The organism is Sphingomonas sp. NPDC092440, assembly GCF_044754985.1.
In the GTDB taxonomy this organism is placed as follows: domain Bacteria; phylum Pseudomonadota; class Alphaproteobacteria; order Sphingomonadales; family Sphingomonadaceae; genus Sphingomonas.
Genome location: NZ_JBIVQA010000016.1, coordinates 1 through 53434, shown reverse-complemented (window position 1 = coordinate 53434; position 53434 = coordinate 1). Strand labels below are relative to the sequence as shown.

Annotated in this window: 60 protein-coding genes and 1 pseudogene (1 of these 61 cut by a window edge); 23 read left to right on the top strand and 38 right to left on the bottom strand. The window is 68.9% G+C overall.

Going from position 1 to position 53434, the window contains the following annotated elements; translation table 11 throughout:
• Positions 1-23, top strand: partial view of a S9 family peptidase gene (locus ACIQCS_RS21020; protein ID WP_345848530.1) — the 3' end only. Its footprint begins 2110 nt before the window's first position; only the last 23 of its 2133 coding nucleotides appear in the window; the start codon falls outside the window, past its left edge; it ends in the stop codon at positions 21-23.
• 30 nt (positions 24-53) lie between these two features.
• On the opposite strand, the gene ACIQCS_RS21015 is transcribed toward ACIQCS_RS21020, so the two are convergent.
• From ACIQCS_RS21015 to ACIQCS_RS20975, 9 genes are all read right to left on the bottom strand, one after another.
• Entirely contained in the window at positions 54-455 is a 402-nt protein-coding gene (locus ACIQCS_RS21015; protein WP_345848532.1) for a DUF6491 family protein, read from the bottom strand.
• A gap of 11 nt (positions 456-466) precedes the next feature.
• The gene (locus ACIQCS_RS21010; RefSeq protein WP_345848533.1) at positions 467-865 is read right to left on the bottom strand and encodes a hypothetical protein; all 399 of its coding nucleotides are present in this window, start codon (positions 863-865) and stop codon (positions 467-469) included.
• A 48-nt stretch (positions 866-913) separates the two neighbouring features.
• Positions 914-1636, bottom strand: coding sequence for a hydroxyacylglutathione hydrolase (gloB, locus tag ACIQCS_RS21005; RefSeq protein ID WP_345848535.1), 723 nt, complete (start codon positions 1634-1636; stop codon positions 914-916).
• A gap of 9 nt (positions 1637-1645) precedes the next feature.
• Positions 1646-2680 (bottom strand): nitronate monooxygenase, encoded by a 1035-nt coding sequence (locus ACIQCS_RS21000; protein ID WP_345848537.1) that lies wholly within the window; start codon positions 2678-2680, stop codon positions 1646-1648.
• A complete protein-coding gene (locus tag ACIQCS_RS20995) occupies positions 2674-3129 on the bottom strand; it encodes a VOC family protein (protein WP_345848538.1) in 456 nt (151 codons plus the stop codon). Before ACIQCS_RS20995 ends, ACIQCS_RS21000 begins: the two co-directional genes overlap by 7 nt.
• Positions 3130-3328: 199 nt before the next feature.
• Positions 3329-4105: a tetratricopeptide repeat protein gene (locus tag ACIQCS_RS20990; RefSeq protein WP_345848539.1), complete on the bottom strand. Its 777-nt coding sequence runs from the start codon at positions 4103-4105 to the stop codon at positions 3329-3331.
• Complete coding sequence (locus ACIQCS_RS20985) at positions 4090-4848, bottom strand: alpha/beta hydrolase (protein ID WP_345848541.1); 759 nt, start codon at positions 4846-4848, stop codon at positions 4090-4092. The genes ACIQCS_RS20990 and ACIQCS_RS20985 overlap by 16 nt, the downstream gene beginning before the upstream one ends.
• Before the next feature lie 16 nt (positions 4849-4864).
• Complete coding sequence (locus ACIQCS_RS20980) at positions 4865-6352, bottom strand: hypothetical protein (protein ID WP_345848542.1); 1488 nt, start codon at positions 6350-6352, stop codon at positions 4865-4867.
• A 51-nt stretch (positions 6353-6403) separates the two neighbouring features.
• Complete coding sequence (locus ACIQCS_RS20975; RefSeq protein WP_345848543.1) at positions 6404-7306, bottom strand: neutral zinc metallopeptidase; 903 nt, start codon at positions 7304-7306, stop codon at positions 6404-6406.
• A gap of 116 nt (positions 7307-7422) precedes the next feature.
• On the opposite strand from ACIQCS_RS20975, the gene ACIQCS_RS20970 reads away from it, so the two are divergent.
• From ACIQCS_RS20970 to ACIQCS_RS20960, 3 genes are read left to right on the top strand one after another with little or no spacing between them, the layout of a single operon-like run.
• A complete protein-coding gene (locus tag ACIQCS_RS20970) occupies positions 7423-8562 on the top strand; it encodes a patatin-like phospholipase family protein (RefSeq protein WP_345848544.1) in 1140 nt (379 codons plus the stop codon).
• A gap of 9 nt (positions 8563-8571) precedes the next feature.
• On the top strand, positions 8572-9357 hold the full coding sequence (locus ACIQCS_RS20965; protein WP_345848545.1) for a 3-hydroxybutyrate dehydrogenase: 786 nt from the start codon (positions 8572-8574) through the stop codon (positions 9355-9357).
• A gap of 17 nt (positions 9358-9374) precedes the next feature.
• Positions 9375-9998, top strand: a complete 624-nt coding sequence (locus ACIQCS_RS20960; RefSeq protein ID WP_345848547.1) for a DUF4893 domain-containing protein — start codon at positions 9375-9377, stop codon at positions 9996-9998.
• A gap of 30 nt (positions 9999-10028) precedes the next feature.
• Here the strand turns inward: ACIQCS_RS20960 and ACIQCS_RS20955 are convergent, their stop codons facing one another.
• The 3 genes and pseudogenes from ACIQCS_RS20955 to ACIQCS_RS20945 form a co-directional block, all read right to left on the bottom strand.
• A complete protein-coding gene (locus ACIQCS_RS20955) occupies positions 10029-10181 on the bottom strand; it encodes a DUF559 domain-containing protein (RefSeq protein ID WP_345848548.1) in 153 nt (50 codons plus the stop codon).
• A 55-nt stretch (positions 10182-10236) separates the two neighbouring features.
• Positions 10237-10329: pseudogene (locus ACIQCS_RS20950) on the bottom strand (hypothetical protein); the annotation flags it as partial.
• Between the two features lie 255 nt (positions 10330-10584).
• Complete coding sequence (locus ACIQCS_RS20945; RefSeq protein ID WP_345848550.1) at positions 10585-11175, bottom strand: hypothetical protein; 591 nt, start codon at positions 11173-11175, stop codon at positions 10585-10587.
• A gap of 27 nt (positions 11176-11202) precedes the next feature.
• Here ACIQCS_RS20945 and ACIQCS_RS20940 point away from each other — a divergent pair, with 27 nt between their 5' ends.
• The 3 genes from ACIQCS_RS20940 to arr all read left to right on the top strand — a co-directional run bounded on the left by ACIQCS_RS20940 (position 11203) and on the right by arr (position 13519).
• Positions 11203-12510 (top strand): amidohydrolase, encoded by a 1308-nt coding sequence (locus tag ACIQCS_RS20940; RefSeq protein WP_345848551.1) that lies wholly within the window; start codon positions 11203-11205, stop codon positions 12508-12510.
• Between the two features lie 14 nt (positions 12511-12524).
• Positions 12525-12974 carry a hypothetical protein gene (locus ACIQCS_RS20935; RefSeq protein WP_345848553.1) on the top strand — a complete coding sequence of 150 codons (450 nt, stop codon included), beginning with the start codon at positions 12525-12527 and terminating at the stop codon, positions 12972-12974.
• Between the two features lie 158 nt (positions 12975-13132).
• Positions 13133-13519, top strand: coding sequence for an NAD(+)--rifampin ADP-ribosyltransferase (gene arr / locus ACIQCS_RS20930; RefSeq protein ID WP_345848555.1), 387 nt, complete (start codon positions 13133-13135; stop codon positions 13517-13519).
• Between the two features lie 40 nt (positions 13520-13559).
• On the opposite strand, the gene dmeF is transcribed toward arr, so the two are convergent.
• The 5 genes from dmeF to ACIQCS_RS20905 all read right to left on the bottom strand — a co-directional run bounded on the left by dmeF (position 13560) and on the right by ACIQCS_RS20905 (position 16412).
• A complete protein-coding gene (dmeF, locus tag ACIQCS_RS20925) occupies positions 13560-14492 on the bottom strand; it encodes a CDF family Co(II)/Ni(II) efflux transporter DmeF (protein WP_345848556.1) in 933 nt (310 codons plus the stop codon).
• A gap of 8 nt (positions 14493-14500) precedes the next feature.
• Positions 14501-14776 carry a metal/formaldehyde-sensitive transcriptional repressor gene (locus tag ACIQCS_RS20920; RefSeq protein ID WP_280281004.1) on the bottom strand — a complete coding sequence of 92 codons (276 nt, stop codon included), beginning with the start codon at positions 14774-14776 and terminating at the stop codon, positions 14501-14503.
• 372 nt (positions 14777-15148) lie between these two features.
• Complete coding sequence (locus ACIQCS_RS20915) at positions 15149-15568, bottom strand: acyl-CoA thioesterase (protein ID WP_345848557.1); 420 nt, start codon at positions 15566-15568, stop codon at positions 15149-15151.
• Positions 15565-16134, bottom strand: coding sequence for a hypothetical protein (locus tag ACIQCS_RS20910; RefSeq protein ID WP_345848559.1), 570 nt, complete (start codon positions 16132-16134; stop codon positions 15565-15567). The genes ACIQCS_RS20915 and ACIQCS_RS20910 overlap by 4 nt, the downstream gene beginning before the upstream one ends.
• Positions 16131-16412, bottom strand: a complete 282-nt coding sequence (locus ACIQCS_RS20905) for an antitoxin Xre/MbcA/ParS toxin-binding domain-containing protein (protein WP_345848561.1) — start codon at positions 16410-16412, stop codon at positions 16131-16133. Before ACIQCS_RS20905 ends, ACIQCS_RS20910 begins: the two co-directional genes overlap by 4 nt.
• 213 nt (positions 16413-16625) lie before the next feature.
• On the opposite strand from ACIQCS_RS20905, the gene ACIQCS_RS20900 reads away from it, so the two are divergent.
• From ACIQCS_RS20900 to ACIQCS_RS20880, 5 genes are all read left to right on the top strand, one after another.
• The gene (locus tag ACIQCS_RS20900) at positions 16626-16955 is read left to right on the top strand and encodes a metalloregulator ArsR/SmtB family transcription factor (RefSeq protein WP_345848563.1); all 330 of its coding nucleotides are present in this window, start codon (positions 16626-16628) and stop codon (positions 16953-16955) included.
• Positions 16952-17413, top strand: coding sequence for an SRPBCC domain-containing protein (locus ACIQCS_RS20895; RefSeq protein WP_345848564.1), 462 nt, complete (start codon positions 16952-16954; stop codon positions 17411-17413). The genes ACIQCS_RS20900 and ACIQCS_RS20895 overlap by 4 nt, the downstream gene beginning before the upstream one ends.
• A gap of 25 nt (positions 17414-17438) precedes the next feature.
• Positions 17439-17882 (top strand): GFA family protein, encoded by a 444-nt coding sequence (locus ACIQCS_RS20890; protein WP_345848566.1) that lies wholly within the window; start codon positions 17439-17441, stop codon positions 17880-17882.
• 81 nt (positions 17883-17963) lie between these two features.
• On the top strand, positions 17964-18839 hold the full coding sequence (locus ACIQCS_RS20885; protein WP_345848567.1) for a LysR family transcriptional regulator: 876 nt from the start codon (positions 17964-17966) through the stop codon (positions 18837-18839).
• A gap of 70 nt (positions 18840-18909) precedes the next feature.
• Positions 18910-20070, top strand: coding sequence for an alpha/beta fold hydrolase (locus tag ACIQCS_RS20880; protein WP_345848569.1), 1161 nt, complete (start codon positions 18910-18912; stop codon positions 20068-20070).
• Between the two features lie 208 nt (positions 20071-20278).
• Here the strand turns inward: ACIQCS_RS20880 and ACIQCS_RS20875 are convergent, their stop codons facing one another.
• From ACIQCS_RS20875 to ACIQCS_RS20865, 3 genes are all read right to left on the bottom strand, one after another.
• A complete protein-coding gene (locus ACIQCS_RS20875; protein ID WP_345848571.1) occupies positions 20279-21238 on the bottom strand; it encodes a cation diffusion facilitator family transporter in 960 nt (319 codons plus the stop codon).
• Between the two features lie 8 nt (positions 21239-21246).
• Positions 21247-21594, bottom strand: a complete 348-nt coding sequence (locus tag ACIQCS_RS20870) for a hypothetical protein (protein ID WP_345848573.1) — start codon at positions 21592-21594, stop codon at positions 21247-21249.
• Positions 21595-21756: 162 nt separating this feature from the next.
• Complete coding sequence (locus ACIQCS_RS20865; RefSeq protein ID WP_280281015.1) at positions 21757-22509, bottom strand: Bax inhibitor-1/YccA family protein; 753 nt, start codon at positions 22507-22509, stop codon at positions 21757-21759.
• Positions 22510-22605: 96 nt separating this feature from the next.
• Here ACIQCS_RS20865 and thpR point away from each other — a divergent pair, with 96 nt between their 5' ends.
• Positions 22606-23142 carry an RNA 2',3'-cyclic phosphodiesterase gene (thpR, locus tag ACIQCS_RS20860; protein ID WP_280281040.1) on the top strand — a complete coding sequence of 179 codons (537 nt, stop codon included), beginning with the start codon at positions 22606-22608 and terminating at the stop codon, positions 23140-23142.
• A gap of 35 nt (positions 23143-23177) precedes the next feature.
• Here the strand turns inward: thpR and ACIQCS_RS20855 are convergent, their stop codons facing one another.
• Together ACIQCS_RS20855 and ACIQCS_RS20850 are read right to left on the bottom strand one after the other, a co-directional pair.
• Entirely contained in the window at positions 23178-25484 is a 2307-nt protein-coding gene (locus ACIQCS_RS20855; protein ID WP_345848574.1) for an ATP-binding protein, read from the bottom strand.
• Between the two features lie 133 nt (positions 25485-25617).
• Positions 25618-25767 carry a hypothetical protein gene (locus tag ACIQCS_RS20850; RefSeq protein ID WP_345848576.1) on the bottom strand — a complete coding sequence of 50 codons (150 nt, stop codon included), beginning with the start codon at positions 25765-25767 and terminating at the stop codon, positions 25618-25620.
• A gap of 143 nt (positions 25768-25910) precedes the next feature.
• On the opposite strand from ACIQCS_RS20850, the gene ACIQCS_RS20845 reads away from it, so the two are divergent.
• Positions 25911-26801, top strand: coding sequence for an alpha/beta hydrolase (locus ACIQCS_RS20845; protein WP_345848578.1), 891 nt, complete (start codon positions 25911-25913; stop codon positions 26799-26801).
• Positions 26802-27151: 350 nt separating this feature from the next.
• On the opposite strand, the gene ACIQCS_RS20840 is transcribed toward ACIQCS_RS20845, so the two are convergent.
• The 4 genes from ACIQCS_RS20840 to ACIQCS_RS20825 form a co-directional block, all read right to left on the bottom strand.
• Positions 27152-27433 (bottom strand): hypothetical protein, encoded by a 282-nt coding sequence (locus ACIQCS_RS20840; protein WP_345848579.1) that lies wholly within the window; start codon positions 27431-27433, stop codon positions 27152-27154.
• A gap of 496 nt (positions 27434-27929) precedes the next feature.
• Positions 27930-28394: a low molecular weight protein-tyrosine-phosphatase gene (locus ACIQCS_RS20835; RefSeq protein WP_345848581.1), complete on the bottom strand. Its 465-nt coding sequence runs from the start codon at positions 28392-28394 to the stop codon at positions 27930-27932.
• Between the two features lie 25 nt (positions 28395-28419).
• The gene (locus ACIQCS_RS20830; protein ID WP_280281022.1) at positions 28420-28944 is read right to left on the bottom strand and encodes a superoxide dismutase family protein; all 525 of its coding nucleotides are present in this window, start codon (positions 28942-28944) and stop codon (positions 28420-28422) included.
• 65 nt (positions 28945-29009) lie between these two features.
• Positions 29010-30038, bottom strand: a complete 1029-nt coding sequence (locus tag ACIQCS_RS20825) for a hypothetical protein (RefSeq protein WP_345848583.1) — start codon at positions 30036-30038, stop codon at positions 29010-29012.
• A gap of 256 nt (positions 30039-30294) precedes the next feature.
• Between ACIQCS_RS20825 and ACIQCS_RS20820 the strand changes: the two genes are divergently transcribed.
• The 4 genes from ACIQCS_RS20820 to ACIQCS_RS20805 all read left to right on the top strand — a co-directional run bounded on the left by ACIQCS_RS20820 (position 30295) and on the right by ACIQCS_RS20805 (position 34279).
• The gene (locus ACIQCS_RS20820; protein WP_345848585.1) at positions 30295-31176 is read left to right on the top strand and encodes a helix-turn-helix domain-containing protein; all 882 of its coding nucleotides are present in this window, start codon (positions 30295-30297) and stop codon (positions 31174-31176) included.
• 307 nt (positions 31177-31483) lie between these two features.
• The gene (locus ACIQCS_RS20815; protein ID WP_345848587.1) at positions 31484-32590 is read left to right on the top strand and encodes a hypothetical protein; all 1107 of its coding nucleotides are present in this window, start codon (positions 31484-31486) and stop codon (positions 32588-32590) included.
• Positions 32587-33597: a hypothetical protein gene (locus ACIQCS_RS20810; RefSeq protein WP_345848589.1), complete on the top strand. Its 1011-nt coding sequence runs from the start codon at positions 32587-32589 to the stop codon at positions 33595-33597. The genes ACIQCS_RS20815 and ACIQCS_RS20810 overlap by 4 nt, the downstream gene beginning before the upstream one ends.
• Positions 33598-33721: 124 nt before the next feature.
• Positions 33722-34279: a GNAT family N-acetyltransferase gene (locus ACIQCS_RS20805; protein ID WP_345848591.1), complete on the top strand. Its 558-nt coding sequence runs from the start codon at positions 33722-33724 to the stop codon at positions 34277-34279.
• A gap of 6 nt (positions 34280-34285) precedes the next feature.
• On the opposite strand, the gene arsH is transcribed toward ACIQCS_RS20805, so the two are convergent.
• From arsH to ACIQCS_RS20785, 4 genes are read right to left on the bottom strand one after another with little or no spacing between them, the layout of a single operon-like run.
• Positions 34286-35035, bottom strand: a complete 750-nt coding sequence (gene arsH / locus ACIQCS_RS20800; RefSeq protein ID WP_345848593.1) for an arsenical resistance protein ArsH — start codon at positions 35033-35035, stop codon at positions 34286-34288.
• Positions 35032-35700, bottom strand: coding sequence for an aquaporin (locus ACIQCS_RS20795; protein WP_345848594.1), 669 nt, complete (start codon positions 35698-35700; stop codon positions 35032-35034). Before ACIQCS_RS20795 ends, arsH begins: the two co-directional genes overlap by 4 nt.
• Positions 35697-36128, bottom strand: coding sequence for an arsenate reductase (glutaredoxin) (gene arsC / locus ACIQCS_RS20790; RefSeq protein WP_345848595.1), 432 nt, complete (start codon positions 36126-36128; stop codon positions 35697-35699). Before arsC ends, ACIQCS_RS20795 begins: the two co-directional genes overlap by 4 nt.
• Before the next feature lie 10 nt (positions 36129-36138).
• Positions 36139-36468: a metalloregulator ArsR/SmtB family transcription factor gene (locus ACIQCS_RS20785; RefSeq protein WP_345848596.1), complete on the bottom strand. Its 330-nt coding sequence runs from the start codon at positions 36466-36468 to the stop codon at positions 36139-36141.
• 311 nt (positions 36469-36779) lie between these two features.
• Between ACIQCS_RS20785 and ACIQCS_RS20780 the strand changes: the two genes are divergently transcribed.
• The 4 genes from ACIQCS_RS20780 to ACIQCS_RS20765 all read left to right on the top strand — a co-directional run bounded on the left by ACIQCS_RS20780 (position 36780) and on the right by ACIQCS_RS20765 (position 44886).
• Positions 36780-37859 carry a hypothetical protein gene (locus tag ACIQCS_RS20780; protein ID WP_345848597.1) on the top strand — a complete coding sequence of 360 codons (1080 nt, stop codon included), beginning with the start codon at positions 36780-36782 and terminating at the stop codon, positions 37857-37859.
• Positions 37860-38089: 230 nt separating this feature from the next.
• Positions 38090-38680, top strand: coding sequence for a DedA family protein (locus ACIQCS_RS20775; RefSeq protein WP_345848600.1), 591 nt, complete (start codon positions 38090-38092; stop codon positions 38678-38680).
• A 193-nt stretch (positions 38681-38873) separates the two neighbouring features.
• Positions 38874-41543, top strand: coding sequence for an aconitate hydratase AcnA (gene acnA, locus ACIQCS_RS20770; RefSeq protein ID WP_345848602.1), 2670 nt, complete (start codon positions 38874-38876; stop codon positions 41541-41543).
• 319 nt (positions 41544-41862) lie between these two features.
• A complete protein-coding gene (locus ACIQCS_RS20765) occupies positions 41863-44886 on the top strand; it encodes a TonB-dependent receptor domain-containing protein (RefSeq protein ID WP_345848603.1) in 3024 nt (1007 codons plus the stop codon).
• Positions 44887-44985: 99 nt separating this feature from the next.
• On the opposite strand, the gene ACIQCS_RS20760 is transcribed toward ACIQCS_RS20765, so the two are convergent.
• The 3 genes from ACIQCS_RS20760 to ACIQCS_RS20750 are packed head-to-tail and all read right to left on the bottom strand — an operon-like array spanning position 44986 to position 47751.
• Positions 44986-45453, bottom strand: coding sequence for an FKBP-type peptidyl-prolyl cis-trans isomerase (locus ACIQCS_RS20760; protein ID WP_345848605.1), 468 nt, complete (start codon positions 45451-45453; stop codon positions 44986-44988).
• Between the two features lie 9 nt (positions 45454-45462).
• Positions 45463-46332: an S-methyl-5'-thioadenosine phosphorylase gene (gene mtnP / locus ACIQCS_RS20755; RefSeq protein WP_345848606.1), complete on the bottom strand. Its 870-nt coding sequence runs from the start codon at positions 46330-46332 to the stop codon at positions 45463-45465.
• 3 nt (positions 46333-46335) lie between these two features.
• Positions 46336-47751, bottom strand: a complete 1416-nt coding sequence (locus ACIQCS_RS20750; RefSeq protein WP_345848608.1) for an amino acid permease — start codon at positions 47749-47751, stop codon at positions 46336-46338.
• 335 nt (positions 47752-48086) lie between these two features.
• Between ACIQCS_RS20750 and ACIQCS_RS20745 the strand changes: the two genes are divergently transcribed.
• Positions 48087-48575 carry a rhodanese-like domain-containing protein gene (locus ACIQCS_RS20745; protein WP_345848610.1) on the top strand — a complete coding sequence of 163 codons (489 nt, stop codon included), beginning with the start codon at positions 48087-48089 and terminating at the stop codon, positions 48573-48575.
• Positions 48576-48579: 4 nt separating this feature from the next.
• Here ACIQCS_RS20745 and ACIQCS_RS20740 read toward each other — a convergent pair whose 3' ends face one another.
• The 5 genes from ACIQCS_RS20740 to ACIQCS_RS20720 all read right to left on the bottom strand — a co-directional run bounded on the left by ACIQCS_RS20740 (position 48580) and on the right by ACIQCS_RS20720 (position 53097).
• Positions 48580-49395 carry a hypothetical protein gene (locus ACIQCS_RS20740; protein ID WP_345848613.1) on the bottom strand — a complete coding sequence of 272 codons (816 nt, stop codon included), beginning with the start codon at positions 49393-49395 and terminating at the stop codon, positions 48580-48582.
• A 164-nt stretch (positions 49396-49559) separates the two neighbouring features.
• Complete coding sequence (locus tag ACIQCS_RS20735; RefSeq protein WP_345848615.1) at positions 49560-50348, bottom strand: LytTR family DNA-binding domain-containing protein; 789 nt, start codon at positions 50346-50348, stop codon at positions 49560-49562.
• Positions 50348-51451, bottom strand: a complete 1104-nt coding sequence (locus tag ACIQCS_RS20730; RefSeq protein ID WP_345848617.1) for a histidine kinase — start codon at positions 51449-51451, stop codon at positions 50348-50350. Before ACIQCS_RS20730 ends, ACIQCS_RS20735 begins: the two co-directional genes overlap by 1 nt.
• An 84-nt stretch (positions 51452-51535) precedes the next feature.
• On the bottom strand, positions 51536-52351 hold the full coding sequence (locus tag ACIQCS_RS20725; protein ID WP_345848619.1) for a glutaminyl-peptide cyclotransferase: 816 nt from the start codon (positions 52349-52351) through the stop codon (positions 51536-51538).
• 233 nt (positions 52352-52584) lie between these two features.
• Positions 52585-53097: a GNAT family N-acetyltransferase gene (locus ACIQCS_RS20720; RefSeq protein WP_345848621.1), complete on the bottom strand. Its 513-nt coding sequence runs from the start codon at positions 53095-53097 to the stop codon at positions 52585-52587.
• Positions 53098-53434: the final 337 nt, after the last annotated feature.

Here is a 53434-nt window from a genome sequence, read left to right as displayed (position 1 = left end):
ACCGGCTCGGCGTGGCAAAGTGAAGCGAAGCCCTCCCCCAGGGAGGAGGCGCGCTATTTCGCTTTCTCGTACGGCGTGAACTTGCCGAACATGCAATAGGCGCCCGGAATGCTCGATCCCGGATCGAGCACCCGGAACCGGTCGTTCCGGCAGAGCTGCGATCCGTGCACCTCGACGATCAGCGTGGTGTAGGGCCGCAGCCCCGGGCAGCTGCTCGCCAGGTCGTTGCGCCACAGCGTCCGCCCCACCGGCTTGTAGAGGATGGTGCGGTCGTCGATGATCTGCGGGCCGTCGGAATCGGAGACGCTGATGCAGTCGCGCGGCGTCCCCGGCACCCGGTCGCCGAGCGCGCTCGCCAAGTCGTTCCGCGCCTCGGCCTGTTGCGAGGCCTGCATCTCGCTGCTGGCGGCACAGCCGGCCAGCGCGAGCATGGCGGCGATGATGGGTGCGCGCATCCCGGCTCTCCTCATTTGCTATAGGGCACGAAGCTGCCGAGCGCGCAGCTGCTGGTCAATATGCCGCCGCCCAGCCGCGAGCGCGTGCGGACGATGTCGCCGCGGCACAGCTGGCCCGACGTACTCTCGACCACCATCAGATCGTCGTTCGCCAGGCCGGTGCAGCTGCCGGTCACGTCGTTGCGCCACACCTTCTTGCGGCCCTCGATATAGAGGATCGTGTTCGGGAAGCCCTGGGTCTCGCCCATCCGCTCGCGCGGGATGCAGTCCTGCGGCTTGCCCGGCGTCAGCCCGGCGAGCGTCTTGGCGATCTTGGCCTCGTCGCGGTCGGCGCCCCGCTGCGGCATCGCGGCATTGGCGGCACAGGCGGCGGCGAAGGTGAGGGCAGCGGGAATGGCGAAGCGGAACATCTCTATTCTCCTGTCGCCCCCGACCCCGCCATCATAACGCTTCGCCGATCAAAAAGCATCCTTCGCCGCACGCCGCTCGGCGAGCTGGGTGGCGCTGGCGGCGCGCAGGAAGGGATTGGTGGCGAGCTCCTGCCCGATCGTCGTCGGCACCGTCGCCTCGCCCGCCGCGCGGGCCGCGTTCACTTCGGCCATGCGCGCGCGGATTGCCGCATTGTCCGGCTCGGCGACCAGCGCGTAGCGGCCGTTCGATTGCGTATATTCATGCGCGCAATAGACCCGGGTCTCGGGCGGCAGCTGCGCCAGGCGCTGCATGTTGGCGAACATCTGCTCCGCCGTCCCCTCGAACAGCCGGCCGCAGCCCATGGCGAACAGCGTGTCGCCCACGAAGATCACTGCGTTCCCGGCGAAATGATAGGCGATGTGCCCCGCGGTGTGCGCCGGCACTTCCAGCACCTGCGCGACATGATCGCCGATGCGCACCGCGTCGCCTTCGCCGACCAGCCGGTCCGCGGTGGGGATCTTCGCCGCCTCCGCCGCGGGCGCGATCACCTCGGCGCCGGTGCGCGCCTTGATCCCGGCATTGCCGCCGGTGTGATCGGGGTGCCAGTGCGTGTTCCAGATCGCGGTGATCGCCCAGCCGCGCTCGTCCGCCTCGGCGAGCACCGGCTCGGCCTGGGCGGGATCGACCACGATCGTCTCGCCCGAGGCGGGATCATGGACCAGCCAGATGTAATTGTCGCTGAGGGCGGGGATGCGGACGATCTGGAGCATGGCGCCAGCCTAGGCCTGCCCGCGCGCCTGCGCCAGTTCCGCGATGAGCGTGCCGACCAGTTCCTCCGCGCCCATCGCCCGCACCCGCGCGACGCCGGTCCCGGCCCAGAGCGGCGAGTAATCGCCCCGGCCATCCGCCTCGGCATGCGCGCGCAGCGGCGCGAGCGCGTTGGAGCCATAGGGGAAGGCGGGCACCTCCTCCCGGATCGGGCCCAGGTCACGCATCAGCCGGTTGACGATGCCCCGCGCCTCGCGGCCCGAGAACAGGTTGGTGAATTCGGTCGGCACCCGGGTGCCCAGCAGCGCGCGGAACGGCGCCGCGATGCCGCTCTCCCGGGCCGCGAGGAAGGCCGTGCCCAGCTGCACCGCGCGCGCTCCGGCCGCCAGCGCCCGGGCGATGTCGGCGCCGTCGACGATCCCGCCCGCGGCGATCACCGGCACCGCGACCTTCTCGGCCAGCAGTTCGGCCAGCGGCGTGGGCCGATGCCCGGCGCCGAGGAACCAGCCCGAATGCCCGCCGGCCTGCGCCCCCTGAGCGATCACCGCGTCGACACCGCGCTCGGCCAGCCAGCGCATCTCTTCGGCGGTCGTCGCATTGCCGAACACCAGCGCGCCCGCGCCGCGCACCCGCGCCAGCAACGCCGCGTCGGGCAACCCGAAATGGAAGCTCACGATCGCCGGCCGCGCTTGCTCCACCGCCGTGCACAGCGCTTCGTCAAAGGGCCGCCGCAGCGGCGGTAGCGGACCGGGCCGCACGCCTTCCTCGGCATAATAGGGCGCGAGCAATGCCTGCCAGGCGCTTTCGTCGGGCGCCGGCTCGGGCAGCCGGTGGCAGAAGAAATTGAGGTTGAGCGGCCCCTTCGCGGCGGCCCGCACTTCGGCGACCTGCGCGGCCAGCTGCTCGGGCGTCAGCATCGCGCAGGGCAGCGACCCCACCGCGCCGCCCCGTATCGCCGCGATCGCCAGCGCCGCGCCGCCGGCACCCGCCATGGGCGCCTGCACGATCGGGGCCCGCGCCCCGAGCGCTTCGAGAAAGCCTACCACTGCCCCGTATTGGGCATCGAGGCCCAGGGCTCGGCCGGGGCCAGCCGGTCGCCCGCCTGGAGCAGCTCGATCGAGATGTTGTCGGGCGTGCGGACAAAGGCCATGTGGCCGTCGCGCGGCGGGCGATTGATCGTCACGCCGCCGTCCATCAGCCGCTGGCAGGTCTCGTAGATATTGTCGACGCGATAGGCGAGATGCCCGAAATTGCGCCCACCGGTATAGACTTCGGCCGGGCTGCCGTCCTCGGCCGGCCAGTTCCAGGTCAGCTCCACCTCGGCATCGGCGCGCTGGCCCTCGCCCTTCGAATCCTCATCGGCGGCGAGGAAGATCAGCGAGAAGCGCCCCTGCTCGCTATCCATCCGCCGCACCTGCTTGAGGCCGAGCAGTTCGAAAAAGACAATCGTGGCGTCGGGATCCGTCACGCGGATCATGGTGTGGAGATAGCGCATGGCGCGGGAGATAGGCGCGCCCGAACCCGAGCGCCACCCCAATCAATTCCTCCCCAAGCTCGCCTCGGGGAGGGGGACCATTCGCGCAGCGAATGGTGGAGGAGCCAGCGCAGGAGCGGCGGCAAGCGCCGCGCCCCTCCACCACGCCCTGCGGGCGCGGTCCCCCTCCCCCAGCAAGCTGGGGGAGGAATTTGGGAGCCTATTTCTCCGTTGCCGAGAACTGTTCCAGCGCCTTGCGGGCCGCGCTGGCGATGCCGGTGCCCGGCGCCAGCTCGATCGCCCGGTTCCAGGCGGTCCGCGCATCGGCCTCGTTGCCGCTCGCTGCCGCGACATTGCCCGCCTCGAGCTGGACGGAGGGATCGTCGGGCGCGCGCCGCAGCGCCTCGGTGATGTCGCGGGCAGCCCGGCCCACGTCGCCCGCGCGCCGGGCCAGCGTCGCGGAGAGCAGCCAGGCGAGCGGATCCTTGTCGGCATAGGTGAGCGCCTTGTCGATGTCGCTGCGCGCCGCGTCCATGTCGCCGGCCGCGACCATTGCCCGCGCCCGGTCGAGATGCGCCTCGCCCAGCTCGAGCCCGGCCAGCGTGCCGGTCGCCAGTGCCGCGTCGATCGCCGCGCGTGCCTTGGTCGGATCGCCCGCCGCGATCCAGGCATTGCCCGCCGACGCCCAGTAATTGGGCGCACGCGGATCCTTGCCGGTCTCCGCCTCGCGCGCCGCATCCTCGAACGCGCCCGCCGCCGCCGCCCATTTCCCCTGGTTCGCATAGGCGACGCCCAGGCACTGGCGCGCGAGCACGCCGCCGCCGGTGGTGCGCCACTGGATCGCGTCCGCCTGGCCCTTCGCCGGATCGCCGGTCGCCAGGTCCATGCACTGGGTGAAGCGCGGCGGCTCCTTCCCCGGCGCGGTGGGCGCGGGGGCCGCCTGTGCCGGCGGAGCGGCAGGCACGGCCTGGAGGGCGAGGATCAGGAAAGGGAGCATAGGGCAAGCACTTCCTCGAGCGCGCGCACGATCAGGGCCAGGTCCTGTTCGCGCGAGAATCGATGTTCCGCGTCCTTGACCAGCAGAGTCTGCACCATGTCTGAACGGATCGCCGCCGCCAGCCGCGGCGCGTGCTCCCAGGGCACTTCCTTGTCCTTCTGCCCGTGCAGCAGCCGCACCGGCCCGCCCCAGGCGATCGGCTGGACGAGCACGCGGTTCGCCTCGCCCGATGCCCAGAAGGCGCGGGTGGTGACGGTCGGCCGGTCGCCATAGTCGTTGGGCGTCTCGATCCGTCCGGTCTGGAGCAGCGCCAGCTTCTGCTCCATGGTGAAGCCCCAATCGGTGAAGTCCGGCGCCGCCGCGATGCCGACCATGCCGGCGACCATTTCCGGCCGCGCCTTGGCGATCATCGCCATGATCCAGCCGCCCATCGACGAGCCGACCAGCACCACCGGCCCGCGCGCCACTTCGTCGATCATCCGGATCGCGTCGTCGCGCCAGCTGGCGAGCGTCTCGGCCTCGAAATCGCCTTCGCTCGCGCCGCAGCCGGCATAGTCGAAGCGCAGATAGGCCCGGCCGCTCGCCCGGGCCCATTGCTCGAGATGGAGCGCCTTGGTGCCCTGCATGTCCGAGGCATAGCCGCACAGGAACAGCACCATAGGCCCGGTGCCGGGCGTGTGGTGATAGGCAAGCGCAGGGCGGGGCGGCGCTTCCGGGGCGATGATTTCCGGGGTGTCGGTCATGGACGCTGGCTTAGCGTCAGCGCCACGCCTCCGCCAGCGGCTTGCCGGGCTGATCGAGCGGACCAGCGTCGAGCCCGTTCTTCGCACGCCCCTCGACCATCTTGCGCCGGAACGCCGCCGGATCGCCGACCGCTTTGGCGAAGCCCTCGGCATAATCGGCGCGCCCAGCTTCGACGGCCTTGGCCCATGCTGTTTCGGAAACGCCATCGGGCCGCCCCGTGAAGAGCGGCATCCGGCGCTCATAGGCCATGGCACGCGTCGCCACTTCGCGCATCGCATCGGGATCACGCCCGATCCATTCGTTGATCGAAGCGCCCATCATCGCATTGATCGATGCCCGCAGCGCCGCATATTGATCGCGCGGCCCCAGCGCTGCCCAGGGCAGGCTGCGAATCTGCCAGAAATAGAACCAGAAGCTCGCCCGCAGATTATTGCCGCGCTGCATCTCGAACATGATGGGCTGGAGCAGCGTGAAGGGTTCCACGGCTTCGGGATGGGCGAAGATATAGTCCGCCGCCTCGCCCCGCTGCGCCACCGAGCCGTCGAGCATCGACGCGAGTTGCGCGGGCGTGGGCCGGCTCCCGTCCGTGGCATATTCCAGGCCGGTGAAGCAGACCGGCTGGCCGAATCCCGGCAGTATCTCGGGCAGCGAGGTGCAGCCCGGCGCCGGCACTTCCTGCAGCCGCGCCATCGCCTTCTGCGCGTCCGGAACATGGCCCGGTCTCTCCGTATCCCCCACCAGATCGCTTGCGGAAGCGAAGGTCCTGCGCGCGATCCTCTCCGCCTGGGCAGCATCCGGCTTCGCACCCATATGGCTCGTATCGACGCCGACGCTCCACGAGCAGGTTCGGAACCGCGCATCGAGCGCGACGTCGCGGCCACCCCCTCGCTCCGGATACAGAGTCAGCGTGGCGGGCATGCCGCCTTCCCTGGGCCAGGCGACCAGCACCCAGGCCGGCCAGGCGCCCGACGCGCGATAACCGTCCACCTCCGCGAGCAGCGTTTCGAAGCGCATTGCGCGCGGCCAGCCTTGCCGCGCCATCGCCGCATCATGCGCGGCTCTCACCGCAGTGCGCGCCGCCATGAAACGCACCCGGTCTTGCACGCCGGCCGCAGCATTGAGCAGCGCCGGTGCCGCGAAGCCAATATCGGCCGAGGCGGGATCAAGCGGCACGCGCTCGAATGCGGCGAGCGCGCCTGCATAGTCTTCAATCCTTATACGCAGCGCGACCTCGAGCGAGCGCAGCCGCGCGCGCGCCTCGGCGTCTCCCGCGCAAAGCGCCTCCAGCCGCGACACTGCCTCGAGCGTCGCCTTCTGCTCCGGCGGGATCGCCCTCGCCACCGGGGCAGCCGGCGGATCGTCGAACTCGGTCCGCGGAAACAGCCGTTCCGTAAATGTCTGCTCGGCCTCGACCAACCTGGGCCAGTCCGCCCGCATCGCATCGACACAAGTCGCTACCTGTGACTGGCCCGTCAGCGTCAGCGCGAGGAATATGGTGATCATGAAGCCCCCCCGCCGGGGACTATAGCCGGCACCCGAAGATGTGCCAGCCGCTCAGATTCCGCCCGAAAACGTGTCGCACTGCGCCGGATCCCCGGTCTCCAGCCCCTTGCGCAGCCAGGCCACGCGCTGGGCCGACGTGCCATGGGTGAAGCTCTCCGGCACCACCGTGCCCTGGGCCTGGCGCTGGAGCGTGTCGTCGCCGATCGCGTTGGCGGCGGTCATGCCTTCCTCGACGTCGCCCGGCTCGATCCGGTCCTTGTTGCGCGCCGCCCAGACGCCGGCATAGCAATCCGCCTGCAGCTCGAGCCGCACCGACAGCGCGTTGCCCTCGGCCCGGCTCGCCCGCGCCTGGCGCCGCGAGACTTCGCCCGAGACGCCCAGCAGGTCCTGGACATGGTGCCCCATCTCGTGCGCGATCACATAGTCGCGGGCGAAATCGCCCTTGGCGCCGAAGCGCTGCTCCAGCTCCTGGAAGAAGCTGGTGTCGAGATACACGCCCTGATCCGCCGGGCAGTAGAAAGGCCCGACCGCCGAGCTCGCCGCGCCGCAGCCCGACTGGACGCTGCCCTGGTAGAATTTGATCGTCGCCGGCCGGTATTGCTTGCCTTCCTCGCGAAAGATCTTCGCCCAGGTATCGTCGGCGAGCCGCATCACCCGGCAGGATTCGAGGCGCAGCTCGCCCTGGCAGACCTGCCGCCCGCTCTGCCCGGCGGTCGGCGACTGGCCGGCGGTGCCATCGCCGCCCGACGTGCCAAGCAGCCCGCCGCCTCCGCCACCGCCCATCGCGAACCAGGCGATCGCGATCAGGCCGATGATCGCGATGCTGCCGCACCCCATGCCGCGGCCGAGCAGCAGCGGCAGCAGGCCCAGCAGCCCGAAGCCGCCGCCACCCCCGCCACCGCCGCTTCCCAGGTCCTGGGCATTGTCGGTGGGGTCGATATCGTCGAGCCGCATGGCATCCCTCTTCGTTGGCGCGCCGCGACAATGCCCCAAGCCGCGTTGCGTTGCACGCACCAACCAACGCGAAACAGGCACTTCCCTCCGGCCATGGTTTCGGCCAAGGCAGGCGCATGGCAGACGCCGAGTCACGTCCCCGCCGCCAGGCCCCCGGCCTCCCGTTGCCGGACACGGTAGCGCTGGTGCTGCAGGGCGGCGGCGCGCTCGGCGCCTATCAGGCGGGCGTGATCGACGAGCTGCAGGGCGCCGGCATCGAGATCGACTGGGTTGCCGGCATCTCGATCGGCGCGGTCAATGCCGCCCTGTTCGCCGGCAATCCGCCCGGGAAGCGTATCGCCGCGATCCGCACCTTCTGGGAAGACGCCACCGCCGCCCTCCCCGATTTCTCGCTGCCGATGAACGACGCCACGCGCGAGCTGAGCCACGAATGGGCGGCGGGCATGGTCATGCTGGGCGGCGTGCCCGGCTTCTTCCGCCCCCGCCTGCTGCCGCCCGGCTTCGCCGTCCCGGGCACGCCCGAGGCGCTGAGCTTCTACGACACCGCGCCGCTGCGCGAGACGCTCGACCGGCTGGTCGACTGGGAGCTGCTCAACAAGGGGCCCGTGCGCCTCTCGGTCGGCGCAGTCGACATCAAGAGCGGCAATTTCCGCTATTTCGACACGCGCGACGAACGGCTCGACGCGCGCCACATCATGGCGTCGGGGGCACTGCCGCCCGGCCTGCCGCCGGTGGAGATCGACGGCTGCTGGTATTGGGACGGCGGCCTCGTCTCGAACACGCCGCTCACCCATGTCCTCGACCGGCAGGATGCCGAGACGCTGATCTTCCAGGTCGACCTGTTCCCCGCCGCCGACGAGCTGCCGCGCACGATCACCGACGTGCTGGCGCGCGAGAAGGAGATTCGCTTCTCCAGCCGCACCCGGGCCGTCTCGGACGAGCGGATGCGGCTGCGCCAGGAGCGCCAGATGGTCTGCCGCCTGCTGAACAAGCTGCCGCCCGAGCTGCTGGACGATCCCGAGGTGCAAGCGGTCCGCGCCCGGGTCACCGAATATCCGGTCAGCCTCGTCCATCTGATCTACCGCGCCAATGCCTGGGAAGGCGGCGCGCGCGACTTCGAATTCTCGGCGCGCTCGATGCACGAGCATTGGCAGGCCGGCCGCATGGCCGTGGCGGAGACCATGGCCAATGCCCGGCTCGTCGCCCAGAACATCCTCGACGGCAACACCGCCGCCTTCGATCTGACGCAGCGTTAGGAGGTTTCCATGTTCCTCAAGGGCAAGTCCGCGATCATCACCGGCTCCACCTCGGGCATCGGCCTCGCCTATGCCAAGGCGCTGGCGGCCGAGGGTGCGAGCGTGATGATCAACGGCTTCGGCGATGCCGCCGCGATCGAGAAGGAGCGCGCCGCGCTCGAGGCGACGAGCGGCGCCAAGGCGCTCTACGACGCCGCCGACATGACCAAGCCCGATCAGATCGCGGCAATGGTCCAGCGCTGCCATGACGCGCTCGGCGGACCGCACATCGTCATCAACAACGCCGGCATCCAGCACGTCTCGCCGATCGAGGATTTCCCGATCGACAAATATGACGCGATCATCGCGATCAACATGTCCTCGGCCTGGCACATGACGCGCGCCGCGGTGCCGTTCATGAAGGCGCAGAAATGGGGCCGGATCATCTCCACCGCCTCGGCCCACAGCCTGGTCGCCAGCCCCAACAAGAGCGCGTACGTGATGGCCAAGCACGCCATCGCCGGCCTCACCAAGACGATCGCGCTCGAAGTGGCGACCAGCGGCATCACGGTGAACTGCGTCTCCCCGGGCTATGTCTGGACCCCGCTGGTCGAGAACCAGATTCCCGACACGATGAAGACTCGCGGCATGACGCGCGAGCAGGTGATCAACGACGTGCTGCTCGATGCGCAGCCGACCAAGGAGTTCGTCCAGCCGGAGCAGGTGGCCGCGCTGGTGCTTTTCCTGTGCCGGGACGAGGCGGCGCAGATCACCGGCGCCAATTATTCGATCGACGGCGGCTGGACCGCGGCCTGAGGAAGGGGCTTGGAAGAATGAAGGGGATCGCCGCCGCCGCGCTGCTCGCGCTCGGGCTCACCGGCTGCAATGTCTATCGCGACGCCACCGCCACGCGCCCGCCCGCCGGCTGGAGCTGGCGCAAGGTGATGACCGAGGACGATGCCGATCGCATCCGCAACTGGCGCCGCGCCTGGGACGACGCGCTCGCGCCGGCCAAGGCGGCGGCGCCGGCGGCGATCGCGGCGGAGCCGGACCTGTTCGATCCCGATCGCGCGCTGGGCGCCGCGATGCCGCCCGCGGGCGAATATCGCTGCCGCACCTTCAAGCTCGGCTCGCAGCAGCCGCTCACACCCTATTTCGCGGCCTATCCCGCCGGCCGGTGCCAGATCACCGTGCAGGGCCGGGAGACGCATTTCGCCCGCCTCGACGGCGCGCAGCGCCCCGACGGGCTGATCTACACCAACACCGATGCGCGTCCGATGTTCATCGGCGTGATGGTCCTGGGCGACGAGACCGCTCCCTTGCGCTACGGCGTCGATCAGACGCGCGACATGATCGGCTATATCGAGCGCATCGGCGAGCGGCGCTGGCGGCTGGTCCTGCCCTATCCGGGGTTCGAATCTAAGCTGGATGTGATCGAGCTGGTACCGGCGGGGTGAAAGGTCTTCCCTTGCGAAACGGGGGAGGAGCTATGTCCCGGCAATCACGTCGAGAATATGCCGCAACACGGCATCGAGATCGCACAGCACTTCTGCCGCGGGGACCCGCAGCACCCTGACCCCGTGCCCGGCCAGCCAAGCATCTCGCCGGGCATCCCGCTCCGGTCGATCGCCCCGGGGCATGGGCTTCGCCGTCCACCTCGACGCACAGTTTCGCCTTGGCGCAGTAGAAATCGAGGAAATACGGCCCCGCAGGGTGCTCCCGGCGATAATACCAGCCGCCGGGCTCCTTGCGCAGTTCCTGCCAGAGCAGGACCTCCGGAAAGCTCATCTCGCGGCGCCGCTTGCGCGCACCGCGCTTGCCGCCAGGGCCTCCCTTCAGCTCCATCGGTGCTTCCCCCTCCACCACCGCTACGCCGGCGGTCCCCCTCCCCCGCTCTGCGAGCGAGGGAGGAATTTGGATACAACTCGATACCGCCCCCTTCAATTCCTGCCTCGCGAAGCGGGGGAGGGGGACCGCGCGCGCAGCGCGTGGTGGAGGGGGCCTGGCCGCAAGCGACTATCCAAGGATTCGCCCCCGCTTCCCCTAAACCACCAGCCCGAACTCCTTCACGATGAATGCGTAGAGTTCCGGCGCCTTCGCCTTCACATTCTCGCGCCGGAAGGGCGGGCGCGCGGCGGTGCCGTGGAGGACCACGCTCGCCGTCATCGCGAAGAATTCGAACGGGTTGGTCAGCATATAGGCCTGGGCCGGCCAGCGCCCGCTCGCCTGGGCCTCGCGGTAGAAGCGCAGCACGTCCGGATTCTGCCGCCCGCCCGGCATCCGGAGCAGCTGCCAGCGATGGATCAGCTCGTGGAGCAGCACCGGATTCTCCGCCGGCTGCGTCTCGCGCGCGAAGAACACGCCGCGCGGACCCGCCCGCGTCCTGGTGCCCGGCTGCAGGTCCACCGTGATCACCTGTGCCGCGAAGAAATCCCGCGCCGCGTCCGACACCCACAGCGCCTTCACCAGCGCGATCTGCGCGGCGAGCGATGCCGCGATCGCCGGCGTTCGCGCGCCACCCTGCCAGTCGATCGCGAAATCCTCGGCCGCCCGGGCCGGCAGCGCCAGCAGCACGGTGCCGGCGAGCAGCGCGCGGCGCGAGAGGTTTGACAGCCCGGCATCCCCACGCAACATTCGCGCCTCCATGCAGCGGGGAACTTTATGCTTCGATACCTCCTTCTCGCAACAGCGATGAGCTTCTCCACGCCCTCCGCCGCCGATCCGGTGCACGACGCGACCAGGGCCGCGCTGCCCCAGCTCATGGAATTCTATCGCGACTTCCACGCCAGTCCCGAACTCAGCCTCCACGAAGTGAAGACCGCCGCCAAGCTCGCCGAGGAAGCGCGCAAGGCCGGCTTCAAGGTCACCGAGAAAGTGGGCGGCACCGGGGTGGTCGCGGTGCTCGAGAACGGCCCTGGCCCGGTCGTGCTGATCCGCGCCGACATGGACGGCCTGCCCGTCACCGAGGCCACCGGCCTGCCCTTCGCCTCCACGGTGCGTGCCACCAATGACGAGGGGATCGAGACCGGCGTGATGCATGCCTGCGGCCATGACACCCATATGGCGAGCTGGATCGGCACGCTGCGCAACCTCGCCGCGATGAAGGCGAAGTGGCACGGCACCGTCGTGATGATCGCCCAGCCCGCCGAGGAGCGCGGCATGGGTGCCCGGGCGATGATCGAGGACGGGCTGTTCACGCGCTTCCCCAAGCCGCAGGTCGCGCTCGCCTTCCACGACAGCGCCAGCCAGCCCGCCGGCCAGATCGGCGTGACGCCGGGCTATGCCCTGGCAAACGTGGACTCGGTCGATGTGCTCGTAAAGGGCGTCGGCGGCCATGGCGCCTATCCGCAGACCACCCGCGACCCGATCGTCCTCGCCGCGCGCATCGTCACGTCGCTCCAGACGCTGGTCAGCCGCGAAGTCGACCCGCAGGAGGCCGCGGTCGTCACCGTCGGCATGATCAAGGGCGGCTCGACGCACAACATCATCGGCAGCGACGTGACGATGCTGCTCACCGTGCGCAGCTTCAAGCCGGAGGTCCGCAAGCTGCTGCTCGACGGCATCGCCCGGATCGCGAAGGGCGAGGCAATTGCAGCAGGGATCCCCGAGGACCGCATGCCCGAGGTCAAGGTCCGCGACAATTTCACGCCCGCCACCTTCAACACCCAGCCGCTGTCGGACCGGATGAGGGCCCTGTGGACGGCACGCTTCGGCAAGGACCGGGTGGTGGAGACCAAGGCCGTGATGGGCGGCGAGGATTTCAGCCGCTACTGGCTCGCCGACCAGTCGATCCAGAGCCTGATCTTCTGGGTGGGTGGCGTGCCGGCGGACAAATGGGCGGCGTCCGACAATGGCAAGAAGCCCCTCCCCTCGCTCCACAGTCCCTATTGGGCGCCCGACGCCGAAGCCGTGATCGGCACCGCCACCGAGGCGATGACCGCAGCGGCACTGGATGTCCTGAAGAAATAGGCCTCCCCGCCGGCATGGCCGATCCGAACGCATACAGGCCGGCGCACCCGCGCCGCCTGCCCGCATTCCTGAGCGCCGCGCTGACCGGCGCCTATGCTGGCATCGCGCTTCAGTGCTTGCTCGCCTGGTCGTCGGAACCGAATGGCCCCGACTGGCCGGACGCAGGAGCGATGGTCCTGATGCTGGCGATCTACGGACTGATCGCGCTCCCCTTCGTCGCGCTGGGCCTGCTCGTCTTCGGCATTCCCGCGGCCCGCCTGTTCCACCGCTGGCGCGGCCGCGCCTGGATGGGGCGGGTCGCGGCACTGTGCGGCGCCCTGGCCGGCAAGCTCGCTTATCATGCGATCGATCGCCTGCTGTTCTTCGGCACCTATCGGCCATGGGCGATCGAGCATGTCGATCTCGGCCTCTGCTACGGGGGGCCGGCGGGTCTTGCCTGGTGGTGGTTCAACCGCCGCGATTGAGCACCTGCGTCCGCGCGATGGAGGGAGCTGGGGGATGCCGGCGATTCGCCACGGCCTCTTCCCACTATCATTGTCTAACCCGGAACCGGGCTTGCGGCAAGCCGGGGTCCTTGTTCCATGAGGCTGCCCTCGATTCGCAGACGAGGGAGCAGCACCACATGACCTATTATCACGGCACCCGCGCGGACCTGCGCCCCGGCGACCTGATCGCCGCCGGCCATGCCTCCAACTATGGCGCGCGGAAGAGTGCGTCCTGGGTCTATCTCACCGGCACGCTCGACGCGGCGATCTGGGGCGCCGAGCTGGCCCGGGGCCCGGGGCGCGAGCGGATCTACATCGTCGAGCCGACCGGCGGGATCGTCGACGATCCCAATCTCACCGACCAGAAATTCCCCGGCAACCCCACCCTGTCCTACCGCTCGCGCGCGCCGCTTCGCGTGGTCGGTGAAGTCGCCGAGTGGCAGGGCCATTCGCCCGCGCAGGTGCAGCACATGAAGGCGGCAATCGAACAGCTCGAGGCCCAGGGCATCGAGGCCATCGACTGAGGGCCCGCGCGCCGCGCCCGGCCATGCGCCGGGTGCGGCGTCAGCGGCACTCCACGGTGAGGTGCGCCAGTTCGTGCACCGGCGCCAGCCGGGCGCGGACCGCTTCCGCATCGGCGCCCACCACGCTCACGATCGCCGCGCGCGCCTCGGGGCCCACGCGCCACACGTGCAGGTCGGTGATCCGGGCATCGCCCCCCGCCTCCACCAGCGCGCGCACCTCCGCCGCGACGGCATCGTCGGTCCGGTCGAGCAGCACTGCGGCGGTATCGCGCATCAGCGTCCACGACCAGCGCGCGATCACCACCGCGCCGACGATCCCCATCGCCGGATCCATCCAGGCCCAGCCAAGATAGCGCCCGGCCAGCAGCGCCGCGATCGCCAGCACCGAAGTCAGCGCATCGGCCAGGACGTGCATATAGGCCGAGCGCAGATTGTTGTCGTGGCCGCGGTGATGGTCGTGGTGATGGTCGGGGTCGTGGTGATGATCATGATGATGCGCATGGCCGTGATGGTGCCCGCCCGAGAGCAGCGCCGCGCTGATCAGGTTCACCGCCAGCCCCAGCACCGCCACGATCGTCGCCTCGCCGAACGCCACCTTGATCGGCTCGAACAGCCGCAGCACCGATTCCACGCCGATCCCCAGCGCGATCAGCCCGAGCACCATCGCCGAGGCAAAGCCGGCCAGGTCGCCCACCTTGCCCGTCCCGAAGCTGTAGGCGGCGCTATGCGCGTGCCGCCGCGCATAGGCATAGGCCGCCGCCGCGACGGCCAGCGCGCCGGCGTGCGTCGCCATGTGGAAACCATCGGCGAGCAGCGCCATCGATCCGGTCCAATAGCCGGCGGCGATCTCGCCCACCATCATCACCGCGGTGAGCCAGACCACCCACAGGGTCCGCCGCGCATTCGCGTCGTGCGCGGCGCCGAGGAAGACGTGGTCGTGCGCCAGCGCATCGATTTCGGGCAGGGTCGCCATGGGGAATCCTATTTGGAGTAACGGCGGATCACCGCCAGCAGGTCCTCGGCCCCGCGCGCGCGCTCGGCGTCGCTGAGATCGGGATGTGCGACATGCGCCTGGAGATGGTCGGCAATGATCTCGTCGAGCAGCCCGTTGACTGCCCCGCGCACCGCCGCGACGAGCTGCAGGATCTCGGCGCAGTCCGCGCCGCCCTGCATCGCCCGCTCGACCGCGCCGACCTGCCCGCCGATCCGGCGAACCCGCGCCAGCAGCGCGTCGTTACCATGGGAGAGATGCGCCATACCTATACCCCCTATAGGTATAACGGCCCGAAGTCAAAGCACTCTGGCGCAGGGAGGCAAAGGCGGGCCGTCAAACCGGGCTGGGGACATACCACCGTCATCCCGTGGAATAGCGACGCCACCACGCGCACGCCCTCCGGAAGAAGACCGGACTCGCCGCTCCTGCTCCACTCCTGGCCCTGGATCCCCGCCTGCGCGGGGATGACGGTGTCTGTTGATCGAGTCTTGGCCCTGGGTTGAGAACCAAGCAAGTATCTGATTTCCCGCCGTCATCCCGGCCCTGAACCGGGATCCCGCTGCTTCCTGCGCTGGCGGGATAGCGGGCCCCCGGCGCAAGGCCGGGGTGACGAACGAAGAATATGAGTCCCCAACCTAGGAAGCGATGGCCATCTCGGCCGGCGGCAGGAAACAGGCCACCGTGCTCGCCGCCAGCCGCGCGGGCTGAAGCGTGGTGGCGTCGAGGCAGCACCAGCGCGACTTCACTTCGGCCAGCGTCTCGGTGCCGCGACGGATCACCGTGTCGTAGAACGCGCTCTCACGCCGCACGCACTCCAGCACCACCGTGGCGATCAGCGCATCGGCGAGGAAGGCGGGCTTGCGATAGGTGATGTCGTGCCGCACGGCGACCCAGCGATGCGCCGCCACCGCTTCGGGCGGGGCCAGCCGCTCCCAATGATCGACCACCGCAGCCTGCACCCAGCGCAGGTAGATCGCGTTGTTCACATGCCCCAGCGCATCGATGTCGGCCGCTTCGATCCGGATGGCATAATGGTGCGGGTTGCTCGGGTTCATGAACGTCCATTCGTTGAGCCGCGCGCCTCGGCGAGCAGGCGATCGGCGATGTCGCGATAGAAAAGGCAGATTTCGGAAAGCTCGGCAGGGGACAGGACAAGCTCCGCGCCGACGGGGACACGCCGCAGGCCCCCGCCCTCGCCGTGCCAGCCCGTGGTCATCACCCCTTCGCCGTTGCGGTCGCCGCGCCGCACCGTGCCCGCGCAATGGAACAGGCAGTTGCGCGAACGCCCCAGCGCCATCAGCCGGGCATGGTCCGGATCGGGCACGCGAAGCGCATGGCGCAGCCGGGCGAGCTTGTTCGCGGTGTTGCGCTCGCCCCCGGGCAGGGCGATGCCGCGGCAACGCGCCGTTTCGCCCACCAGCAGATTGAGGAAGCGGTCGAGCTCGCGCAGTCCGTTACCGATCACTTTCGCCCGATAGCGACCCTCGATCGCGCGCGGCGCCGCACCGGGCCCGCCCAGGCCGAGCCCCAGGAAATGCGAACCCCGCAGCAGCGTCGCATACGCACGGATCAGTTCGGGGCTGACGACGGCGACGGCACCGCGCGCCGCGCCGCGCTTCACCGCGTCCCGCGGCGAGCGGCGATCGCCTGTTCGACGGCCGCCAATCCCTCGGCGCTTGCTATGGCAAGGTCGAGGGGGCGGCCGCCCAACCCATCGTCAGGGCCGTTGAGAAAGGCAGTGGCGCCCTCGCGCCCCAGTGCCTCGAACGCGATCCGGACGACGCGGCCCTGCCGCTCCATCCCGTCGGGCGAGAGCCGCGCTTCGGTGAACTTGCGCCGGAAGCCAGTGGTGCGCACCGGCTTGGCGGCATCTTCTCCAGCCGGATCCTTCGGCGGCATGTCGAGACCCAATGCGCTGCTCCCCTTGCGTAAGCGGGAGCACGGAGGTCTCTCAGCCGCTGGCGCCTACGAACGGAACTGCCAGCGATGGCCGCAGCCTAGCGGGTCGCCGCCATGAAAGCCACCCGCGATGATGCACCGATCGGACCGGCCGGCCACGGCGTTGATCAATTAGCATTGACTAATGCATTAGCGAATGCTAATCGATTCGCCATGCTCCAGACCGCTCCCCTCGACACCGTGATGCGCGCGCTCGCCGATCCCACCCGGCGATCGGTGTTCGAGCGGATCGTGCGCAGCGACCAGATCAGCGTGGCCGAGCTCACGCGCGGCAGCGGCGTCACCCAGGGGGCGATCTCGCAGCATCTGAAATCGCTGAAACAGGCCGGGCTGGTCGCCGAGCGTCCGCAGGGGCGCCAGGTCTTCTACAGCGCGCGGCCCGACGGCCTCGATCCGCTGTTCGACTGGATGCGGCACTATGACCTGTTCTGGCGCGATCGCTTCTCCGACCTCCGCAGCCTGCTCAAGGAAATCGACCCATGACCGAAGCCGATACCGTCACCCGGCAGATCCTCGTCGAGGAACTGCTTCCCCATGCGCCGGAAGTGATCTGGAAGGCGTTGACCAGCGGCGCGCTGATGGGACGCTGGCTGATGGAGCCCAGGGGCTTCGAGCCGGTGGTGGGCAATCGCTTCACCTATCAGACCACCCCCGCCGGCGAATGGGACGGCACGATCCGGTGCGAGGTGCTCACCGTCACCCCCAACACCCGCTTCGCCTATAGCTGGGCCGGCGGCCATGCCGCGAACCAGGGCTATGGCTCGCGGCTCGACACCGTGGTCACCTTCGATCTCGCGGCGGTGGCGGGCGGCACGCTGCTGCGCCTCACCCATTCGGGCTTCGAGCTGCCACGCAACGAGACCGCGTTCACCAATATGCGCCATGGCTGGGAAAAGGTGGTGAAGCAGGTCGGTACGGTCGCGGCCGAGGCCGGCTGCTGAGCCGCGATCGAGGAAGGAGCCCACCATGTCCGGAAGCCCGCCCTATACCGGCCGCTGCGCGTGCGGCGCGATCGGCTATGAAGTCGCCGGCGAGCCGGTCGACATGAACCATTGCCAGTGCCGCCAGTGCCAGCTTGCCAGCGGCACCGGCCACAGCTCGCACCTCACTTTCTTCGGCGCCGATGTCCGCACCACCGGCACGCCCAACCGCTGGGAGACGACCGGCGAGCAGGGCACCCGCAAGAGCCGGGCCTTTTGCGGCACCTGCGGGGCGCCGGTCTACATGACCTTCCCCGACATTCCCGAGCTGTTCATCGTCAGCCCCGCCACGCTCGACGCGCCCGAACGCTTCGCGCCCCGCGTCGCGCTGTGGACGGCGGCGGCGCAGCCCTGGGACTATCTCGATCCCACGCTGCAACGCTTCGAGAAGCTCCCCGCCGCGGCCCGGACTGAGCAAGGCTGGGAATAGCGCCCGCGGCACCGGCGGGCAGAGCGCGAGCCGCCGCGCCATCTGGCGTCGGGCATTAGCTGAACTTATGCTCCGTGCCCGATGGTCCGCCCCCACCTGCCCCTCAATGCCCTGCGCGCCTTCGAGGCGTCGGCCCGGCATCTGAGCTTCACTCGCGCCGCGATCGAGCTGTGCGTCACGCAAGCCGCGATCAGCCATCAGGTGAAGGGGCTGGAGCAGCGCCTCGGCACCCAGCTCTTCCGCCGCCTGCCGCGCGGGCTTGCGCTCACCGACGAGGGGCTGGCGCTGCTCCCGGCGCTGGGGGACAGCTTCGATCGCATCGCCGAACTGGTCGAGAGCATCGCCAGCGGCACCGCCGCGCAGCTGCTCTCCGTCGCCGCGGTGGGCACCTTCGCCACCGGCTGGCTGCTTCCCCGCCTCCCCGCCTTCCATGCCGCGCATCCGCGCATCGACCTGCGCCTGTTCACCAACAACAACCGCGTCGACCTGGCCGGCGAAGGGCTCGACTATGCGATTCGCTTCGGCGCCGGCGCCTGGCACGGCACCGAAGCGGTGCCGCTGGTCGAGACGCCGCTCACGCCGCTCTGCACGCCCGCGCTGGCCGCGCGCCTCGCCACACCCGCGGACCTGCTCGGCCTGCCGTTGCTGCGCTCCTACCGCGCCGACGAATGGCCGCGCTGGCTCGCCCAGGCCGGCATCGCGCCGCCGCCGCTGCGCGGCCCGGTGTTCGACAGCTCGCTGGCGATGGCCGAGGCGGCGATCCAGGGTATGGGCGTCGCCCTCGCCCCGCCGGCGATGCTTTCCCGCCATCTGGACGAAGGCCGCCTCGTCCGCCCCTTCCTGCTCGAAGTCTCGACCGGCCGCTACTGGCTCACCTGGCTCCAGTCGCGCACGCCCAGCCCGGCGATGCTCGCGTTCCGGGAATGGATCGTGACGGAAGCGGGCATGCGCGCCTGACCGCCCGGCCGGCACCGGTTGAGGCAAGGCCCTCGATCTGGGATAAGCGGCGCGTCGAAGGAGGCTCGTCATGCTGCGCACCCTCTTGTCCGCCATATTGTTCCTCATCGCCCTGCCCGCCACGGCGCTCGCCCAGGGGCCTGCCCAAAGGCCGGCGGAGTCTCCCGGCACGCTGATCTCCGCCGAACCGGTTTCCGGCGGGACGGAGGCGATGCGCAGCTGGCGTATCGCCTATTGGACCAGCGACGCGCAGGGCCGCGCGATCCGCGTCACCGGCATGATCGTCGCCCCGCGCGATCGCGTGCCATCGCCGGCGCCGCGCCGGGTGATCGCCTGGACGCACGGCACCTGGGGCGTGGTCGAGCGATGCGCGCCGTCGCTGAGCGCCGATTTCTGGCAGGCGACGCCCGCGCTCGCCGAGATGATCGCGCGCGGCTATCTGGTGGTCGCGCCCGATTATCCCGGGCTCGGCTCGCCCATGGCCCATCCCTATCTGGTCGGCATCGACACCGCGCGCGCGGTGCTCGACGCGGTGCGCGCCGCCCGGTCGCTGCGCGAGGCCCGGGCCGGCGCCGATTTCGCGGTCTGGGGCGAATCGCAGGGCGGTCATGCGGCGCTGTGGACTGCCGCGGAGACCGCGCGCTACGCACCCGAGCTGCGCCTGCTCGGCACTGCCGCCGCCGCGCCGCCCACCGATCTCGCCGCCAATCTCCGCTCGGGCAGTGATGCCAATGTCCGCGCGATGCTGGCAGCCTATGCGGCCTATAGCTGGTCGCAGCATTTCGGCCATCCGCTCTCCAGCCTGTTCAACAAGACCAATGCCGGGGTCGCCACGCGCCTGGCGCGCAACAATTGCGTCGAGCTCGGCAAGAAGCCGCGGCTCGGCACGATCCTTGGCATCGCAGCGATCCGGGGCGCGCTGCGCAGCAAGGACATGGGCAGCACCCCGCCCTGGGCCGGCATCGCCCGCGCCAACAGCGTCGCGCCCGGCGCGGTGCCCGGCCCCCTGTTGATCGCGCAGGGGACCGCCGACACCGTGGTCGCGCCGGCAGTGACGCTCGCCTTTGCCCGCCAGCGCTGCCGCACCGGCGCGCCGCTACGCTACATCTCGCTGCCAGGCGGCGACCATGGCGCCGCCGCGCGCGACGCCGGCGCCGCCAGGACCACGCTCGACTGGATCGACGCGCGCTTCGCCGGGGAAAGGCCGCCGAGCGATTGCGGGCGCATCTAGGAGAATCGGCAGGGATTTCTACTTCACCCCATATCAGTCACCCCGGCACGAGGCCGGAGTGACGGAGTGACGGAGTGACAGAGTGACAGAGTGACGCGACGAACTCGACTCCTTCATTGCAAATGTCGATATGGCTCAAGCTGGAGACTTGGATATCCCCTCTCTCGTCATCCCCGGGGATGACGAGAGGAATCGGAATAGCCCGGGCTCATCCCATCGCCAGCGCGTCCACCGCATCCTCGCGCTTCTCGGGCCGGATATAGATCGAGCTGAGCTTGGGCTCCTGCGCCTTCAGCCGCTGTTCGAGCCGCTCAATCAGCGTCTCCGCCTCGCCCATCGGCAGCGTGTCGGCGAAATCGGCACTGATCGCCACGAAGATGCGGTCGGGCGCGGTGTGGATGGTGCGGACATGGTTGACATGGGTGATGCACGGCTCCGCCTCGAGCAGCGCGCGGATCCGCGCCACCATGTCGAGATTGGCGCGCTCGCCGATCAACAGTCCCTTGGATTCGCGCGCCAGCAGCGTCGCCACCGCGGCCAGGATCACGCCGATCGCGATCGAGGCCCAGCCGTCGATCCGCGGATCGTCCCAGTGATGGCTTGCCCACACGCCGGCCGCCGCCACAGCCAGCCCGGCCAGCGCCGCCGAATCCTCGAACAGCACGATGAAGCCGGAAGGATCCTTCGATTCCCTGATCGCCTGCCACCAGCCGAGGTCGCCCTTGCGCGCCGCGAACGCGCGCATCGCGACCCACCAGCTCGCCCCTTCCAGCACGAAGGCGATGGCGAGCACGACATAATTGACCAGGGGATCGCGCAACGGCTCGGGCGCGGCGATGTGCCGCCAGCCCTCGTAGATCGAGACGCCGGCGCCCAGCCCGAAGATCAGGATGGCGACGATGAACGCCCAGAAATAAAGCTCGCGGCCATAGCCGAAGGGATGATCCCGGTCGGGCAGGCGCTTCGCCCGATACTGGCCATAGAGCAGCAGCCCCTGGTTGCCCGTGTCGACCAGGCTGTGCACACCCTCGGTTAGCATCGAGGAAGATGCGGTGATCGCGGCCGCCACGAACTTGGCGGCCGCGATCCCGAGATTGGCGGCGAGCGCCGCATAGATGACGAGGTTGGCGCGCCAGCCCGTCGCGGGCACGGCGGGCGGGGCCGCCATTGCCGGCCTTAGCCGAGGCCGATCTTCGCCAGGATCCGGCCGATCACGCCCTTGCCGTCGCCCTGGGCCAGCCTGGCCTCCTTCCTCGGATCATAGCCCGAGCTTTCGGGAAGATCGCCGCCGCGATGGCTGTGCACCGGCTGGGTCGAGGCGGGCGGATCCGACGCATCCATCGATTCGTCGAGCGCCCGGTCGAGCCGCGCTTCCTTGCTCTCGGGGTTGCGCGCCAGCCGCTCGGCGATCGATTCGTCGGTGCCGGCATCGGCCGATCGGGCGGCCGTGCGCTTGGTTTCCTCATTCGGGCCCGGTACCGCCGACAGGGGGTCCAGCGCCGGGTCGATCGGGTTCGCGTCCATGACTCACTCTCCTGAGCGTTGCCGGGCTGTAACGAACGCCCTGCGATTCGCGTTCCCGCACCTGCCTTCGCCCAGGCGCAAAAGAAAACGGCCCGGCGAGTTTCCCCGCCGGGCCGCATTTCCCGGAATCTCGCGGTGCCGCGCTCAGCGCGGCGCCCCGGATCAGTTCCGCTGGCTGCCGAACAGGCGCAGCAGGAACAGGAACATGTTGATGAAGTCGAGGTAGAGCGTCAGCGCGCCCAGCACCACGGCCTTGCCACGCATGTCGCTGCCCTGGACGTAGAAATACATGCTCTTGATCTTCTGCGTGTCATAGGCGGTGAGGCCCGCGAACAGCAGCACGCCGATCACGCTGAGCGCCAGGCTCAGCGGCCCCGACTGCAGGAACAGGTTGATGATCGAAGCGACGATCAGGCCCACCAGGCCCATGATCAGGAAGGTGCCCATGCCCGACAGGTCACGCTTGGTGGTGTAGCCCCACAGGCTGAGGCCCGCGAAGCCGGCCGCCGTCGCGAAGAACACCTGCGCGATCGAGGTATCGGTGTAGCGCAGGAAGATCGTCGAGAGCGAGAGGCCCATCACCGTGGCATAGACCCAGTACAGCGCCTGCATCGCCGGGGTGGAGAGGCGCATCTGGCCGAAGCTCATCACCAGCACGATACCGAGCGGCGCGAGCATCACGATCCAGCCGAGCAGCGAGGGGGAGACGGCGCCGTTCGCCTGCTCGGTGAACAGCACCGCGATCGCCCCGCTCTTGGCGAAGAGCAGCGCGACGATGCCGGTCAGCAGCACGCCCGAGGCCATATAGTTGTAGACGGACAGCATGTACGACCTGAGCCCCGCGTCGCGCGCATCCGCGCCGGCGCCGGCGGTCACATAGGGCGCGCCCGTCCGGGGATCCGACCAGTCAGCCATTTCAAAACTCCTTTGCCCGGCACCTGCCGGTATCCGTGAATATCGCCCCCGCGCCGGGTGTTTTCAAGCAAAACCGGGCGCGCTAGTGCCACGGCCATGCTTCGCCTGTTCGTCGGCCTGCGTCCGCCCGCCCCGATCCGCGCCCAGTTGCGCGCGCTGATGGGCGGCATTCCCGGCGCGCGCTGGCAGGACGACGGCCAGCTCCACATCACCCTGCGCTTCATCGGCGAGGTCGACGAGCGCGCCGCCGAGGACGCGGCGCTCGCGCTTTCCTCGGTGCGCTGGCCGCCGCTCGCGGTCGCGCTGGAGGGTGTCGGCACGTTCGACAGCCGCGGCCGGATCAACGCGCTCTGGGCCGGCATCCGCCCGCGCGAAGGGCTTGCCGGGCTCCACCGCAAGATCGACCAGGCGCTGGTCCGCGCCGGCCAGCCGCCGGAGCGCCGGGCCTATCTCCCCCACATCACCCTGGCGCGGATGAACGCTCCCGCCGAAGCGGCCGAGCGCTTCGTCGAGGCGCATGCCGGCCTCGCCAGCCCATCCTTCGCGCTCGACCATTTCTACCTGTTCGAAAGCCATCTCGGCCATGAAGGCGCGCGCTACGAGGCAGTGGAACGCTATCCGCTCCAGGCCTGACACCCCTCCCTGGAAGGGAGGGGAGAATATGGGTCCTAACTGCGCTTCTTCCCCTCCAGCACCGCGCGCACCTTTCGCGCCAGCTGCTCGCGGGTATAGGGTTTGGAGAGCAGCTCCACGCCCACGTCCAGCCGCCCGTCGTGCACGATGGCGTTCTCGGTATAGCCCGAAGTGAAGAGCACCATGAGCTCGGGTAGCCGCGCCCGCGCCAGCCGCGCCAGCTCCGGGCTCTTCAGCGCCCCCGGCATCACCACGTCGGTGAACAGCAGGTCGATCGCCACGCCGCTCTCGATCACGCTCAGCGCGCTCTGCGCGTCGTTGGCCCGCAGCACGATATAGCCCAGGTCGGTCAGCAGCTCGACCACCGTCGCCTGCACGTCCGGATCGTCCTCGGCCACCAGGATCGTCTCGTTGCCGCCGCGCATCGTCACGGTCTCGGGCGAGGTGACCACCAATTCCTCGCGCCCGCGCACGCGCGGCAGATAGAGCTTCAGCGTGGTGCCGTGGCCGAGCTCGGAATAGATCTTCACATGGCCGCCGGACTGCTTGACGAAGCCATAGACCATCGAGAGCCCCAGCCCCGATCCCTGCCCCTCGGGCTTGGTGGAGAAGAAGGGCTCGAACACCTGCTCGATCAGCTTCGGATCGATGCCGGTGCCGGTGTCGGTCACCGCCAGCATCACATATTGGCCCGGCGGCACGTCATCCAGCCCGCTGGTATAGGCATCGTCGAGCGAGGCGTTCGCCGCCTCGATCGTCAGCTTGCCGGTGCCCGCCATCGCGTCGCGCGCGTTGATCGCGAGGTTGAGGATCGCATTCTCCAGCTGGGTCGGGTCGGCCTGGCAATTCCACAGGCCGCCGGAAGTGATCACCTCGATCGCGATCGCCTCGCCCAGCGCGCGGCGCAGCATGTCCTCCATGCCGCCCAGGAACCGGCCGATGTTGAGCACGCGCGGCTCGAGCGGCTGACGCCGGCCGAAGGCGAGCAGCTGGCTGGCCAGCTTCGATCCGCGCTGCACCCCCGCCAGCGCGTTCGCCACGCGCCGCTCGGCCTTGTCATTGCCCTGCACGTCGCGCGCGAGGAGCTGGAGATTGCCCGAGATCACCTGGAGCAGATTGTTGAAGTCATGCGCCACGCCGCCGGTAAGCTTGCCGATCGTCTCCATCTTCTGCGCCTGCTGGAGCGCGGCGAACGCCGCCTCGCGCTCGGTCACCGCCTCGGTAATGCGCGTCTCCAGCCGCTCGTTGAGCGCGTGCAGCTCCTCCTCGGCAACGGCGCGGCGCGTCAGCTCGCGCGCCACTGCCTCGAACAGCCGGGCATTGTCCATCGCCAGTGCCGCCTGGCCGGCCAGGCTAACCAGGCTCGCCTCGGCCGCGGCGCTGAACCGGCCGGGCTCGGGATGGCCATAGAGCAGGCCGCCGATCACGTCCCCCGCCGGGGTGCGCACCGGCACGGCCAGATAGGAGCGCACGGGCAGATGCCCCTCGGGCATGCCCTTGAACGGCGCGTTCCGGCCGTAGCGGGGATCCGCGGTAACGTCGTCGACGCGGATGATGCCCGTGCCGGCAAAGGTCGGCTCGAACAATCGGGTGATCCGCGGCATCGGGAACTTGTCGAACACCGAGCGCGGCGCTCCGGACAGCGCGTAGAGCATGTAGCGCTCGCCCTCGGTCTCGTCGGTGCTGTTGTAGAAGAAGGCGCCGAACTGCGCGCCGATCAGCGCCACGCCCGCATCCACCGCGGTCTGCGCCACGCGCGCGCTGTCGCGCTCGCCGGTGATCGCGGTGCCCGCCTGGTTGACCACTTCCAGCGTGCGCGATTTCTCCTCCAGCGCCTCGCGCACGTCGCGCTCGCGCGCCGCCATGTGGAAATGCTCGGTCCGATCGGCGCTGGTGCCGAAGATGCCCACCACCTTGCCCGCCGCGTCGCGGATCGGCGTCAGCGCCAGGTCGACATGGATGTCGATCTTCTCGCCGCCGCCGCGCGTGGTCTGCACGTGCAGGCCGGGGCGGAGCACCGGCTCGCCGGCGAACGCCCGCTCGAAATGGGTGCCCACCTCTTCCCACACCGCCGGCCAGCTCTCGCGATAGGAGCGGCCGAAGATCCGCCGATCCTCGTCGCGATAGGCGTCGAGGATGCGGTCGTTGTAGAAGAACAGATAGTCCGGGCCCCAGGTGACGAAGGCCCGCTGCGGCGAAGCGAGCATCAGGTCGATCGCGACCTTCAGTTCGCGCGGCCAGCCCGCGACCGGGCCGAGTTCCGGCACCGCCAAGTCCGATGCCCGCAGCCTCTCCCCTGTTTCTCCGCCGTGGCTGGGCCAGGCGGCATCGGCTTCAGCCATCCATGCTCCCCATGCGCGCCCGCCCCGGCCATGGTTTATACATGCTGCGTCCGCCGGGAAAAGACGCCGCCAGCGATATCGCGCCGATCGCCAGGATGACGCGGGAAGTCAGAACCCCGATCGGGTTCGCCATCTAGGATCCGCTGCGCTTCCCCGGCAGCTTCACGATCCCGAAGCCCAGGGCGAGCCCGAGCAATATGCCGATCGCCATGTTGCCGATCAGCGCCCCGAATATCACGCCGATCGCGACACCGAGGGGAAATCCTGTCGCAGTCCCTTGCATCGCGCGCCTCTCGCCATCCTCCCGCATCGGGGGATGCCGTCCCTAGGGTCACGCCCCGGCCCGGGTCAACGCGTCCGAACGGCCGGCATTGTGAGCGGTGGGTGATCCATGCTTACATCCTCCCCTTCGACCGGGAGGCGGATATGCACACCATGCTCATTGCCAAGCTCATGTCCTGCGTAGCCATCCTCGCTTCCGCCACGATTGCGGCAGGCCAGGAGAAGCCGGTCGACGGCCGCTTCGATGTCGGCGGACGGTCGATCCGCCTGACCTGCAAAGGCAGCGGCGGGCCGACGGTGGTGATCGACGCCGGCATGGGAACCGCGCCGGCCGAGGATCCGGGCTGGCGGGGCATCGCGGACCAAGTGGCACCGGTCGCGCGCACCTGCCTGTACGATCGCGCCGGGCTGGGCGGGAGCGATCCGGCGCCCGCGGGGCCGCGCTCCAGCCGGGATGCCGCCCGCGACTTGCATGCCGCATTGTCGGCCGCGGGCGAGAAGGGGCCCTATCTGCTCGTCGGCCATTCGATCGGCGGGCTCCACTCCCAGGTGTTCGCGGCGCAATACCCGGCCGACACGGCGGGGTTGGTGCTGGTGTCGACGACGCATCCCGACCAGTTCTCGAAATGGCTGGCGCAGCTGCCCGCACCGGCACCGGGCGAGGAAAAGGCCGTGACCGAAGCGCGGGCCTTCCTCATGAGCGTGCAGGCGGATCCGGCCAGAAACGAGGAGCGGCTCGACATGCGCGCCAGCGCCGCACAGGCGCATCTGCTCAGGTCGCTTGGGAGCAAGCCGGTGATCGTCGCGACCCACAGCCCGCGCTTCCGCATGGTCCCCGGCTTGTCGGAACCGATCGCCGTCAAATTGGAGGACGCCACCCAGCAGATGCAGCGCGAATTCCTGACCCTGTCGACCAACGCGCATCAGAACATTGCCGAACGCGCGGGCCACGGCCTGCCGCACGAAGCGCCGCAATTCGTGGTCGACAATATCCTGCAGGGCGTCGCGGCGGTGCGGGGCCGGCCGGCGCGCTGATGGCCGCCGGTGCCGTCCGTTGCGGGGATGCATTCTGCCCGGCCGATCGTCCGGCTGACCCTGGAGAGCGCTACTCCGCGCCCCGCTTCAGGCCAGGGCATGATCGAAGGCCGATCGAGTGGTGTCGGTATCGAACGGAGCCGCACCTAGTTCCGGGAAGGACCGAGCCGTCCTGGCAGCTTCGTTCAGCCGGGCAGCGACTGCGCCGGCAAGGACGCACGCGGTCAGGCTTTCCGTCCCCTGCAACGGGCACTCGGAGCCGGCGAAGCCCGCGTGGAATGTTCTGAAAACACGGTCTCTCGCGGCAAAATATCCGATCGAGGTCTCAAGGCGCTCTACGGCATCGTCGATCAGCAGGGGCCGTGCCAGTATATGTCGTGCCCCAGTTCCGACCAGCAATCGACGAGCATCGTCAGATCCTGCTTGTTCAAAGCGAAGCCATAGCCCCAGCCACCGTCGAAGAACGGCTTTGTCGTGATATCTACCATCCCGTGGCGGACGGTCACGGAATATGGCTCCAACTTCGCGATGGCAGGCGGCCATTTGCCTTTCGGGACGTCGGCGCGCTGCGCCGCGGGGGCGAGCGGATAAGCCGCCATCAGACGCCGGGATTCGGCCGCGATCACCTTCAATTGCGTCTGATCGTGAATGGGGTGCGGCAAGGCGCAATATATTGCCAACGCGAGCAAAGCGATGATCGGGGCGGCAATGCGTAGGCACCCTCTCAATCAGACTCTCCATCACCTGCGCGTCAGCGCCTCGATATCATCGAGCTTACCGGCCCTCCGAGTGCCCGCAAGCAGGCAGCGACGGATCGGTTGTTAACAACGCAATTCGAGGCGGTTGCTGTCGGCTCGTTTCTCGTGCTCGACCGGCCATCATCGCCACTTCCGGCTCGCGCATGAAGACGCGGATCGCGGATCACACGATTCAACCCGCACTGGATACAGCTTAGCCGATGTCCCTCGGCTTCCGTGGTGGCACGCGCTGGTCCTCTGCAGGTTGGGCGCCTGCCCAAACGGGATCTCGATAGTCCCAGACGACGGTTCCCGGATCTGCTGCACGCCGCATGATCCGTTGACGATAACGTATGAGATCCGGCGAGCACATGTCCGCCAGCGGGGTGCCCTAGCCGGACCGCCCCAGCCGCGCCACCAGCGCCTCGGCGGCCGCGCTCACCTCCGCCCAGGTCGTGTCGAAGTCGCGGTCCGTCCCGAAATAGGGATCGGCGACCGAACTGCCTTCGCGCCCAGGCACGAGATCCATCAGCAGCCCCAGTTCGGCGGTCGCATCTGCCGGCGCGGTCGCGGCGAGGTCTCGCAGATTCCGGTCGTCGAGCGCCAGCACATGGTCGAAGCGATAGAAATCCTCCGGCCGCACCTGCCGCGCCCGAAGGCCGGAGATGTCGACTCCGTGGCGCCGCGCCGCCGCCTGGGCGCGGCGATCGGGCGGCGCGCCGACATGCCAGTCGCCGGTCCCCGCCGAATCCGCCGCGATGTCCAGCCCCGCGCGTTCCGCCGCCGCCCGCAGCGCGCCTTCGGCAAGCGGGGAACGGCAGATATTGCCCAGGCACACGAACAGCACCGACGTCATGGAAGCTTCCCCGCCGCGCCCCGCCTCACATCGCGTGGAAGACGCCGCAGGCGATGCGCCCGCCCGAATTGCCCGAGGGATCGGTCTTGTAGTCGTCGGCATTGGCATGGACGACGAGCGCCGCGCCGTCCTCGTCCATCAGCCCCGCATAGGTGCCGCCGGGCAGCACGAAGATCGTGCGATCGCGGCCGTCCTCGCCCACCGAGAGATTGGGCATGTCGCCGGCATGCGGACCCATCGGATTGTCCTTGCCGTGCTGATGCGCGGTCGGGTTCCAATGGCCGCCGGCGCTGGCGAAGTCCGGCCCCTCGCACTTGCCCACGGTGTGGACATGGGTGCCGTGCACGCCCTTGGTCAGGCCGTGCACTTCCACCATCACGCGGATCGAGCCGTCGACTTCCTCGGCGATCGCCTTGCCGACATCGGTGCCGTCGGCCATCTTGAGGTCCGCCTGGGCGCGGGCATGGCCGGCCATGTAGCGCGCGTCCTTCTGCGGGCTCGCGCAGCCCGCCACCGCCAACAATCCCGCCGTCACCAGCAAACCACGCATCGCCCTGCACTCCGGATAAATGTTCCCGTCACGTAATGGATGGCCGCGCCGCCGGTTCCAAGGGGTCAGCGCAAACATTCTCCGTCCGCCTTGCCCGAGACGCTGCCGACCCCGAGGATGATCTTGGCCCGCCGCTCGAAGGTCAGCGCCTGCCAGCGCCCCGAATTGCCGATCGCGGTGCGGCTCCGCAGGAAGGTCAAATGGAGCATCTCATACTGCTCCGGATCGATCCGCCGCCGGTCGAGCAGGCAGCCCCAGCGATCGAGATTCCAGGCCCAGTCGCGCTGCACGCCGTCCTGGTCGATCGAGCGCGACAGCGCCCCATACCAGGCGAAGATCGCGCCGAGCCGGTCCCAGCGCTCGCCCTCCGGCATCGCCGCCAGCTTGCGCCGCAGCCGCGCTAGGTCCTCGTCGAGCGGGAAGCCGCCCTGCTGCACCTTGGTATCCACCGCCCAGCGCACCTTGCGCAGGGTGATCGGCCCCTCGGGAAACACCCGCAACAGGTCCTGCCGCACCGCCTCGAGCAGCGCGAGATAGGTGTCGAGCTGCACCTGCAGCATCGCGTCGCTCTCGAACAGGGCGTTGAACTCGCCCCACAGGATGGGATCGAGCTTCCCGTCCGGCCCATGCGCCGCCAGGATCTTCTCGCGGCATTTGGACTTCACCGGCACCGCCAGACAGGCGTGCGAGAAGATCGTCTTGCCATGGACCGGCATCAGCGCCCTGCGCGCGCGGCGGAACCCGCCGCCCTGCGCCCGCTTCCACGCCTGGAGCAGGGGCTGCAGGCTTCCCGTCCCGAAATTCCACTGCGCCATGCCGACCGAGACGAGCTGGCTGTCGAAATTGCCCACCGGCATCGCCCAGCAGCCCATCGTCTCGGGGATCGAAGTCTCGCGCATCTGTGCGAAGATCGCCGCGCGGTCGAGCCCGATCGCGCCCAGCCGCGCCGTGCTGCCGGCATCGATGACGAGGAAGGGCAGGTCGCCCACTTCGCGGCAGGCCGGCCGTTCGGGCGGTACCGGCGCGGTCTGCGCCGCCGCCGGCCGGGCGGCCATGCCGAGCGCGAGCAGCGTCGCGGCGATCCAGGATTTCATGCGGCTCCCCTCCTTCTTTGCCGCGCTTGTCCCGCGCCGCGCCCGCGCGGGCAAGAGTCGGCCTAAGCCGTGCCTGGCCGAACATGGTTACCCGATTGGACGGTTTCGGCGGATTTTCCCCGGGAATCTGCGGTTTCCTGCTACTCAAATTGGCGAAATACGGCCTCGCCGGGCTAGCTGCCGGCGCCCGCAGCGGCGAGTATCGGCATAGAGCATGTCGATCCGCCTGCCTCCCGATCCCCCGCCGATCCGGCTCATGACCCGCTTGCTCGCCGAGCTGCAGACGACGGTGCTGGCGCGCGCGATCCGCCTGTTCGACGGCGATCTCGACCGGGTGACGATCTTCGCGGTGATCACGCGCGACACCTATCCCTTCGGCACGCGTGAGGGGCTGGCCCCCACCGTCTCCGCCCATTCGCTCGCCATGTCGCTGTCCCGCCCCTATGAGACGGTGCGCCGGCACGTGCACGCGCTGGTCGATGCCGGCTGGTGCGAACGCCGGGCGGACGGCGTCCTGGCCAGCCCCGCCGAGCTGCGCTCGCCCGCGCTCACCGAATTCCTCACGCTCGTCCATGACGCCGCCGTCCGCTTCGTCGCCGACATGGCACGCGCCGGGGTGCCGATGCCCGAAGTGGGCACCGTCCGCCCCTATCACCACGCCGCCGGGGTCCAGGCCGCGATCGACCTGATGCTCGCGGTGGTCGACACCAACCGGCGCACGCATCGCGACTGGCTGGAACTGGTGCTGTTCTCGACCATCTATGCCGCCAATTCGCGCCTGCTCAACGCCGATCGCGAGCTGTCCTGGCACTATGCTGATGGCCGCAAGGAGCCGCCGCCGTCGCTGCGCATGCCGGTTCGCGCCAGCGCGGTGGCCCGCGCGCTCGGCCTGCCCGAGGCAACGGTGCGCCGCCGCCTCGCCCACCTGCTCGAGGATGGCCGCGTCGAGCGGGTGGGCAAGAAGAAGCTCCTCGTTTCCGAAGCCTGGCTCAACCGCCCCGAATCGATCGCGACCAGCGTCCGGAGCTTCTCCACCGTCCGGCTCCTGCTCGCGCGCCTGGGTGTAAACGGTTTCCCGCTCCACGATCCCGCCCGCGCCTATCTCGCCGGCCGCCCCGCGCCGGTGGCGTTCGACTGAGCCTCGGCCCGCGGTTCCGCCAAAATGAGCAACGTGCCGCTTGAGGACGGCGGCCCGCCGGCCAATAGCCGGGACGGATCAAGGGACTTGGGCGGCCGCGGCACCGGCCCCCTCACGTCGCACGGCGCTCGTGGCAACGCGGGGGTCTGGCGGGCTGCCGGCGCCCACCGGCGGTCTCCATCGGTGGGCGCGGGCTTCGGCCCGCGCCCTAACCGGCCGGCCCGGTCGCGCCATGCGCGAGGTCCGTCGCACCCCGATTGCCCGTCCCGCCGTCCCGGCCTTTCCGCATCGCTCGATGGAGGGATGCATGCGTCTTGTCGTGGCAGCGGCGATACTGGCGACGGCAACGGGATGGGTGCCCCCGGGCCGCGCCCAGATTCCCGCGACGATCCCCGACCGGCCGCAGACCGGTGCCACCTATGATCCCTATGGCCGCTGGGAGCTCCGCGCGCCGGAGGATCGGCCCGTCGAGACCACGCGCCTGCTCCGAGTGGAGGACGGCACGCCCTTCTACGAAAAGGGCGACTATGATTCGCCCGCCGTCGAATCGCGGCTGCTGCCGATCATCAAGGGCAGCAACCTGCCCGCCGGGGCCGGCCCCAAGAGCCCCTATCTGCCCGGCACCAACCTGCGCTTCGCCTATCATTACCTCATCGACTTCTGGCGCGCGTGGCCGCAGGCGAAAGTGCGCGGCGCGGCGGGCGAATCCCGCACCGCGGCGGGAGCGGTGGCACCGCGGCTCTCCCGCGCGGCGGTGTTCGCGGACCCCGGCCTGCCCAAGGCCGCGGTCGACACGCTGCTCGCCCAGGCCGACGCGCTGTACCAGGCGGTGCTCAAGATGCCCGCGCTCCAGCGTGCCCAGGGCATGGCGCTGCGCGGCTCGGTGTGGATGACGCGCCGCAAGGACATTGCCGGCGTCGAGGTCTACAGCTTCCGCCTGGTGATCGGGGCACCTGCCCTGCATCTCGCCACCCCCGGGGCAAAGCAGGGCAGCGACGGCCGCTGGCACGTGCCGGAACAGGGGCACAATGCGGGCATCGCCATCACCTCCAACATTCCGCTGCGCGGCGGGCCGGCCTGGGGCCGCTACCACGGCACCCAGGTGGCGTTCCTGCCCGATTTCGCGGCACTGGTCGTCGCCGGGGACCGGCCGACCCATGTCTCGGAATTCCGTGGCGGCGGCGGCAGGCAAGTGGAGAACCCCCGCTTCTTCGATCCCGCCCGGCCGAAGACCGACATCCAGATCCTCACCGTCGAGCCCGGTGCCAGCAACCCGGCCGAGGCACGCCTGGCGCATCAGGGCTCGCTTTCGCCCGACACTATCTATGGCCGGCTGATCGCCGCCAGCTTCCTGCCGGACTGGCGCGCCCTGGTCGACCGGCTGAACAGCCCGGGAGCACCGCGCGCGCAATGAAGGTCCTCGCCCTTCCCGCCGCGCTGCTGCTCCTCGTCCAGGACGCGGGCCTCACCCCGGTGGCACCGCCGCAGGGGCTGCGCGAGCATCCCGTGCGCTCCCCGATCCCGCCCAATGCGGTGGCGCTGTCGGCGGGCGTCGCGCCGCCCCCCGGGTCGGTCGCGCTCGAGCCCAACATGCCGGGCCATCGCCGCTTCCGGCCGCCGCTCTTCCCCGATGCCGGCTGGGACAGCCCGATGGCGGGCACCACCAGGGACTATGCCGCCTATCTCGGCGTCTATTGGCGCACGCCCTATCTCGCCCCGGCATCGGCGATGGCCGCCTATCCCGGGCTCGAGGTTCCCGGCTGGACGGCGCCGGGCCCGTACAAGGCCGACATCGCCCGCAGCCAGTCCAGCCCGGACGAGGAAGCGCTGTTCGAGCGGCGCATGGCCTTCCTCGCCGAGCGGGTGATGGCCTCGGCGCCGTTCCGCGCCCCGCATGGCACCAGCATCGAGCCGGAGCTGCTGATCGAGGGCTATGGCACGGAATTCGGCCCGAAGGCCCGGCCGGTCATGCGCGGCGCGATCACCTTCCGGCTCAACGTGATCCAGCCCCATACCGGCGGCAACGAACGGATCGGATCGCGCATCCGCTCCCATCAGCCGGCAGTGTGGCTGAAGCTGTGGCTGAATCCCGGCTTCGCCAATTGCGAGCTGCCGCACGATCGGACGGCGCGCGGGGTGCGCTGCCTCCAGTCCAGGGCCCGGCTGGCCTGGCGCGGCGCCAGGCCGGGCGTGAAGCCGCTGGCGGCCGGGCTGCTCGGGCTCGACCCGGCGATCTATGCGGGCAGCGCGGCGGCGGCGGACCTGCGGATGCTCAAGATGGAATATGGCGGCGGCACGGCGATGAGCAGCGAGCTCAGCCGCGGCCGGCTGCACCCGCACGACCCGCTGGGCCGGGCGATCGGCGCCTGCCTGGCGATCGACTGGCCGGCCCTGCTCGACCAGGCGGCGGCGATCGGGTAGCGCGCGCCGCAACCCCGGCCATCAACCGTCCGCGAAGGCGCCGCAATTGGGCTGCAATCCGCGCCAAGCCTGCGCCCGTGCGCCGGGACACCGATCCTCCGGGCCGGCGGCGGGAGAGGAGAGCATGGCCATGCTGGGCACGCCCATGGCGGGATCGCGCGTCAGGCTGGCGCCGTTCGGAGACGCGCATGTCGAGCCGCTGCGCGCGGCCTGTGCGGAGGATCCGGAGATCTGGGAAATCTATCCGGTCGGCATGGCCGGCGCGCATTTCGACCCGTCGCTGCGCCTCCTGCGCACGATGCCGGGCTGGACGATGTTCGCGGTGCTGGACCGCCAGGCGACGGAGCCCGGCGGCGCGGAGAGGCTGGTCGGCATGACCAGCTATATCCCGGTGCCGGGCGCGGACGAAGCGATCGAGATCGGCGCGACCTATATCGCCCCGGGCGTGCGCGGCGGGCCGTTCAACGCCGAGATGAAGCAGCTGATGATCGCGCGCGCCTTCGCGCGGGGCTATGCCGCGATCCAGTTCCGCATCGACACCCGCAACGCCCGCTCCCGCCGCGCCGTCGAGAAGCTCGGCGCGGAACTGGTCGAGGTGCGCGGGGCCGACCTCACCACCTGGACGGGCCATGTGCGCGATACCGCGGTGTATCGGCTGGCGCGCGGGGACTGGGCGGCTTGAGCGGGGTCATGCGCCATCGGCAAGCGCCGCATCCGCGCGGTCGCCGGACGGATCGGCCAGGATGCCCGCGGCCTTGCGTTCCGAATATCGGTCGACCAGCCGGTCCGCATGCGGGCGCATCAGGACGGTGATCCGCGCCAGCTCCTCCATCACGTCCACGATCCGGTCGTAATAGCGCGACGGCTTCATGCGCCCGGCATCGTCGAACTCCCGATAGGCCATGGCGACCGACGACTGGTTGGGGATGGTGAACATCCGCATCCAGCGGCCCAGCAGGCGAAGCGTGTTGACCGCGTTGAACGACTGCGAGCCGCCGGATACCTGCATCACCGCGAGCGTGCGCCCCTGGGTCGGGCGCCTGCCCTTCATCTCCAGCGGCAGATGATCGATCTGCGCCTTCATGATCCCGCTGATCTGGCCGTGCCGCTCGGGGCTGCACCAGACCTGCCCCTCCGACCATAGCGACAGAGCGCGCAGCTCGTGCACGGCCGGATGATCGTCCCCGGCGACCTGATCGGGCAGCGGCAGGTCGGACGGGTCGAAGATCCGGGTCTCCGCGCCGAAGAAGCGGAGCAGGCGCGCGGCTTCCTCGATCGCGAGCCGGGAGAAGGAGCGCTCGCGCAGCGACCCGTAGAGCAGCAGGATGCGGGGCGGCGGCTCGGCGGCGCCAAGGCCCAGCGCGGGCCGCGCGGGCGCGAAGGCCCGGTCCAGAGCCGGAAGATGATCGGGTTCCGGCAATGCCCGGATACGGTTCATGAGCGTTCCTCGCGTCGATCGGGGAAGAAAACGCCGCCCGCCAGCCAGGCAGCGACCGCCCCTGCCAGCTGGGCGGCGACGAAGCCGGGCACGCCGGCCGGCGCGATGCCCGCGAAGCTGTTGCTGAACGACCGGGCGATGGTGATCGCGGGATTCGCGAAGCCGGTGGAGGAGGTGAACCAATAGGCAGCGGCGATGTAGAGCGCGACGCCGGCCGGGACGCTGCCGGGCCGCAGCCGCGCGGTCCCCAGGATCGTCAGGACCAGCCCGAAGGTCGCCACCGCCTCGCCGGCCAGCTGGCCGGGGCCGCCGCGCATCCTTTCGGACAGTTGCAGGATCGGCAGGTCGAACATCAGGTGTGCGATCCAGGCGCCGAGGACGCAGCCGGCCAGCTGCGCCGCGGCATAGGCGATCGCCGCATCGGTCCGGACCCGGCCGCGCAGGCGCAGGACGAGAGTCACGGCGGGATTGAGATGCGCGCCGGAAACCGGCGCCAGCATCGTGACGAGGACGAACAGCATCGCCGCCGTCGCCAGCGTGTTGCCGAGCAGCGCGATGGCGGCATTCCCGCCCGCCAGACGCTCGGCCATGATGCCGGAGCCGATCACGGTCGCGGACAGCATGAAGCTGCCCAGCGCTTCGGCGGCGATCGCGCGGCGGTTCACGCGGGAGGAAGGCGGTTGCCGGCCGCGTCGACGACCTGCTCGCCATCCTCCTTGGCGAAGGCGCCGCGTTGCGGCCCGGGCAGGATGTCGAGGACCGTCTCGGACGGGCGGCACAGCCGCACCCCCAGCGGCGTGACGACCAGCGGCCGGTTGATGAGGATCGGGTGCGCCATCATCGCGTCGATCAGCGCCGCGTCCGCCAGCCCCGCATCGCCAAGGCCGAGCTCGGCAAAGGGCGTGCCCTTCTCGCGCAGGAGCTGGCGCGGCGTGATCCCGGCGCGCGCGATCAGCTGGACCAGCATGGCGCGCGACGGCGGCGTCTTGAGATATTCGATGACGTGCGGCTCCAGGCCGGCGTTGCGGATCATCGCGAGCGTGTTGCGCGAAGTGCCGCAATCGGGATTGTGGTACAGGATGATGTCGGTCACGGCCGGCCCCTCAGCAGCAGGTCAGTTCGGCGAGCAGCGGCTCGCACAATTCGGCGCTGCCCTGGCAGCAATCCTTGGCGAGGAAGAGCATCAGGCCGCGCAGCGCAGCGATGCTGACGCGCTGGATCTGCTGGCGCCCGCGCTTCTCGGGCACGACCAGGCCGGCTTTGACGAGGACCGCGAGGTGCGTGGAGAACGTGCTCTGCGTGAGGCCGCTCGCCGCCACCAGCTCCCCGGTCGACAGCCCCCCGGGCTCGTGCCGGACCAGCAGCCGGAAGGTGGACAGGCGCGTGGGGTGCGCAAGCGCCGCCAGCATCGAGAGAGCCGCTTCGGTTTCCATTCCATCGGCTTTATTCGATGCAAAGAAAGCCTGTCAATAACGCATCGTTATTTTCCGATGAAACTCCCTCCAGGCGCGCTGCGAGAGCGGCGGCACCCGGCGCCGGCCCGTCCTGAATGGTTGCCCCTCGCGCGCAAGTCGGCCATCAATTGCGCCAAGGGCAATCGGGGGCCGGCGCACCGCAGATATCCCGACCTGGTGCCGCGAGCCCCTGCTCCCATGCGGGCAGGGACCCGGCATGGGGCGAGCGGTTCGGCCGAAGACCGAGTGATCCCGCGCGGATGCAAAGGGGGAAGATCGTGATTGGGGGCATGAAGCACGCGCTATTCCTGGCGATCGGAGCCGTAGCGCTCCTGCTGGGCGTGGGTCGACCGGCGCAGGCCGCAACCGTGAACGCCGCGTCGGTGGCGCCGACGTTCATCGGCAACGTCGTCGCCGGCAAGGCCTATCGCGTGACGGCGAGCGGCCGCGCCGATCTGTGCACCGGCTGCAATGGCGGCCAGGGTCTCAACTTCACGCCGGACGGCAGGCCGACCAGCGCCTTCGCGCCGCCCTATGCCGCCTTCTATCCCAACGGCCTGGACTATGATCCGTCGAGCGGCCCGACCGCCTATGGCATCGGCGGCCCGCAGCGGCTCTATGGCGCCCTGCTGGGGACGTTCACGGCATCTCCCCAGGGCCATGGCGATTATTTCGTGCTGGGCGCGGCCCATATGTTCGTGGCAGGCGCGTCGGGCGCGCTCTATGCGAAGATCAACGACTGCTGCTTCGGCGACAATGCCGGCGGATATGCCGTCACCCTGACGGAAGTCGCCAGCGTCGGCACGACTTCGCCTGCGCCCATATTCGTGGGCAATGTCGTCGCCGGCAAGACCTATCGCGTCACCGCCGGCGGCATCGCGAACCTCTGCACCGGCTGCAATGGCGGCCAGGGGCTGACCTTCACGCCGATCGGCAAGCCGACCGCGAGCTTCGCCGCGCCCTATGCCGCCTTCTATCCCGACGGCCTGGACTATGATCCGTCGAGCGGCCCGACCGCCTATGGCATCGGCGGCCCGCAGCGGCTCTATGGCGCCCTGCTGGGGACGTTCACGGCATCTCCCCAGGGCCATGGCGACTATTTCGTCATGGGGGACAGCTATGTCTTCACGGCGGCGACGTCCGGCGCCCTCTATGCCAACATCAACGATTGCTGCTTCGGCGACAATGCGGGCGGATATGCGGTTGCCCTCACGCAGCTCTCCGAGATGACCAGCTACAGCTACGACGCGTTGGGGCGCCTGGTCGGCGTTGCCCATTCCGGGGGGAGCAATGACGGCGTCGCCGCCACCTATGCGCTGGACAAGGCGGGCAATCGCACCAACGTGACCGTCAGCGGCGCGCCGCAATAGCCGGTCACCGTGCTTTCGGGCGGCACGGCCGAGATCCACATGCCCCGCCCCGCCCTTCCCACGGGCGGGCGGCACCCGCGATCTTCGCATCCGCAGCACGCCGACGTGCCCGCGCGACCCCATGCCGGAGCCGGAGCCTGCGCCCGCGCCCCGTCGGCCCGAAACGCGCCTGCCCCCTCCGGCTCCCGATATGATATGCCCGCCAGCCTGATCCAAAGGGAACCGGGCCGATGGAAGAGCTGCTCGCGCAATATGGTGTCGTCGCGCTGTTGATCGGGGCGCTGCTGCAGGGCGAGATGGCAGTCGCCACCGGCGGGGTGCTCGCGCATCAGGGCATGATGTCATTGCCCGCGGTGGTGCTGATCGGAGCGGCCATGTCCTTCGCCTCGGCGCAGGTCTTCTTCCTGATGGGCCGCTATCTTTCGCATGTCCGCTTCGTTCGCCAGGCCATGGCCCGCCCCGGCTTCGCCCGCAGCGAAGCGATGATCGCCCATCACCCGCAAAGCCTCGCCTTCGCGCTCCATTTCATGTTCGGCATGCGGATGATCGGCCCCACGGCGCTGGGCATGACCGGTATTTCGGTGATCCGCTATACTTGGCTCAGCGCCCTCGCCTCGCTGCTGTGGAGCCTGATCTTCACGCTGGTCGGCTATGCCCTTGGCCACAGCCTCCACGCCGTCTTCGGCCAGTTGCGCGTGATCGAGCATATCGCGGTCGCCGCCGGGATCGGCCTGCTGCTCGCCCGGCTCGCGCTGCGCCACCTCCCGCATCATGCGATCGTGCGCCGGGTTTCGCCGCCGGTTTCCGTGCCGGACCATTGAGAAGTTCGATCAGAGTCATTCGAACGCTCGCGCATTGCGGGAAACCCTCCCCTTCCCCCCGCCCCTCCCGCGTGCTAGCGGCACCCGCGAATCTTCGCATTCGCAGCACTCCGGTGCGCCCGCGCGGCCCTATATTGAGCCACGTCCCCCGAGCGCCCGGGACCGGACAGACAGGGAAAGGAACCCGCGCCCCATGACCGCCATCGGCAACGATACTCTCGGCACCCGCGACACGCTCAGCGTCGGCACCGCCAGCTACGATTATTTCTCGCTGCCCAAGGCCGCGAAGAAGCTCGGCGACATCAGCCGCCTGCCCTTCTCGATGAAGGTGCTGCTCGAGAACATGCTCCGCTTCGAGGACGGCACCACCGTCACGCGCGAAGACGCCCAGGCGATCGTCGACTGGCAGAAGGACGCGCGCTCGAACCGCGAGATCCAGTACCGCCCGGCCCGCGTGCTGATGCAGGACTTCACCGGCGTGCCCTGCGTGGTCGACCTGGCGGCGATGCGCGACGCGATCACCAGGCTGGGCGGCGACGCGCAGAAGATCAACCCGCAGGTTCCCGTCCACCTCGTCATCGATCACTCGGTGATGGTCGACGAGTTCGGCACGCCCAAGGCGTTCGAGGACAATGTCGCGCTCGAATATGAGCGCAACGCCGAGCGCTACGAGTTCCTCAAATGGGGTTCCAAGGCGCTGAACAACTTCTCGGTCGTTCCCCCGGGCACCGGCATCTGCCACCAGGTGAACCTCGAATATATCTCGCAGTCGATCTGGTCGTCCAAGACCGGTGACGGCGCGAACATCGCCTATCCCGACACCCTTGTCGGCACCGACAGCCACACCACCATGGTCAACGGCCTCGGCGTGCTCGGCTGGGGCGTGGGCGGCATCGAGGCCGAGGCGGCGATGCTCGGCCAGCCGGTGTCGATGCTCATCCCCGAAGTGGTCGGCTTCAAGCTGACCGGCGCGCTGGGCGAGGGCATCACTGCGACCGACCTGGTGCTCACCGTCACCCAGATGCTGCGTGCCAAGGGCGTGGTCGGCCGCTTCGTCGAGTTCTACGGCCCGGGCCTGCACGCGATGACGCTGGCGGACCGCGCGACGATCGCCAACATGGCGCCCGAATATGGCGCGACCTGCGGCTTCTTCCCGATCGACGACAAGACGCTCGATTACATGCGCCTCACCGGCCGCCCGGACGAGACGGTCGCGCTGGTCGAGGCCTATGCCAAGGCGCAGGGCATGTGGCACGACGTGAACGGCCCCGAGCCGATCTTCACCGACACGCTGGAGCTCGACATGAGCAGCGTGCGCCCGTCGCTCGCCGGGCCGAAGCGCCCGCAGGACCGGGTCAGCCTCGACAGCGTCGATGAAGTGTTCAACGGCGACCTGACCAAGGTGTACAAGAAGGATCACGCCGCGCGCGTGCCGGTCGAGGGCAAGGACCATGACATCGGCGACGGCGACGTGGTGATCGCGGCGATCACCTCGTGCACCAACACCTCGAACCCGTCGGTGCTGATCGCGGCCGGCCTGGTCGCCCGCAAGGCGCGCGAGAAGGGCCTGACCCGCAAGCCCTGGGTGAAGACCAGCCTCGCGCCGGGCTCGCAGGTGGTGACCGACTATCTCAACAAGACCGGCCTGACCGAGGATCTCGACGCGATCGGGTTCAACCTGGTCGGCTATGGCTGCACCACCTGCATCGGCAATTCGGGCCCGCTCGCCCAGCCGATCTCGGACGCGATCAACGGCAACGACATCGTCGCCGCCTCGGTCCTGTCGGGCAACCGCAACTTCGAGGGCCGCGTCTCGCCGGACGTGCGGGCGAACTTCCTCGCCTCGCCGCCGCTGGTGGTGGCCTATGCCCTCAAGGGCACGGTGACCGAGGACATGTACGAGACGCCGATCGGCGAAGGCACCGATGGCCCGGTGTTCCTCAAGGACATCTGGCCCTCGAACGAGGAGGTCCAGGGCCTCATCGCCGCCAATATCGACGATGCGATGTTCCGCTCGCGCTACGCCAATGTCTATGCCGGCGACGATCACTGGCGGAAGATCAGCGTCGAGGGCTCGGACACCTATGGCTGGCGCGCCGGCTCGACCTATATCCACAACCCGCCCTATTTCGAGGGCATGACCATGACCCCGGCGCCGGTCACCGATATCGTCGAGGCCAAGCCGCTCGCCATCCTGGGCGACTCGATCACCACCGACCACATCTCGCCGGCCGGCTCGATCAAGGCCGATAGCCCCGCAGGCACCTTCCTGCAGGAGCATCAGGTCGCGAAGAAGGACTTCAACAGCTATGGCGCGCGCCGCGGCAATGACGAGGTCATGGTGCGCGGCACCTTCGCGAACATCCGCATCAAGAACGAGATGGTCCCGGGCATCGAGGGCGGCATGACCCGCTTTGGCGGCCAGGTGATGCCGATCTACGACGCTGCGATGCGCCACAAGGCCGCCGGCACCCCGCTCGTGATCGTCGCGGGCAAGGAATATGGCACCGGCTCCTCACGCGACTGGGCGGCGAAGGGCACCAACCTGCTCGGCGTGCGCGCGGTGATCACCGAGAGCTTCGAGCGCATCCACCGCTCGAACCTGGTCGGCATGGGCATCCTGCCGCTCCAGTTCGCCGAGGGCGTGACTCGCGAGACGCTGAAGCTCACGGGCAGCGACACCTTCACCATCCGGAACGTCGCGGGCCTGCGCCCGCGCCAGGATGTCGAGGTCGAGCTCACCCGCGAGGACGGCTCTAAGGAAACCTTCCTCACGCGTTGCCGCATCGATACCGTCAACGAGCTGGAATATTTCCTCAACGGCGGCATCCTCCAGTACGTGCTGCGCAAGCTCGCCGCCTGATCGGCGCGACCGGAAAGCATCGAGGGAGGGCGGCGACGCCCTCCCTTTTTTCATGCCCGGACCGGCGGCTCGGGTCGCGCCGCGCCCGCCGGACGGCCCGGAAACGGCAGCGGCACGATGCCCCCATTTCGGATGTGTTGCATTTCAGAAACACACAATGAAGAAACAGAGCAGCAATAATCTTGGGTGCTTTACACAGATCAGACACTCTCTAATCCTCCCGCAACTTCGCCAACAGGCCCCAGGGGTGGGGGCGGCGAGGGTTCGGGGGATTCCACCGGCTGCCATTGGGGCAGGACCAGGGAGAGTGAGGATAATAATGAACAAGTCTCAGATCGCACGCCTGCGCACGGGAGCGGCCTTGTCCGCCTTTGTGCTGGCGGGCTCGCTTTTCGCCGCGCCCGCATTGGCGCAGGACGCGCCGGCCAGCGCCGGAACCACCGCCCCGCAGCAGGATGCGCCGGCCAACGACGGCGACATCGTCGTTACCGGCACCATCTTCCGCCAGTCGGATACCCACACCGCATTGCCGGTGACGGTGATCACCGCCGAGAACCTGCAGCGCGCCGGCATCACCAATGTGACCGACGCGATCCGCTCGGCTTCCGCCGACGGCGCCGGCTCGATCGGTAACGGCTTCACCAGCGGCTTCTCGGCCGGCGGCGCCGCCGTGTCGCTGCGCAACCTCGGCGTTTCGTCCACCCTGGTGCTGATCGACGGCCTGCGCTCGACCAACTTCCCGCTGAGCGACGACGGCCACAATTCCTATGTCGACCTCAACAGCATCCCGATGGTCAACGTCCAGCAGGTGCAGGTCCTCAAGGACGGCGCCTCGTCGCTGTACGGCGCGGACGCGATCGGCGGCGTGGTCAACATCCTCACCCGCAAGCACATGAAGGGCCTCGAGGCCGGTGTCGAAGGCGGCGCGACCGAGAAGGGCGACGGCGCGAAGTATCGCGCGAAGCTCCTCTTCGGCTTCGGCGACTATGACACGCAGGGCTTCAACGTCTATGTCGGCGGCGACTATGAATATGGCGGCCGCATCTCGGCAGCCTCGCGTGGTTTCCCCTTCGACACGCTCGACCTTCGCTCGATCGGCGGCAACGACAACAACCGCGCCGACGATACGCTGGGCACGCCGACGACCGATGCGGTCGTCACGCGCACGACCCAGACCGATCTCAACAACCCGCTCGCGGGTTCGGTGACGAACGCCACTTCGCCGGCACTCTTCACTTCGCTGACGCCGCTCGCGAATTGCGCCTACGGGACCTATTCGGAGAACGGCACGCGCGTGGGTACCGCCTGCCGGCATGACCTCACCCGGGAATATGCCCAGATCACGCCGCTGCAGGAGCGCTACGACGCCGTCGCGCGCGCCAGCTTCCGCCTCGGCGACAATGTCGAGGGCTATCTCGCGGGCAGCTATGCGCATAGCCGCGTCAACATCATCTCGCCGCCGCGCGCGGTCCGTCAGAACCAGGCATTCGGTGGATCCCCGTCGACGTCGACGACCAATCCGGGCATCGTGCTGCCGGTCTATATCTGCTCGTCGGGCGTCAACTGCGCGACCGCCGCGGATCGCCAGCTGAACCCGAACAACCCCTATGCCGCCGCCTACGCCAACAATCCGGCCGCCGGCGCCGCGCGCCTCTACTATCTGTTCGGCGACATCCCCGCGGGCAGCAACCGCGTCAACGAAGTGTACCGGATCACCGGCGGCCTGCACGGCAATTTCGGTGACAGCTGGAACTGGAATGTCGAGGCGGGTTACTCGCGCGCCGATCTGAACCTCACCCAATATGGCTGGGCCAATCTCAACGGCCTGGTCAAGGCGATCAACACCGGCGCGTACAATTTCGTCAATCCGAGCCTCAACACCGCGGCGGTCCGCAACATGGTGGCTCCGCCGATCACCACCCGCTCGAATTCGAGCGAGCTGACGGTGGACGCGTCGATCAGCCGCACGCTCTTCACGCTCCCGGGCGGCGATGTGCGGATGGCCGTCGGCGGCCAGTATCGCAAGGAGAAGCTGACCAACAACAGCGCCAACCCGAACCTGGACATTCCCGGTCTCTCGACCGCGCAGGCCTATGGTGACCGCTCGGTGTGGGCCGGCTATTTCGAAGTCGACGTGCCCGTGCTGGATTCGCTCAACATCGATCTGTCCGGCCGCTACGATCACTATTCGACCGGCGAGGGCCGCTTCTCGCCCAAGGCGACAGCAAAGTTCCAGCCGATCAAGCAGCTCGCGATCCGCGGCACCTATTCGGAGGGCTTCCGCGCACCGACCTTCGCGGAATCCAATCCGCGCAGCTCCTATTCGGGCTTTGTCGGCTATACGCCGACCGGGGCATTCCTCACTGCGCACGCGACCAACGCGGCGTACACCGCACCGTACAGCCTGGGCCGCGGCTATGTCGGCAACCCCGATATCAAGCCGGAGACCTCGCGCAGCTTCACTCTGGGCACGATCTTCGAGCCGACGCCCTGGCTGAGCTTCACGGCCGACTATTTCAACGTGAAGAAGTCGAACCTGATCGTCACCGGCCCGCTGTCGTCGGACGCGATCAACGCCTATTACTCGGTTGCGGGCCAGACCTTCGCATCCGCCGCGGCTGCCGCCGCTGCGGGCTGCGCCAAGGTCGCGGCGATCGGTGCCGGCTATTCGTGCAACGTGGTCGACGGGGCCGATCCCTTCGCGCCGAACGCGCTGCCGCGTTTGCTCGTGGTCAACGCGCCTTATGTGAACACGGCCTATATGGTCATCGCCGGGCTCGAGTTCACGGCCGATGCGCGCATCAAGTTCACCGAGAACTTCCGTTGGGAGAGCCGGGTCGATGTGCAGGAGACGCTGAAGTACGATCTCCATCCCGGGAACGGCGGCGCGGTGCAGCGTTATGCCGGCACCGTGGGTCCGGAGAGTCTGTCGTCGGGCGGCGGCACGCCGCGCTGGCGCGGCAACTGGCAGAACACGTTCACCTACGACCAGTTCTCGCTCAGCACGACGACCTATTTCGTCGGCGCAATGAAGGGCGTCGCGGCTGACCAGGCGAGCTCGGACAAGGGCGACATTTCGTGCTCCACCGCCGCCATCTACAAGCCGCTCACCGGCAATGCGGACTTCTGCCACATCAAGAGCTTCGTCTATACGGACGTGAATCTGACGGTGAAGGTCAACGACCAGTTCAGCTTCTTCGGCCTGGTCGGCAACGTCACGAACGCGCGCGCGCCGCTGTTCGCGAACACCGCCTATCCGAGCCAGGTGAACACGCTGACCTCGTGGCACTCGGCCGGCCTGATCGGCCGCACCTTCCGGGCAGGCGCGAACTTCAAGTTCTAAACCGCCGGCACGCAAAAAATTGGGGCGGTACCTTCGGGTACCGCCCCTTTTTTATGTCCTGTCCAGGCGAGCGCGTCGCCCCGGGGAGAATGGCCTTGCTCAGCCGGCCGCCGGAATGGCGAGCAGTTCGATCTTGAACAGCAGCGTGGCGCCGCCGGGGATCGGCCCCTTGCCCTTGAAGCCATAACCAAGGTCGGCCGGGATCGCGACTTCGAACGTGTCGCCCACGCCCATCAGCGGCACCGCGACCTGCCAGCCCTTGATCAGCATGCCGAGCGGAAAGGTCGCCGGCGCGCCGCGGTCATAGGAGCTGTCGAACTGGGTGCCGTCGATGAAGGTGCCGGCATAATGGAGCGTCACCGTGTCGGCCACGCTCGGGTGCTTGCCCGTGCCGTCGCCCTTCACGCGGCGCCAGCGCAGCCCCTCCGGCGTGCTGTGCCAGCCGTCCGCGCCATTGAGCTTGGCCAGCGCGAGCATCTGCTGGCTCTGCCAGGCCATGTCCTGCGAGCGATCGGGTGCGGGCGCCTCCTGGGCGCCGAGCAGGGCAAGGGCAGCGAGAAACGACATGCGATTTCCTTAGTTGGAGAGGGCGCGGCCGGCGACCGCATCGAGCTTGCGCAGCAGGTGCGGATCGCGCGCATTCGGCGCGGTGATCAGCGCATAGTCGAGACAGGTATCGATCGGCGAGGCCGGCCGCTCCTGGGGCAGGTTCTTCAGCAGGTGCATCACCAGCTTGCGCGCCTTGTCGGCATTGGTGCCGAGCTGGGCGATCACCGTGGCGACGTCGACCGCCTCCTCGCCCTCGCGCCAGCAATCATAGTCGGTGACCATGCCGACCAGCGCATAGGGCAGCTCGGCCTCGCGGCAGAGCTTGGCCTCGGGCATGCCGGTCATGCCGATGATGTGGCAGCCCCAGCCGCGATAGAGATTGCTCTCGGCACGAGTCGAGAATTGCGGACCTTCCATCGCCAGATAGGTGCCGCCGGCATGAGTGACGGCGCCCGCCGCCCGCGCAGCGTCCGCGGCGAGCGCGGAGAGGCGCGGGCACACCGGATCGGCCATCGAGACATGCGCGACCATGCCCGCACCGAAGAAGCTCGAGGGCCGGCCCTTGGTCCGGTCGATGAACTGGTCGGCGATGGTGAAGGTGCCCGGTGCCCGCTCCTCGGCCAGGCTGCCGACCGAGGAGATGGCGAGCACATCGGTCACGCCCAGCCGCTTCAGCACGTCGATATTGGCGCGGACGTTCAGGTCCGACGGCGCGATGCGGTGCCCGCGGCCGTGGCGCGGCAGGAACACCACGCGGACATGCCCCACCCGGCCGACGAAGCAATCGTCCGAAGGCTTGCCCCAGGGGCTCTCGGTCGAGATCCATTCGCCGCCCTCGATGCCTTCGACATCGTAGAGCCCCGATCCGCCGATGATCCCGATCGTCCAGCCGCCCATCATCTACCCCTTTGCTGCATTGCGGCGTGCATAGGCGAAGTAGACGACCAAACCCAAGAGGTTCCAGGCGCCGAACCAGATCTGCGTCTTCGAAGGCAGGTTGGCGAACAGATAGAGGCAGCCGAAGATCGCCCCCAGGCCGACCAGCCAGGCCGCGGGCGTGCGGAACGGGCGCGGCGCATCCGGCGCCCGGCGGCGCATGACGAGCAGGCAGAGGCCGACGGCGGCAAAGGCAGTGAGCGTGCCCGCATTGGCCAGCGCGGCGATCTCGTCGATCGGCAGGAAGGCGGCGAACAGGCTCACCACACAGGCGGTGAAGATGGTGATGCGCACCGGCGAGCCGCGCCGCGAGACCTTGGCGAGGCTCTTCGGCAGCATCCCGTCGCGCGCCATCACGAAGAAGATGCGGCTCTGGCCGAACAGGAAACCGAGGATGACGGTGGGGAGCGCGATGATGGCGCTCAGCGCAAGGAACTTGGCGACGCCCGGCTGGCCGATCTCGCGCAGGATCAGCGCCAGCGGTTCGGGACTGTCGGCGAAGCGGGTATAGGAAAGCGCGCCCACGGCGGCGACGGCGACGATCATGTAGATCGCGACACAGGCCACCATCGAGCCGACGATGCCGATGGCAAGGTCGCGCCCCGGATTCTTGGCCTCCTCCGCCGCGGTGGAGATCGCATCGAAGCCGTAAAAGGCGAAGAAGATGATCGCAGCCGCGGCCATCACGCCGCGCTCGACTCCGCCTTCGCTGACATGCTTGGCGAAGCCGAAGGGCGCGAAGGGTTCGAAATTGGCGGCATTGAAATAGGGAAGCGCCACCGCGACGAACACTGCGAGCGCGACCAACTTGACCACCACCAGGAACGCGTTGAGCGTCGCGCTTTCGCGCGTGCCGAGGATGAGGAGGCCCGACACCAGCCAGACGACGAACAGGGCCGGTACGTTCACGCCCCAATGCGCGACCTGCCAGCCGGCCATCTGCGGGCCATGGGTGAGTTCCGCCGGCACGCCCAATCCGGTCAGGAAGGGTGTCGCATAGCCCGACCAGCCGACCGCAACGGTCGCGACCACCAGCGTATATTCGGCGAGCAGGCTCCACCCCACCACCCAGGCGACGATCTCGCCGAGCGAGGCATAGCTATAGGTATAGGCGCTGCCCGAGGCAGGGATCATCGTCGCCATCTCGGCATAGGCCAGCGCGGCGCAGGCGCAGATCGCGCCCGCGACGACGAAGGAGAGGATCACCGCCGGCCCGGCGCGGTCCGCGCCGACGCCGATCAGGGTGAGGATGCCGGTTCCCACGATCGCCCCCACGCCAAGCGCGACGAGATGCGGCCAGGAAAGCGTGCGTGCGAGCCGATGCTCGGGCGCGCGGTCTTCCTCCGCGACGATCTGCTTCAACCGGAACAGGCTGGCCATGCTACTCCCCTATCTCTTTGGAGATGAGGTGTAGCGCGGCGCGACGCGCGCGCAACTTTGTTTCCTACTCCCTCTCCCCTATCCTCTCTCCAAAGGGCAGGGCCCTTATCCCCCTGAGACAAGGGGTGCCCAATAACCGTCATCCCCGCGAAGGCGGGGATCCATTCCGGCTCGCGGAGGCGATGGAGCCGGAACTGCGGCGTCAATGGAGGATGACGGAGGGGTACTTGTCCCAGCGGGATAGGTGCCAAAGGAGAGAGGGAGCGGCGCGTTCAGCCCTGCGTCAGCCGGGGAACGCGATCCTTCCCTCTCCGAACCCGCCTGGGAGATCCCTCATGCTGCTCGCCGCCGCCGCGCTCGTCTTCGCCGTCCCCCAGGACCCGCCCGCCAATCCGCAGATCGACTATGCCGCCTTCGCCACGCTCACGCGCGACGTGCGCACGCTGCGGGCCGGGCGCCTCCTGCCCTTTGCGCGCTTTCAGGCAAAGGCGGGGGAGAAGGGCGCGCTGGTGCTCGATGCCCGCTCGAAGGATGCCTTTGCGCGCGGCCATATCGCGGGCGCGGTCAACCTGCCGCTCACCGATTTCACCGCGGAATCGCTGGCGGCGGCGATCGGCCCGAACCGGGATCGCCCGATCCTGATCTACTGCAACAACAATTTCTCGAACCATCGCGCGCCGGTGCCGCTCAAGGCGGCGCCGCTCGCGCTCAACATCCAGACCTTCATCAATCTCGTCGGCTATGGCTATGCGAATGTCTGGGAGCTCGCCGACGTCGTGAACTTCGACGATCCGAAGGTCGGCTGGGTCGCTTCGCCGGCCTGACGGGTCAGGGCTGGCGCGGCCGCGGCACGAGCTGATCGACGAGCAGCCGCCAGCCGGCGGCCTCGTGATGCCAGACACGGACATAGTGACCGACGAGCACGCGGCCGCCCTCCTCGACCCGGCCATAGCTATAGGCAAGGTCGCCCGCGGCGGAGCGCCCGCCGCCGAGATGCCTGCCGGCGCCTTTCGGCCCGCGCGCGGCCAGCGCGACGCCCGCTTCGCCGATCGCCGGCGGCGCGCCCGCGCGCAGCACGCGCCCGTCGGCGGCCAGGAACCCGGCCAGCGCCGAGACATCGGCATCGAGACGCCGCTCGACCTCGGCAAGGTCCCCCTTCCCCGCCGGCCCCGCGGCATTGCCCAGCCGCACGACCTGCAGGGGCATCGCGACCGCGCCGGCGCCGAGGGGCGGGTTGCCCGAATCGATCAGCCACCGCCAATCGCCGCCGGCGCGCCGGCGCCAGATGGTGAAGAACTGGCCGTGCGACACCCGGTCGCCGCGCCGCATGACATAGGGCCCGGTGGTGAAGCCCAGGTCCCCCGAACGGGCGATGCCTGCGGCCTCGGGCTGCCATTCCAGCCGGGCGCCTGGCGCGTCCGTCTGCTTGGCGAGCTCGGGCGCCGCCGGGTGCGGAGCCGGCGAAATCAGCAGTGCGTCGGGCGAAACATGCGCGCGGAAGGCCGGAGTGATTCCCAGTGTCGCGGCGTCGGCCGCGAAGCGCCGCTCCGCCGCGACGAGCGTCTCGAAATCGTCACCCGCCGGCCCGTTGGCCAGGGCGAGCGGCACGACGGCGGCAAGCACCCAAATCCTGAGCTTCGGCATGATCGGGCTCCAGAACGTTTTCCCTCGCGTCATCCCGAGCGGATGGACCGGCGCGCTGCCGCATGATCCTCCTTCGCGACGAGGCGCGCCGCACTTGCGGCAAGGCCGGGGCCGATCGGCGTTCGGGCGCGCTCCGGCTCCCCTACCCGTCGCGCCGACCGGGCCTAGAGCTTGAGCACGGCCTCGACATTGGCCTGGTAATTGGGGCCCACCTGCAGCACCGCGCCATCCGACAGCACGACGCGCAAGGCCCCCTTGCCCGGGCGCTCGACGCCCACCACCGCGCCGATCCGGACGATGTGCGAGCGATGGATGCGCAGCATCAGCGCGGGGTCGAGCCGCTGCTCGATATCGTTCATGCGCGCGCGCAATATATGGCTCTTGAGCGAGGTGTTGAGCAGCACATAGTCGCGCGCCGCCTCGATCCAGTCGATCATCGAGACCGGCACGAGCACGGCGCCCTGGCGCCCAGGCACCCATATGCCCTGGTCATAGGGTGATTCCGCCGCCGGTGCCGGCACGGCGCGTGCATCGCCACGCAGCGCCGCCAGCGTCGCGCCCAGCTCGGCCACCCGCCCCTCGGCCTCGCGCAGGGCGCGCCGGCGCCGGGCCCGCTCGACGCCCAGGCGCAGGCGATCGAACGCCACCGGCTTCAGCAGATAGTCCGCCGCCTCCACTTCGAAGGCATCGGTGGCGAAACGGTCGAACGCAGTGACGAAGATCACCTCCGGCCGGCATTCCTCGGGGCGCAGCGCGCGCGCGATCTCCATCCCGCTACGGCCGGGCATCTGGATGTCGAGGATGATCAGATCGGGCGCCAGCGCCCGGATCTTCTCCACCGCCTCGACGCCGTCGCTCGCCGTGCCCGCCACCTCGACATCCTCGATCGCGTCGAAGCCCACTTTCAGGCGGTCCAGCGCCAAGGGCTCGTCGTCGACCAACAGCACCCGCATCATTCCGCAGCCTCCGCTCTATGCGCGCGGTGCAGCGGCAGCGTCATCAACGCGACGAAGCCGCGCTCCCGCGCGGTGGCGACCAGGCCGCCCTCAATGCCGTAAAAGGCCTCGAGCCGCCGGCGCACATTTGCCAGCCCAAGCCCGGTGCCGCTTCGGGGGGCACCGCCGAACGCCTGCCCCCCATCGTCCTCCACGCACAGGCGCAGCGTATTCTCCTCCGAAGCAGTGGCACGCACCACGATCCGGACGGGGCGGCGCGAAGGCGCCACCGCATATTTCACTGCATTCTCGATCAGCGGCTGGAGGATGAAGCTGGGCACCAGCGCGTCCAGCAGCTCGACGGGACAGACGAACTCCGCATCCAGCCGATCGCGGAAGCGCACCGCCTCGATCTCCAGATAGGACTGGAGCATCGCGAACTCCTCGTCGAGCGTGACCTCACGCTGCGGATCGGCCTCGAGGCTGGCGCGCAGGAAGTCGGACAGCTTGCCGATCATCCCCTCGGCCTCGTCGTTGCGGCGCGTGACGATCAGCGAGGAGACGGCGTTCAAGGTGTTGAACAGGAAATGCGGATTGAGCTGGAAGCGCAGGGCGGCGAGTTGGGCCTGCTGGGCCGCGCTCTGGGCCGCGGCGAGCTGGCGCTCGCGCTCCTGGGCGATCATGCTGCTGAATACGAGCCCCAGGCCCGCGGCGTAGAGGCCATAGACGAGGATGAACGGCATCAGGCCGAACACGAACTGCCGCCAGAGCGGCGCGACCTTGAGCCCGATGGCGGCGCGCGCGTCGTTGATGAAGATCGCGTCCAGCCAACCATGCGCCAGGGCAAGCGCCACGGTGAAGGCCGCGGCGGAGAGGAGCGGCGGCCGCAAGTCCCAGCGCTCGACCCGCAGCAATATCGCGGCGATCAGGCCGGAGAAGACGAGGCCGACGGCGAAGGTCTTGGCAAGTAGCAATAGCAGGCCGAACGACATGGGATCGCCCACGGCCAGTCCGGGCATCGTCCAGAGCACGATCGCCACAGACCACAGGGCCAGCGCCAACAGCGTGGCCGCGCGTACTTCGCGCTTGCGCAGCAGTCCCGTCATGTCCTTCAGCCCCATCCACGTCTCATATCACGATGCGGAAGAGCGGGCGCCCGGTTTTGTCGACGCCATGTCCTGATTGGTCGCAAAGCCTTGCCGCGCCTAACGGGCGCAGCGCGTCAGCTTCGTCACCTCCTCATTGTTGTTCATCGCAGCCCCCTGCTTGACCTCGTAGAGCTGCGGCCAGCGCTTGCCGGTAACGAAGACACGTTTCGTCGCGCCGTCATAGGCTATGCCATTGGGCACGTCGTCGACATCGCGGTTCCGCGGGCCGAGCGCGCTGACGTCGAGGAAGCTCTTCACCTGGCCGCTGGCAGGGTCGATGCGCGCGATCAGGTTGGTCTGCCAGATATTCGCCCAGATCTCGCCGTCCACCCATTCCAGCTCGTTGAGCTTCTCCACCGGGCAGCCATTGGCCGTCACCTTCAGCGTCGATACCGGCTGCATCGTCCCGGGATCGAGGAAGCGCAGCACCGGCGTGCCGTCCGACAGGATGATGTTCTTGCCGTTCTGAGTCATTCCCCAGCCTTCTCCCGTGTAGGTGAAGGTGTCGCCGAGCGCGAAGTCCTTGAGATTGTACGTGAAGCCGGTCTTGTCCTGCCAAGTGACCTGATAGAGCTTGTCGCCGAACGCGATGATGCCCTCGCCGAAATAGGGGGCGGGCAGCTCGACCTGCTGGAGCACCTTGCCGCTCGCGGGATCGACCTTGCGGACATAGGAGCTGCCCACCTCGCCGGTGCCTTCGTAAAGCGCGCCGTCCTGGAAGAAGAGCCCCTCGGTGAAGGCGGTCGGATCATGCGGATGCGTGGCGGCGACCGCCACGGCATAGACCGGAATCCCGCTCGAGCGCAGGAAGAGAAACCAGGCGCCGGCCGCGATCACGGCCAGGGCGACGACTGCGAGGAGAATGCGCTTCATCGGACGGGAGAAAGCAGTGCGCGCGCATTGCTGTCAACGGCGAAGCGGGGAAGAGGGTTCGGGAGGCCGGGACTGCGGTTGTGGAGGATTGGGCGCGAGGTGGGGGATCTGCAGCGGGCAGTAAAAAACCCCGCGAAGTCGTTTGACTTGCGGGGTTGTGATTATGGCATCGTTGGTTGTGGGAGCGGGATCCGAGCCTGCGAGCTCAGCGCCGCGAGCAGTATCCTGGGCCGTTAACCGAGCCCAATCGCCTCGTTGACGATGAACTCGTGCATTTCCGGGTCCTCGGATGGCAGGGCCTCTCGCACCGAGGAGAATGGCAGGCGCTCGAACGCTCGGCACCAAAATGCCAGTGCCTTCTGATCCTTTCGGAAAACGCAGATCAGCCAGGGCTCGTCCGAGGCCAGCACCGTCTGGCGGAGCACCTCGGACGCGATACCCCTGCCGCGGTACCTTGGCAGTACGTACAGATCGGCAAACTCCAGGATCGAGCGGCCGCGAAGGTGCTGACGACCGACCAGCAAGAGGCCCGCGAGCTGGCCCTTGTGACGAATCAGATACGCCCAGTCGAAGGAATCGGGATTTCCCAGTCGCATCAGGAAATCGGACAATGACGTAAAGCGCCCCGTTTCATCGAGATCGCACCCGGACCATATGGACGATTCCAGTTCGTAGAACTGCCAGATCCGGTCCAGCAGCGGCGCATCCGCAAGCGAGACGCGGGCGAGGTCGACAGGGGAAGTCATCCAATGTCCTTGAGCTTGACCAGCACGACAGAAGCGCCGGTTGATTGATCACGCCCGTCCTTCTGAGACAGTCGGAACGAGGAACGGAGGAAGCCCTTTCCTGCGGGCGGCGAGGGCATCATCCGTCTGGTCGTGCATCATGTCGTTGCCGAGGTGCATGCCGGTGCCCTGCGCTTCGCCTAGCAGCGCGCGTGCGAATGGAATGGCGCTGAATGATTCCGGTCTGGGATCGGCCCGGAAAAGCGACCGGCGATTCCGCGAGCTTCCGCGCGGGAGTATCCGCCGGATTGGTTCCGATATGCTTCCGGTGCGGTCTGTCCCAGAAACGCAAAACCCC

Bases quoted from the DNA above. Each gene is read 5' to 3' on its own strand.
- ACIQCS_RS20835 (WP_345848581.1), bottom strand. From the start codon at position 28,394: ATGACGTCGGTGCTGTTCGTGTGCCTGGGCAATATCTGCCGTTCCCCG.
- ACIQCS_RS20880 (WP_345848569.1), top strand. From the start codon at position 18,910: ATGCTGCGCACCCTCTTGTCCGCCATATTGTTCCTCATCGCCCTGCCC.
- ACIQCS_RS20830 (WP_280281022.1), bottom strand. From the start codon at position 28,944: ATGCGTGGTTTGCTGGTGACGGCGGGATTGTTGGCGGTGGCGGGCTGC.
- ACIQCS_RS20895 (WP_345848564.1), top strand. From the start codon at position 16,952: ATGACCGAAGCCGATACCGTCACCCGGCAGATCCTCGTCGAGGAACTG.
- ACIQCS_RS20875 (WP_345848571.1), bottom strand. From the start codon at position 21,238: ATGGCGGCCCCGCCCGCCGTGCCCGCGACGGGCTGGCGCGCCAACCTC.
- ACIQCS_RS20825 (WP_345848583.1), bottom strand. From the start codon at position 30,038: ATGAAATCCTGGATCGCCGCGACGCTGCTCGCGCTCGGCATGGCCGCC.
- ACIQCS_RS20865 (WP_280281015.1), bottom strand. From the start codon at position 22,509: ATGGCTGACTGGTCGGATCCCCGGACGGGCGCGCCCTATGTGACCGCC.
- ACIQCS_RS20980 (WP_345848542.1), bottom strand. From the start codon at position 6,352: ATGATCACCATATTCCTCGCGCTGACGCTGACGGGCCAGTCACAGGTA.
- ACIQCS_RS20995 (WP_345848538.1), bottom strand. From the start codon at position 3,129: ATGCGCTATCTCCACACCATGATCCGCGTGACGGATCCCGACGCCACG.
- ACIQCS_RS20855 (WP_345848574.1), bottom strand. From the start codon at position 25,484: ATGGCTGAAGCCGATGCCGCCTGGCCCAGCCACGGCGGAGAAACAGGG.
- ACIQCS_RS20805 (WP_345848591.1), top strand. From the start codon at position 33,722: ATGGCCATGCTGGGCACGCCCATGGCGGGATCGCGCGTCAGGCTGGCG.
- thpR (WP_280281040.1), top strand. From the start codon at position 22,606: ATGCTTCGCCTGTTCGTCGGCCTGCGTCCGCCCGCCCCGATCCGCGCC.
- ACIQCS_RS20885 (WP_345848567.1), top strand. From the start codon at position 17,964: ATGGTCCGCCCCCACCTGCCCCTCAATGCCCTGCGCGCCTTCGAGGCG.
- ACIQCS_RS20935 (WP_345848553.1), top strand. From the start codon at position 12,525: ATGGCCGATCCGAACGCATACAGGCCGGCGCACCCGCGCCGCCTGCCC.
- ACIQCS_RS20905 (WP_345848561.1), bottom strand. From the start codon at position 16,412: ATGCCGCCGAAGGATCCGGCTGGAGAAGATGCCGCCAAGCCGGTGCGC.
- ACIQCS_RS20970 (WP_345848544.1), top strand. From the start codon at position 7,423: ATGGCAGACGCCGAGTCACGTCCCCGCCGCCAGGCCCCCGGCCTCCCG.
- ACIQCS_RS20920 (WP_280281004.1), bottom strand. From the start codon at position 14,776: ATGGCGCATCTCTCCCATGGTAACGACGCGCTGCTGGCGCGGGTTCGC.
- ACIQCS_RS20870 (WP_345848573.1), bottom strand. From the start codon at position 21,594: ATGGACGCGAACCCGATCGACCCGGCGCTGGACCCCCTGTCGGCGGTA.
- ACIQCS_RS20725 (WP_345848619.1), bottom strand. From the start codon at position 52,351: ATGAAGCGCATTCTCCTCGCAGTCGTCGCCCTGGCCGTGATCGCGGCC.
- gloB (WP_345848535.1), bottom strand. From the start codon at position 1,636: ATGCTCCAGATCGTCCGCATCCCCGCCCTCAGCGACAATTACATCTGG.
- ACIQCS_RS20750 (WP_345848608.1), bottom strand. From the start codon at position 47,751: ATGGCCAGCCTGTTCCGGTTGAAGCAGATCGTCGCGGAGGAAGACCGC.
- ACIQCS_RS20890 (WP_345848566.1), top strand. From the start codon at position 17,439: ATGTCCGGAAGCCCGCCCTATACCGGCCGCTGCGCGTGCGGCGCGATC.
- ACIQCS_RS20720 (WP_345848621.1), bottom strand. From the start codon at position 53,097: ATGACTTCCCCTGTCGACCTCGCCCGCGTCTCGCTTGCGGATGCGCCG.
- ACIQCS_RS20785 (WP_345848596.1), bottom strand. From the start codon at position 36,468: ATGGAAACCGAAGCGGCTCTCTCGATGCTGGCGGCGCTTGCGCACCCC.
- ACIQCS_RS20955 (WP_345848548.1), bottom strand. From the start codon at position 10,181: ATGCCCCGGGGCGATCGACCGGAGCGGGATGCCCGGCGAGATGCTTGG.
- ACIQCS_RS20850 (WP_345848576.1), bottom strand. From the start codon at position 25,767: ATGCAAGGGACTGCGACAGGATTTCCCCTCGGTGTCGCGATCGGCGTG.
- ACIQCS_RS20745 (WP_345848610.1), top strand. From the start codon at position 48,087: ATGCTGCTCGCCGCCGCCGCGCTCGTCTTCGCCGTCCCCCAGGACCCG.
- ACIQCS_RS20945 (WP_345848550.1), bottom strand. From the start codon at position 11,175: ATGTTGCGTGGGGATGCCGGGCTGTCAAACCTCTCGCGCCGCGCGCTG.
- ACIQCS_RS20730 (WP_345848617.1), bottom strand. From the start codon at position 51,451: ATGGGGCTGAAGGACATGACGGGACTGCTGCGCAAGCGCGAAGTACGC.
- ACIQCS_RS20845 (WP_345848578.1), top strand. From the start codon at position 25,911: ATGCACACCATGCTCATTGCCAAGCTCATGTCCTGCGTAGCCATCCTC.
- ACIQCS_RS20915 (WP_345848557.1), bottom strand. From the start codon at position 15,568: ATGAACCCGAGCAACCCGCACCATTATGCCATCCGGATCGAAGCGGCC.
- ACIQCS_RS21015 (WP_345848532.1), bottom strand. From the start codon at position 455: ATGCGCGCACCCATCATCGCCGCCATGCTCGCGCTGGCCGGCTGTGCC.
- ACIQCS_RS20900 (WP_345848563.1), top strand. From the start codon at position 16,626: ATGCTCCAGACCGCTCCCCTCGACACCGTGATGCGCGCGCTCGCCGAT.
- mtnP (WP_345848606.1), bottom strand. From the start codon at position 46,332: ATGGGCGGCTGGACGATCGGGATCATCGGCGGATCGGGGCTCTACGAT.
- ACIQCS_RS20735 (WP_345848615.1), bottom strand. From the start codon at position 50,348: ATGCGGGTGCTGTTGGTCGACGACGAGCCCTTGGCGCTGGACCGCCTG.
- dmeF (WP_345848556.1), bottom strand. From the start codon at position 14,492: ATGGCGACCCTGCCCGAAATCGATGCGCTGGCGCACGACCACGTCTTC.
- ACIQCS_RS20760 (WP_345848605.1), bottom strand. From the start codon at position 45,453: ATGTCGTTTCTCGCTGCCCTTGCCCTGCTCGGCGCCCAGGAGGCGCCC.
- ACIQCS_RS20965 (WP_345848545.1), top strand. From the start codon at position 8,572: ATGTTCCTCAAGGGCAAGTCCGCGATCATCACCGGCTCCACCTCGGGC.
- ACIQCS_RS20990 (WP_345848539.1), bottom strand. From the start codon at position 4,105: ATGCTCCCTTTCCTGATCCTCGCCCTCCAGGCCGTGCCTGCCGCTCCG.
- ACIQCS_RS20815 (WP_345848587.1), top strand. From the start codon at position 31,484: ATGCGTCTTGTCGTGGCAGCGGCGATACTGGCGACGGCAACGGGATGG.
- ACIQCS_RS20960 (WP_345848547.1), top strand. From the start codon at position 9,375: ATGAAGGGGATCGCCGCCGCCGCGCTGCTCGCGCTCGGGCTCACCGGC.
- ACIQCS_RS20975 (WP_345848543.1), bottom strand. From the start codon at position 7,306: ATGCGGCTCGACGATATCGACCCCACCGACAATGCCCAGGACCTGGGA.
- ACIQCS_RS20940 (WP_345848551.1), top strand. From the start codon at position 11,203: ATGCTTCGATACCTCCTTCTCGCAACAGCGATGAGCTTCTCCACGCCC.
- ACIQCS_RS20985 (WP_345848541.1), bottom strand. From the start codon at position 4,848: ATGACCGACACCCCGGAAATCATCGCCCCGGAAGCGCCGCCCCGCCCT.
- ACIQCS_RS20775 (WP_345848600.1), top strand. From the start codon at position 38,090: ATGGAAGAGCTGCTCGCGCAATATGGTGTCGTCGCGCTGTTGATCGGG.
- ACIQCS_RS20765 (WP_345848603.1), top strand. From the start codon at position 41,863: ATGAACAAGTCTCAGATCGCACGCCTGCGCACGGGAGCGGCCTTGTCC.
- arsH (WP_345848593.1), bottom strand. From the start codon at position 35,035: ATGAACCGTATCCGGGCATTGCCGGAACCCGATCATCTTCCGGCTCTG.
- ACIQCS_RS21010 (WP_345848533.1), bottom strand. From the start codon at position 865: ATGTTCCGCTTCGCCATTCCCGCTGCCCTCACCTTCGCCGCCGCCTGT.
- ACIQCS_RS20820 (WP_345848585.1), top strand. From the start codon at position 30,295: ATGACCCGCTTGCTCGCCGAGCTGCAGACGACGGTGCTGGCGCGCGCG.
- ACIQCS_RS20810 (WP_345848589.1), top strand. From the start codon at position 32,587: ATGAAGGTCCTCGCCCTTCCCGCCGCGCTGCTGCTCCTCGTCCAGGAC.
- arr (WP_345848555.1), top strand. From the start codon at position 13,133: ATGACCTATTATCACGGCACCCGCGCGGACCTGCGCCCCGGCGACCTG.
- acnA (WP_345848602.1), top strand. From the start codon at position 38,874: ATGACCGCCATCGGCAACGATACTCTCGGCACCCGCGACACGCTCAGC.
- ACIQCS_RS20740 (WP_345848613.1), bottom strand. From the start codon at position 49,395: ATGCCGAAGCTCAGGATTTGGGTGCTTGCCGCCGTCGTGCCGCTCGCC.
- ACIQCS_RS20780 (WP_345848597.1), top strand. From the start codon at position 36,780: ATGAAGCACGCGCTATTCCTGGCGATCGGAGCCGTAGCGCTCCTGCTG.